At 63.7% G+C, this 57,254-nt stretch carries 51 protein-coding genes and 2 pseudogenes (2 of these 53 cut by a window edge); 26 read left to right on the plus strand and 27 right to left on the minus strand.

The genetic code is table 11. The features are described from left to right. From oiaX to dhaL, 8 genes are all read left to right on the plus strand, one after another. Nucleotides 1-1,007: the 3' portion of a 3-oxo-isoapionate-4-phosphate decarboxylase OiaX gene (oiaX, locus tag AC0L3I_RS15445; protein WP_473527421.1), read on the plus strand. Its footprint begins 244 nt before the window's first position; 1,007 of the gene's 1,251 nt are visible here — the last part of the coding sequence; its start codon lies off the left edge, out of view; its stop codon occupies nt 1,005-1,007. 4 nt (nt 1,008-1,011) lie between these two features. Beyond that, nucleotides 1,012-2,346, plus strand: coding sequence for a four-carbon acid sugar kinase family protein (locus tag AC0L3I_RS15450; RefSeq protein ID WP_473527422.1), 1,335 nt, complete (start codon nt 1,012-1,014; stop codon nt 2,344-2,346). Between the two features lie 170 nt (nt 2,347-2,516). Then, on the plus strand, nt 2,517-3,401 hold the full coding sequence (locus AC0L3I_RS15455) for a helix-turn-helix domain-containing protein (RefSeq protein ID WP_473527423.1): 885 nt from the start codon (nt 2,517-2,519) through the stop codon (nt 3,399-3,401). A gap of 140 nt (nt 3,402-3,541) precedes the next feature. Next, nucleotides 3,542-4,201: a 2Fe-2S iron-sulfur cluster-binding protein gene (locus AC0L3I_RS15460; RefSeq protein ID WP_473527424.1), complete on the plus strand. Its 660-nt coding sequence runs from the start codon at nt 3,542-3,544 to the stop codon at nt 4,199-4,201. Between the two features lie 3 nt (nt 4,202-4,204). Continuing rightward, nucleotides 4,205-5,191, plus strand: a complete 987-nt coding sequence (locus tag AC0L3I_RS15465; RefSeq protein ID WP_473527425.1) for an FAD binding domain-containing protein — start codon at nt 4,205-4,207, stop codon at nt 5,189-5,191. Between the two features lie 9 nt (nt 5,192-5,200). Next, nucleotides 5,201-7,486, plus strand: coding sequence for a xanthine dehydrogenase family protein molybdopterin-binding subunit (locus tag AC0L3I_RS15470; protein WP_473527426.1), 2,286 nt, complete (start codon nt 5,201-5,203; stop codon nt 7,484-7,486). 189 nt (nt 7,487-7,675) lie between these two features. Then, nucleotides 7,676-8,683, plus strand: a complete 1,008-nt coding sequence (locus AC0L3I_RS15475) for a dihydroxyacetone kinase subunit DhaK (protein WP_473527427.1) — start codon at nt 7,676-7,678, stop codon at nt 8,681-8,683. 11 nt (nt 8,684-8,694) lie between these two features. Further along, on the plus strand, nt 8,695-9,333 hold the full coding sequence (gene dhaL, locus AC0L3I_RS15480) for a dihydroxyacetone kinase subunit DhaL (protein WP_473527428.1): 639 nt from the start codon (nt 8,695-8,697) through the stop codon (nt 9,331-9,333). On the opposite strand, the gene derI is transcribed toward dhaL, so the two are convergent. The 3 genes from derI to AC0L3I_RS15495 all read right to left on the minus strand — a co-directional run bounded on the left by derI (nt 9,259) and on the right by AC0L3I_RS15495 (nt 11,433). Beyond that, nucleotides 9,259-9,768 carry a D-erythrulose-4-phosphate isomerase gene (gene derI / locus AC0L3I_RS15485; RefSeq protein WP_473527429.1) on the minus strand — a complete coding sequence of 170 codons (510 nt, stop codon included), beginning with the start codon at nt 9,766-9,768 and terminating at the stop codon, nt 9,259-9,261. The two genes, dhaL and derI, sit on opposite strands and share 75 nt — an antisense overlap. Before the next feature lie 28 nt (nt 9,769-9,796). Further along, nucleotides 9,797-10,582 carry a triose-phosphate isomerase gene (locus AC0L3I_RS15490; RefSeq protein ID WP_473527430.1) on the minus strand — a complete coding sequence of 262 codons (786 nt, stop codon included), beginning with the start codon at nt 10,580-10,582 and terminating at the stop codon, nt 9,797-9,799. Nucleotides 10,583-10,665: 83 nt separating this feature from the next. Further along, nucleotides 10,666-11,433 carry a DeoR/GlpR family DNA-binding transcription regulator gene (locus tag AC0L3I_RS15495; RefSeq protein ID WP_473527431.1) on the minus strand — a complete coding sequence of 256 codons (768 nt, stop codon included), beginning with the start codon at nt 11,431-11,433 and terminating at the stop codon, nt 10,666-10,668. A gap of 292 nt (nt 11,434-11,725) precedes the next feature. Between AC0L3I_RS15495 and fba the strand changes: the two genes are divergently transcribed. Beyond that, a complete protein-coding gene (fba, locus tag AC0L3I_RS15500) occupies nt 11,726-12,790 on the plus strand; it encodes a class II fructose-bisphosphate aldolase (RefSeq protein ID WP_473527432.1) in 1,065 nt (354 codons plus the stop codon). A 180-nt stretch (nt 12,791-12,970) separates the two neighbouring features. On the opposite strand, the gene AC0L3I_RS15505 is transcribed toward fba, so the two are convergent. The 10 genes from AC0L3I_RS15505 to AC0L3I_RS15550 form a co-directional block, all read right to left on the minus strand. Next, entirely contained in the window at nt 12,971-13,912 is a 942-nt protein-coding gene (locus AC0L3I_RS15505) for a sugar phosphate isomerase/epimerase family protein (protein WP_473527528.1), read from the minus strand. Beyond that, nucleotides 13,912-15,429 (minus strand): glycerol-3-phosphate dehydrogenase, encoded by a 1,518-nt coding sequence (locus AC0L3I_RS15510; protein WP_473527433.1) that lies wholly within the window; start codon nt 15,427-15,429, stop codon nt 13,912-13,914. The genes AC0L3I_RS15505 and AC0L3I_RS15510 overlap by 1 nt, the downstream gene beginning before the upstream one ends. A 49-nt stretch (nt 15,430-15,478) precedes the next feature. Next, on the minus strand, nt 15,479-16,519 hold the full coding sequence (locus tag AC0L3I_RS15515; RefSeq protein ID WP_473527434.1) for a 2-hydroxyacid dehydrogenase: 1,041 nt from the start codon (nt 16,517-16,519) through the stop codon (nt 15,479-15,481). 10 nt (nt 16,520-16,529) lie between these two features. Further along, entirely contained in the window at nt 16,530-18,083 is a 1,554-nt protein-coding gene (locus tag AC0L3I_RS15520; RefSeq protein ID WP_473527435.1) for an FGGY family carbohydrate kinase, read from the minus strand. Next, entirely contained in the window at nt 18,083-19,207 is a 1,125-nt protein-coding gene (locus AC0L3I_RS15525) for an ABC transporter ATP-binding protein (RefSeq protein ID WP_473527436.1), read from the minus strand. Before AC0L3I_RS15525 ends, AC0L3I_RS15520 begins: the two co-directional genes overlap by 1 nt. Beyond that, on the minus strand, nt 19,204-20,322 hold the full coding sequence (locus tag AC0L3I_RS15530; RefSeq protein WP_473527437.1) for an ABC transporter ATP-binding protein: 1,119 nt from the start codon (nt 20,320-20,322) through the stop codon (nt 19,204-19,206). Before AC0L3I_RS15530 ends, AC0L3I_RS15525 begins: the two co-directional genes overlap by 4 nt. Before the next feature lie 5 nt (nt 20,323-20,327). Then, complete coding sequence (locus AC0L3I_RS15535) at nt 20,328-21,185, minus strand: carbohydrate ABC transporter permease (RefSeq protein WP_095518160.1); 858 nt, start codon at nt 21,183-21,185, stop codon at nt 20,328-20,330. 9 nt (nt 21,186-21,194) lie between these two features. Beyond that, entirely contained in the window at nt 21,195-22,118 is a 924-nt protein-coding gene (locus tag AC0L3I_RS15540) for a carbohydrate ABC transporter permease (RefSeq protein WP_077381507.1), read from the minus strand. 206 nt (nt 22,119-22,324) lie between these two features. Continuing rightward, nucleotides 22,325-23,770: an ABC transporter substrate-binding protein gene (locus tag AC0L3I_RS15545; protein ID WP_473527438.1), complete on the minus strand. Its 1,446-nt coding sequence runs from the start codon at nt 23,768-23,770 to the stop codon at nt 22,325-22,327. A 44-nt stretch (nt 23,771-23,814) separates the two neighbouring features. Next, the gene (locus tag AC0L3I_RS15550; protein ID WP_473486058.1) at nt 23,815-24,789 is read right to left on the minus strand and encodes a sugar-binding transcriptional regulator; all 975 of its coding nucleotides are present in this window, start codon (nt 24,787-24,789) and stop codon (nt 23,815-23,817) included. Between the two features lie 219 nt (nt 24,790-25,008). On the opposite strand from AC0L3I_RS15550, the gene AC0L3I_RS15555 reads away from it, so the two are divergent. The 12 genes and pseudogenes from AC0L3I_RS15555 to AC0L3I_RS15610 all read left to right on the plus strand — a co-directional run bounded on the left by AC0L3I_RS15555 (nt 25,009) and on the right by AC0L3I_RS15610 (nt 40,678). Then, entirely contained in the window at nt 25,009-26,067 is a 1,059-nt protein-coding gene (locus AC0L3I_RS15555) for a substrate-binding domain-containing protein (protein WP_473527439.1), read from the plus strand. 37 nt (nt 26,068-26,104) lie between these two features. Next, on the plus strand, nt 26,105-27,370 hold the full coding sequence (locus AC0L3I_RS15560) for an ABC transporter substrate-binding protein (protein ID WP_473527440.1): 1,266 nt from the start codon (nt 26,105-26,107) through the stop codon (nt 27,368-27,370). A gap of 70 nt (nt 27,371-27,440) precedes the next feature. Then, nucleotides 27,441-28,286, plus strand: a complete 846-nt coding sequence (locus AC0L3I_RS15565) for a carbohydrate ABC transporter permease (RefSeq protein ID WP_258119457.1) — start codon at nt 27,441-27,443, stop codon at nt 28,284-28,286. Next, nucleotides 28,283-29,126 (plus strand): annotated as a pseudogene (locus tag AC0L3I_RS15570) (carbohydrate ABC transporter permease). Before AC0L3I_RS15565 ends, AC0L3I_RS15570 begins: the two are co-directional and overlap by 4 nt. A gap of 21 nt (nt 29,127-29,147) precedes the next feature. Next, nucleotides 29,148-30,188, plus strand: coding sequence for an ABC transporter ATP-binding protein (locus tag AC0L3I_RS15575; protein ID WP_473527441.1), 1,041 nt, complete (start codon nt 29,148-29,150; stop codon nt 30,186-30,188). A 60-nt stretch (nt 30,189-30,248) separates the two neighbouring features. Beyond that, nucleotides 30,249-31,529 (plus strand): amylo-alpha-1,6-glucosidase, encoded by a 1,281-nt coding sequence (locus AC0L3I_RS15580; RefSeq protein WP_473486064.1) that lies wholly within the window; start codon nt 30,249-30,251, stop codon nt 31,527-31,529. 285 nt (nt 31,530-31,814) lie between these two features. Next, the gene (locus tag AC0L3I_RS15585; protein ID WP_473527442.1) at nt 31,815-33,215 is read left to right on the plus strand and encodes an SWIM zinc finger family protein; all 1,401 of its coding nucleotides are present in this window, start codon (nt 31,815-31,817) and stop codon (nt 33,213-33,215) included. Continuing rightward, on the plus strand, nt 33,212-34,657 hold the full coding sequence (locus tag AC0L3I_RS15590) for a DUF5691 domain-containing protein (protein ID WP_473527443.1): 1,446 nt from the start codon (nt 33,212-33,214) through the stop codon (nt 34,655-34,657). The genes AC0L3I_RS15585 and AC0L3I_RS15590 overlap by 4 nt, the downstream gene beginning before the upstream one ends. A gap of 18 nt (nt 34,658-34,675) precedes the next feature. After that, entirely contained in the window at nt 34,676-35,755 is a 1,080-nt protein-coding gene (locus AC0L3I_RS15595) for an ATP-binding protein (protein ID WP_473527444.1), read from the plus strand. A gap of 6 nt (nt 35,756-35,761) precedes the next feature. Then, on the plus strand, nt 35,762-38,020 hold the full coding sequence (locus AC0L3I_RS15600) for a DUF5682 family protein (protein ID WP_473527445.1): 2,259 nt from the start codon (nt 35,762-35,764) through the stop codon (nt 38,018-38,020). Then, nucleotides 38,013-39,254, plus strand: a complete 1,242-nt coding sequence (locus AC0L3I_RS15605; protein ID WP_473527446.1) for a VWA domain-containing protein — start codon at nt 38,013-38,015, stop codon at nt 39,252-39,254. The genes AC0L3I_RS15600 and AC0L3I_RS15605 overlap by 8 nt, the downstream gene beginning before the upstream one ends. 5 nt (nt 39,255-39,259) lie before the next feature. Beyond that, the gene (locus AC0L3I_RS15610) at nt 39,260-40,678 is read left to right on the plus strand and encodes an FAD-binding oxidoreductase (protein ID WP_473527447.1); all 1,419 of its coding nucleotides are present in this window, start codon (nt 39,260-39,262) and stop codon (nt 40,676-40,678) included. 43 nt (nt 40,679-40,721) lie between these two features. On the opposite strand, the gene AC0L3I_RS15615 is transcribed toward AC0L3I_RS15610, so the two are convergent. After that, the gene (locus tag AC0L3I_RS15615) at nt 40,722-41,651 is read right to left on the minus strand and encodes a pseudouridine-5'-phosphate glycosidase (protein WP_473527448.1); all 930 of its coding nucleotides are present in this window, start codon (nt 41,649-41,651) and stop codon (nt 40,722-40,724) included. A gap of 31 nt (nt 41,652-41,682) precedes the next feature. Further along, nucleotides 41,683-42,792 carry a carbohydrate kinase gene (locus AC0L3I_RS15620; RefSeq protein ID WP_473527449.1) on the minus strand — a complete coding sequence of 370 codons (1,110 nt, stop codon included), beginning with the start codon at nt 42,790-42,792 and terminating at the stop codon, nt 41,683-41,685. Between the two features lie 173 nt (nt 42,793-42,965). Here AC0L3I_RS15620 and murQ point away from each other — a divergent pair, with 173 nt between their 5' ends. The 3 genes and pseudogenes from murQ to AC0L3I_RS15635 all read left to right on the plus strand — a co-directional run bounded on the left by murQ (nt 42,966) and on the right by AC0L3I_RS15635 (nt 45,181). Beyond that, on the plus strand, nt 42,966-43,889 hold the full coding sequence (murQ, locus tag AC0L3I_RS15625; protein WP_473527529.1) for an N-acetylmuramic acid 6-phosphate etherase: 924 nt from the start codon (nt 42,966-42,968) through the stop codon (nt 43,887-43,889). A gap of 37 nt (nt 43,890-43,926) precedes the next feature. Then, nucleotides 43,927-44,044 (plus strand): annotated as a pseudogene (locus AC0L3I_RS15630) (esterase); the annotation flags it as partial. A gap of 6 nt (nt 44,045-44,050) precedes the next feature. Continuing rightward, nucleotides 44,051-45,181, plus strand: a complete 1,131-nt coding sequence (locus AC0L3I_RS15635) for an anhydro-N-acetylmuramic acid kinase (RefSeq protein WP_473527530.1) — start codon at nt 44,051-44,053, stop codon at nt 45,179-45,181. Here the strand turns inward: AC0L3I_RS15635 and AC0L3I_RS15640 are convergent, their stop codons facing one another. Further along, nucleotides 45,182-45,607: a GNAT family N-acetyltransferase gene (locus tag AC0L3I_RS15640; protein ID WP_473527450.1), complete on the minus strand. Its 426-nt coding sequence runs from the start codon at nt 45,605-45,607 to the stop codon at nt 45,182-45,184. Nucleotides 45,608-45,756: 149 nt separating this feature from the next. Continuing rightward, nucleotides 45,757-46,929, minus strand: coding sequence for an MFS transporter (locus tag AC0L3I_RS15645; RefSeq protein ID WP_473527451.1), 1,173 nt, complete (start codon nt 46,927-46,929; stop codon nt 45,757-45,759). Between the two features lie 48 nt (nt 46,930-46,977). Between AC0L3I_RS15645 and AC0L3I_RS15650 the strand changes: the two genes are divergently transcribed. Beyond that, nucleotides 46,978-47,517: an Lrp/AsnC family transcriptional regulator gene (locus tag AC0L3I_RS15650; RefSeq protein WP_473527452.1), complete on the plus strand. Its 540-nt coding sequence runs from the start codon at nt 46,978-46,980 to the stop codon at nt 47,515-47,517. 17 nt (nt 47,518-47,534) lie between these two features. On the opposite strand, the gene AC0L3I_RS15655 is transcribed toward AC0L3I_RS15650, so the two are convergent. From AC0L3I_RS15655 to AC0L3I_RS15680, 6 genes are all read right to left on the minus strand, one after another. Continuing rightward, entirely contained in the window at nt 47,535-48,371 is an 837-nt protein-coding gene (locus AC0L3I_RS15655) for a GNAT family N-acetyltransferase (RefSeq protein ID WP_473527453.1), read from the minus strand. Between the two features lie 5 nt (nt 48,372-48,376). Then, complete coding sequence (locus AC0L3I_RS15660) at nt 48,377-49,123, minus strand: aspartate/glutamate racemase family protein (RefSeq protein ID WP_473527454.1); 747 nt, start codon at nt 49,121-49,123, stop codon at nt 48,377-48,379. Nucleotides 49,124-49,131: 8 nt separating this feature from the next. Then, a complete protein-coding gene (locus tag AC0L3I_RS15665) occupies nt 49,132-49,950 on the minus strand; it encodes an ABC transporter permease (RefSeq protein ID WP_473527455.1) in 819 nt (272 codons plus the stop codon). Between the two features lies 1 nt (nt 49,951). After that, nucleotides 49,952-50,860: an ABC transporter permease gene (locus AC0L3I_RS15670; protein ID WP_473527456.1), complete on the minus strand. Its 909-nt coding sequence runs from the start codon at nt 50,858-50,860 to the stop codon at nt 49,952-49,954. A 254-nt stretch (nt 50,861-51,114) separates the two neighbouring features. Continuing rightward, nucleotides 51,115-52,404 (minus strand): ABC transporter substrate-binding protein, encoded by a 1,290-nt coding sequence (locus tag AC0L3I_RS15675; RefSeq protein WP_473527457.1) that lies wholly within the window; start codon nt 52,402-52,404, stop codon nt 51,115-51,117. 33 nt (nt 52,405-52,437) lie between these two features. Beyond that, nucleotides 52,438-53,526 (minus strand): ABC transporter ATP-binding protein, encoded by a 1,089-nt coding sequence (locus tag AC0L3I_RS15680; RefSeq protein ID WP_473527458.1) that lies wholly within the window; start codon nt 53,524-53,526, stop codon nt 52,438-52,440. A 259-nt stretch (nt 53,527-53,785) separates the two neighbouring features. Here AC0L3I_RS15680 and AC0L3I_RS15685 point away from each other — a divergent pair, with 259 nt between their 5' ends. Then, a complete protein-coding gene (locus AC0L3I_RS15685) occupies nt 53,786-54,499 on the plus strand; it encodes a GntR family transcriptional regulator (protein ID WP_473527459.1) in 714 nt (237 codons plus the stop codon). A 168-nt stretch (nt 54,500-54,667) separates the two neighbouring features. Here the strand turns inward: AC0L3I_RS15685 and AC0L3I_RS15690 are convergent, their stop codons facing one another. The 4 genes in view from AC0L3I_RS15690 to AC0L3I_RS15705 are tightly spaced (at most 39 nt apart) and all read right to left on the minus strand, a layout consistent with a single transcriptional unit that may run on beyond the window. After that, entirely contained in the window at nt 54,668-55,252 is a 585-nt protein-coding gene (locus AC0L3I_RS15690; RefSeq protein WP_473527460.1) for a HupE/UreJ family protein, read from the minus strand. A gap of 39 nt (nt 55,253-55,291) precedes the next feature. Next, on the minus strand, nt 55,292-55,825 hold the full coding sequence (locus AC0L3I_RS15695) for a hypothetical protein (RefSeq protein ID WP_473527461.1): 534 nt from the start codon (nt 55,823-55,825) through the stop codon (nt 55,292-55,294). A gap of 2 nt (nt 55,826-55,827) precedes the next feature. Beyond that, the gene (locus AC0L3I_RS15700) at nt 55,828-57,036 is read right to left on the minus strand and encodes an agmatinase family protein (protein WP_473527462.1); all 1,209 of its coding nucleotides are present in this window, start codon (nt 57,034-57,036) and stop codon (nt 55,828-55,830) included. A gap of 12 nt (nt 57,037-57,048) precedes the next feature. Continuing rightward, nucleotides 57,049-57,254, minus strand: partial view of an ATP-binding cassette domain-containing protein gene (locus tag AC0L3I_RS15705; RefSeq protein ID WP_473527463.1) — the 3' end only. It continues 604 nt past the right edge of the window; the window shows 206 of its 810 coding nt (coding positions 605-810); its start codon lies off the right edge, out of view; it ends in the stop codon at nt 57,049-57,051.

The following is a 57,254-nucleotide window of genomic DNA, read 5'->3' on the forward strand; positions in this document are numbered from 1 at the left end:
ATGCCGTCGGCACCGACCTTTCGGCGCTGATGACCATCGCCATAGGTGGCGCGTTTTCGATCAAGGGCCTGTCCGGCATCCGAGTCGTCGACATGAAGTTGCCGGACGATTACCGGGGAGCGCATCCGGGCCCGCAATTCGGCGTCGCCGGCAGCCGCCGGCTGACCGGCGTCGAGGGCCGCCCGATCATCGGAACGATCGTCAAGCCGGCGCTGGGGCTGCGCCCGCCCGAGACGGCCGCAATTGTCGGTGAGTTGATCGCCGCCGGCGTCGATTTCATCAAGGACGACGAGAAGCTGATGAGCCCGGCCTATTCGCCGCTGTCGGAACGGGTGAAAGCGATCTTGCCGCTCGTCCTCGACCATGAGCAGAAGACCGGCAAAAAGGTGATGTATGCCTTTGGCATTTCGCATGCCGATCCGGACGAGATGATGCGCAACCATGATCTGGTGGCGAAGGCCGGCGGCAATTGCGCCGTGGTCAACATCAATTCCATCGGCTTCGGCGGCATGGCCTTCCTGAGAAAGCGCTCCAGCCTGGTGCTGCATGCCCACCGCAACGGCTGGGACATTCTCACCCGTCACCCCGGCCTCGGCATGGATTTCAAGGTCTGGCAGCAGTTCTGGCGGCTGCTCGGCGTCGATCAGTTCCAGATCAACGGCATCGCTTCGAAATACTGGGAGCCGGACTGGTCCTTCATCAGTTCCTTCGAGGCGGTGACCACGCCGATCTTTTCGCCTGATGATTGCGCGCTGCCGGTCGCCGGCTCCGGCCAGTGGGGTGGACAAGCCCCCGAAACCTACCGGCGAACCGGCCGAACGGTCGATCTTCTCTATCTCTGCGGCGGCGGCATCGTCAGCCACCCTGACGGACCGGGCGCCGGCGTGCGCGCCGTGCAGCAAGCCTGGCAGGCCGCCGTCGATGGCGTACCGTTGGCGGACTTCGCCCTGAGCCACCCCGAACTGGCGCGGTCGATCGAGAAATTCGGCGGCGGCAAAGCGGCCTGACGCCATGCAAAGCCTGCTTCTGAGCTACTATGGCGACGATCTCACCGGCTCGACCGACGTCATGGAGGCGCTCGAGCTCGGCGGCGTGCCGACCGTGCTGTTCATGCGTCAGCCGGACGAGGCCCTGCTGTCGCAGTTCAGGCATTGCCGTGCCGTCGGCTTGGCCGGCACCAGCCGAAGCGAGACGCCGCAATGGATGGACACGCATCTGTGGGGCGCCTTCGCCTGGCTAAGGACGCTGAACGCCGAGATCTGTCACTACAAGGTCTGCTCGACCTTCGATTCCAGCCCGGCGATCGGCAGCATCGGCCGGGCCATCGAGATCGGCCGCTCGGTTTTCAGCCAGGACAGCGTACCGCTGGTGGTCGGCGCGCCGCAGCTCAAGCGCTACACCGCCTTCGGCCATCTGTTCGCGGCCTATCGCGACAAATATTTCCGCATCGATCGCCATCCCGTGATGAGCCGCCACCCGACCACACCGATGGATGAATCCGATTTGCTGATCCATCTGTCGCGGCAGACAGACCTCAGCTCGGGGCTGATCGACCTGGCGACGCTGCAGTCGGCGTCCCGATCGGAAGCGTTCGATCGCTTGCTGGCCGATGGCACCAACATCGTGCTTTTGGATATCGCCAGCCTGGAAACTCAGGCCCTTGCCGGCAAGGAGATATGGCGGGTTCACAGGCCGGGTGACACTTTCGTCGTCGGCTCTTCGGGCATCGAATATGCGCTGCTGGCCGAATGGGCGTCTAACGGGACCGTACGTGCCGAGCCCGGCTTTTCGCCGCCGGGTGCGGCCGACCGGATCGCGGTGGTCTCGGGCAGCTGCTCGCCGACAACGGAACGACAGATCCGCCATGCTTTGACGGACGGTTTCGACGGGATCGAAGTGGACCCTGTCGAACTCGTTTCCGAGCTTTCTGATCAAGCGATCGCGCGTGCGGCAGCAAGCGGTCGCGCCAGTCTGGAAGCCGGTCGCAGCGTCGTCCTCTACACCGCCCTTGGTCCCACAGCCGACCGGGGCGCTGAAATCGACCGGCAGGAAGGCGCCCGCCACAAGCTTGGCCGCGGCCTCGGCGAGCTTCTTCGCGAGCTGACGATCGAGCAGCAATTGCGGCGTGTGGTCATTGCCGGCGGCGACACGTCTAGCCATGCGCTCGGCCAGATGGGCGTCGATGCGCTGACGGTGCGGATGCCGCTGCCCGCCTCGCCGGGCTCTCCGCTTTGCGTCGCCCACTCGCGCATCAAAGCAATCGAAGGATTGGAGGTTGCCCTCAAGGGCGGCCAGGTCGGAACCGATCGCTATTTCTGCGCCATCCGCGATGGGCTCGGCGGCTGACAGGAGGCGCGCTGGATTTGCCTGATCTCACGACTTCTTGAACACGGCGCGGTTACCAACGCACGATGCCTGTCCCACATAAACCGCCGTATGCGTAGCGGCGGGGCGGCGCAGAACGCTCAGGCCGGGGCTGGCCACGGCCCCGCCGAGTGAACCAGCGGGATGCCGCGATGTCATTCAGACCGTTGCTTGGCGACGGACGGGTTCGGAGCCAGGAGGAGAAGTCGGAGCCACTGCAAACCGCGTCATGGGGCAGCTCCTCGATCGTTTTCGACAATCGGCGATGGGCGTGCCGGGAGGCGGAACTCCGCTGGACAGCCCCTCATCATCTGATCGTGCTGACCGACGAAGGCGGAACCTCCCATACATCTATCCGGCACGAGGCAAGATCCCTCTACGACGGCATGGACCGTCCCGGAGCCCTCACCTTCGTCCCCGCAGGCGCGGAGCGGCAGGGCTTCTATCGCGACGTAAACCTCTCCTACTCAGCCTTGTGGATCGATCCCGATATCAGGCTTCCTGGATGCGAGCGCCTGAGAGACCTGCCGATCCTGGTGAACAGAAAAGACGTGGTGATCGCCACGCTGCTGAGTTCGCTTCGCGACGAGATGGCGCTCGGTCACAAGCCGGACACTGCCTATGTCGAGCATCTGGTCGCCCTCGTCAGCCTCCGCGTGGCCAACCTGAACCGGGAGCAACCCCCGTCTATACGTCACGGCTGTCTCAGCCGTCGCGCGCTTGGTCGAGTTCGGGCTTACATCGATGCGCATATGAATTCCGACGTTTCGCTAAGCGAGTTGGCGGCTGTCGCGGACATGGCCGTCGACAGTTTTGCACGCCGATTTAAGGCAACGACCGGGCTTGCACCCTATGCCTATGTGATCGAGGAACGCGTGCGGCGAGCGGAGACGCTGCTGCGCGAAACGGGTTTGTCGATCGGCAGCATTGCCTTTCGCCTCGGCTTTTCAAGCCAGAGCCACTTCACCACGACCTTCCGGCGTCTCAGGGGCATGACACCTCGGGCCTATCGGGTGAATTCTTCTCCGGAATCCTGATATTGCCGCCGGTTTCTTGAAAGAAAGCCGCCGCGCGCGTTCCCACCTCCTCCAGGGTCGATGAGTGACAGAACCCGACGGTACGCCATCGGGTCAAGTCGCCGTCTTCCGTTCTTGTCATTGCGACTGGGAGATCATGCATGGCCAAAACAGACATCAGAAACGGGCCGACTCGTCGAACGGTTCTGGAGGGCGGGGTGGCGACCGGCGTGCTCCTGGCTACCGGTATACCAGTATACCCGGAGCCGGCCGGCGCCGTCACCGCGGCCGCCTCGCAGACGCCGGCGCCGACGATGCTGATATCCTTGCGGATCAACGCGAAGGATATTGCCGTCGAGCTCGACCCGCGGACGACGCTGCTCGACGCGCTGCGCAACCATCTCGGCCTCACCGGCTCGAAGAAAGGCTGCGACCACGGCCAGTGCGGCGCATGTACGGTGCTCGTCGATGGGCGCCGGATCAATTCCTGCCTGACGCTTGCCGCAATGCATGAAGGCGACGAGATCACCACGGTCGAGGGCCTTGCCGAGGGTGACCGGCTGCATCCGGTGCAGGCCGCCTTCGTCGCCCGCGATGGGTTCCAGTGCGGCTATTGCACACCGGGCCAGATCTGCTCCGCGGTCGGTATGCTGGGCGAGGCCAGGGCCGGCTGGGCGAGCCATGCGAGCGCCGACGTGGCGGCGGCTTCCATCGCCCTCACCGATGCCGAGATCCGCGAGCGGATGAGCGGCAACATCTGCCGTTGTGCCGCTTATCCGAACATTGTCGCTGCAATCCGCGATGCGGCAGAGGGGGCGTGAGCAATGCAGTCCTTCACTTATGAACGTGCGGCAAGTGCTGAGCAGGCAGCTGCCGCGGTCGCGGCGCGGCCGGACGCCAAATTCATCAGCGGCGGCACCAATCTGCTCGACCTGATGAAGCTCGAGATCGAGCGCCCAGCGCATCAGGTCGACATCAGCCGGCTGCCGCTCGATCGAATCGAGGAAACGGCGGCAGGCGGGCTTCGGGTCGGCGCCCAGGTCCGCAACAGCGATCTTGCCGCCGATCCGCGGGTGAGATCGCGCTATCCGATGCTCACTCAAGCGCTGCTGGCGGGAGCATCCGGCCAGATACGAAACAAGGCCTCGACCAGCGGCAATCTCCTGCAGCGCACGCGCTGCCCCTATTTCTACGACCGCAACATGCCTTGCAACAAGCGCGAGCAAGGTTCGGGCTGCGCGGCGCTGCAGGGCTTCAATCGCATGCACGCCGTACTCGGCGCGAGCGAAGCCTGCATCGCGGTCCATCCCTCCGACATGGCCGTCGCCATGGCCGGGCTCGACGCCAGGATTGAGACCATATCGCCCGGCGGCGAGACCCGCACGATCCCGATCGGCGATCTCCATCGATTGCCCGAGGCGACGCCGCATGTGGAGACCGCGCTCGGCCACGGCGAGATGATCGCCGCGGTCACCCTGCCGCCGCCGCCGGCCGGCCGGCAGGTTTACCGCAAGGTGCGTGACCGTGCCTCCTACGCCTTCGCCCTAGTGTCGGTGGCAGCAATCGTCGAGAAAAGCGGCGATCGTATCCGAAGCGCTCGGATCGCCATGGGCGGCGTGGCAGCGAAGCCCTGGCGCGCAACGGAGGCGGAGCGCACGCTCGCAGGAGCCGCGGCGTCCGACGGCGCCTTTACCGATGCGGCCGAAGCCGCGCTCGCCGGAGCCGTCGGGCATGGCGGCAATGATTTCAAGATCCCGCTGGCGAAACGGACGATGCGGCACACGCTCGCTGCTGCCGCCGAGAGTGCGTGAGGTGACATGATGACAGAGACGAAGACCTCAAACCGTTCTCGCGAAACACGCAGCGGCGTCATCGGGCGTCCATTCGATCGCATCGATGGTCCGCTCAAGGTGAGAGGCGATGCCACCTACGCCTACGAGAATACGCTGGAGGGTACCGCCTTTGGCTATATTCTCGGCGCCGCCGTCGCCAAGGGGCGCATTGCCGAGATCGACACGGCCGAAGCCGAACGAGCGCCGGCAGTGCTGCTCGTCATGACGCACCGGAATGCGCCGGCCCAGCCGGATTTCGGTCCGGCGGTCACGCCGACGGTGCCCGAGGTCTTCACCCGCGCCCGGCCCGCGCTCAACAGCGAGCGGGTGCGCTATTACGACGAACCCGTCGCGCTGGTCGTTGCGGAGACGTTCGAGGCGGCACGTGCTGCCGCCGGCCTCATCAAAGTGCGCTACGACGAGGAGCCGGGCCTCTACGATTTGCCGGCGCATGTGGCCGACGCCTACGCACCAAAACGGACCAATGCCGGCTTCGAGACCGACAGCGTGGTCGGCGACTTCGAGAGCGCCTTTGCCGCGGCTCCGGTCAAGGTCGATGTTACTTACCGGACGCCCTTCGAACATCACAATCCGATGGAACCCCATGCGACGCTCGCCGCCTGGTCAGGCAACGAGCTGACGATCCATACATCGGCGCAGACCTTGGCGAATTTCCGGGCGGGGGTCGCAAGCACGCTTCGCATTCCGCCCGAGCGTGTGCGCATCATCAGCCCCTTCATCGGCGGAGGCTTCGGCTCCAAGCTGATTGCCCATTCCGATACAATCCTGGCCGCGCTTGGAGCGCAGGTCCTGCAGCGTCCCGTCAAGATCGCGCTGACGCGACAACAGATGTTTGCCAATGCCGGTCACCGCGCAGAGATGATCCAACAGGTACGTCTCGGTACGGACACCGACGGGCGGCTCACCGGGATCGCGCACGACGTCTGGTCGGCAACGTCCAGCTTCGAGGAGTACTGCGAGCAAACGGCAGTTTTTGCCCGCTCGCTTTATGCGGCGCCGAACCGTGTCACCCGCCATCGCCTGGTTCCGCTGGATATCAACCGTGGCGAATGGATGCGCTCGCCCGGCGAAGCGCCCGGCATGCTGGCTTTCGAATGCGCCATGGATGAGCTCGCTGAGCGGCTCGGCCTGGACCCGATCGAACTCAGGATCCGTAACGAACCGGCACAGGATCCCGAGCGCGGCGTGCCGTTCTCCACCCGCAACCTCGTCGCCTGCATGGAGGAAGGCGCCAGCCGTTTCGGTTGGCAGCGGAGAAACCCGACGCCGGGCAGCACCCGAGAGGGCCGCAAGCTCATCGGCTACGGCATGGCGGCGGCGATCCGTCCGAACTACATCGGCGCGGCGACGGCGCGGGTTGCGATCGACCGGGACGGCCGGGTGACGGCGCGGCTCGACATGACGGATATCGGGACCGGCACTTATACGATCCTGACCCAGATCGCTGCGGACAGCCTCGGTCTGCCGATCTCGTCCATCAAAGTGGAGCTTGGCGACAGCCGCTTCCCGCGCACCGCCGGCTCAGGCGGGTCCTGGGGCGCGGCGAGCGCGGGGTCGGCGCTGCACAACGCCTGCAACGCCCTCAAGGAACGGATCCTGAAGGCGGCGCAGTCGAGCGAGGCCTCACCGTTGCGTGGCGCGAACGCCACCGAGGCAAGCTTTGCTAACAGCGAGGTGAGGGTCGGCCAGAGGTCGGCAAGTCTGGCCGATCTCATCCGGCGGATCGCTCCCGACGGGTTCGAGGCCGAAGGCTCGATAGCCGCAGGCGCTACCACCCAGTCATACAAGGCTTACTCGCAGCATTCCTATGGCGCGCATTTCGCCGAGGTCGCAGTCGATTGCGATACCGGTGAGATCCGCATGCGCCGGATGCTGGCGGTGATAGGCGCGGGCCGTATCCTCAACGCCAAGACTGCGCGCTCGCAAATCATCGGCGGCATGACCTGGGGGATCGGTGCGGCGCTGATGGAACAGACGGTGCTCGATCCGCGCTATGGCCACTTCGTCAATCACGACCTTGCCGAGTATCACGTCGCGATCAACGGCGACGTCCCCGAGATGGAGGTCGTCTTCCTCGAGGAGCATGACGACAAGGCCAATCCACTTGGCGCGAAGGGTCTCGGCGAACTCGGCGTCTGCGGTGCAGGGGCTGCAGTCGCCAACGCCATTTACAACGCAACCGGCGTGCGGGTGCGTGAATTTCCCATCACCTTGGACAAGCTGCTGCCTGCCTTGCCGGTGATCGCCATTTGACGGGGCAAGTTATCAGCTCTTCCCACCGCTTCTTCTTCGAGCACTTCAGGGGCAAAAGAGGCAGCCCACGCCTGCATGCAGATCCTGGCCGCGCGGGAACGTATTGCCGCGTGAAATGTCCGTCCCTGGGTAGAAATCCCGGTAACACGCTGTACTATCTGCGAAAATACCGAAATCGGGAGGATGCAAGTGCAGACCAAGAAGATCATCAACGACGGCAACCGCACTGTCGACGAGATGCTGGAGGGTATCCTGGCCGCGCATCCCCGCCATCTCAAAAGCGCGGAGGGCAGCCCACGCTCGATCATCGCCCGCGATGGACCTCGCCAGGGCAAGGTCGGCCTCGTCATCGGCGGCGGCTCCGGCCACGAGCCGACATTCCTCGGCTTCGTCGGCAAGGGGCTGGCCGACGCGGCGGCAATAGGCAACGTCTTTGCGTCGCCGCCGCCGGACCCGATCCTCGAATGCGCCAAGGCGGCCAGCGGCGGCGCCGGCGTGCTGTTCATGTACGGCAACTATGCCGGCGACGTGATGAATTTCGATATGGCCGCAGAGATGGCGGCGATGGACGACATCGAGGTGCGCACGGTGCTGACCACTGACGACGTCGCATCGGCGCCGCGTGACCAGAGGCAAAAGCGCCGTGGTGTTGCCGGCAATTTCTTCATCTTCAAGGCTGCGGGTGCCGCCTGCGACCGGATGCTGTCATTCGACGAATGCCAGCGTATCGCCAGGAAGGCCAACGATCACACCTTCACCATGGGCGTGGCGCTGTCGCCCTGTTCGCTGCCGCAGACCCGCCGGCCGAATTTCGAAATCGGGCCCGACGAGATGGAGATCGGCATGGGCATCCATGGCGAGCCGGGCATCGCGCGCGGAAAGCTGAAAACGGCCGACGAGATCACCGATGAGATGCTGGACAAGATCCTCGACGAGATGGCGCCGGCGCGTGGCGACAAGGTCGCCGTGCTCATCAATTCGCTCGGCTCGACGCCGCTGATGGAGCTCTACATCATGAATCGGCGCGCCAAGCAGAGGCTCGATGACATCGGTGTGTCAGTTCATGCAACCTGGGTCGGGAATTATTGCACCTCGCTCGAAATGGCCGGCGCCTCGGTGACGCTGATGCATGTCGACGGCGAATTGCAGACGATGCTCGACCATCCTTGCGACTGCGCCATGTTCCGCGCCGGATGAAAGTAGCATCCATGACATCCATCGATACGGCCGACTTGAAAACAATGTTCGATGCGATCGCGGTGGCGATCGAAGTCGACAAGGACCGGCTCTGCCAGCTCGACGGCGTCATCGGCGACGCCGATCACGGCATCGCGATGGCGCTCGGCTTCGGTGCGGTGCGCGATGCGCTGGCGCCGCTGGACCTTTCGGCGACCGAGCCGACAGCTCTCCTCAACACCGCGGCGAAATCGTTCCTCAACGCCGTCGGCGCTTCGTCAGGCCCGCTCTATGCGACGGCCTTCATGCGCGGCGCGGCCGCCGTCAAGGGCAAGGCGACCTTGGCGGGTGCCGATTTCATCGCCCTGTTCCAGGCGATGGCGCAAGGCATCCAGGATCGCGGCAAGGCGGAGATCGGCGAAAAGACGATGGTCGACGCCTGGCTGCCGGCGGCGCAAGCAGCGGCGGCCGCGCATGCCTCAGGCAAGACCGTGTCCGAAAGCCTTGAGGCAGCGCTTCAAGCAGCCGAACGGGGCGCCGAGGCGACCAAGGATATGATCGCCGCGAAGGGCCGCTCGTCGCGGCTCGGCGAGCGGTCACTCGGGCACGTGGACCCTGGCGCCGCGTCGGCAGTCACCGTCATCGGCGCAATGCAGAAAAGCTTGGCTTAGCCCAGCTGCATCGAGCCTGTCGATCGCCTGGACATTGCCGGCCGACGGTCCCTTTTCGTCGAACTCCGATGCGAGCCAGGCGTCGACGATCGACTTGGCCAGTTCCGGGCCGATGACGCGGGCGCCCATGGTGATGATCTGGGCATTGTTGGATTTGGACGCGCGCTCCGCCGAATAGGTGTCATGGGTGAGTGCTGCGCGAATGCCGGGCACCTTGTTGGCCGAGATGGAAACGCCGATGCCGGTGCCGCAAAACAGAATGCCGCGATCGTTCTCGCCGTCGAGGATGGTCTGGGCGAGCTTCTGCGACAGGTCGGCATAGTAGCCCGCCTGGCTGAGGTCGCTGACGGCGAGGCCGGGTTTGGTGGCGAGATGCGCGGCAATGACGTCGAGCAGCGGTTTGCCGGCACTGTCGGCTCCAATGGCTATTTTCATTTTTTCTGTCCTTTCCTATTCGATTGATTCAGATCGCCGCCGAGGCGCGTTGAAGGATGTCGATGTAACCATCCGCCTGCCAGGCGGAGCGGCCAATGAACAGTCCGTCGATATGAGGCTGGCCGATCAACTCGGCGGCATTTTGCGGATTGACGCTGCCGCCATAAAGCACCGGCGGTATGGCCGGCAGAAGATCGCCGGCGATCTTCTTGATCAGCCCCTGCTGCCTATCGGCATAGTCCGCACTTGCCGGAATGCCCTTGTCGCCAATCGCCCAGACCGGTTCGTAAGCAAACACGATCGTCGCCGCCTTTGCCTGGCCTTCGAGGTATTGCAGCGCGCCATGCACCTGCATGGCCAACACCGCGTCGGCCTGGCCGCTGTTGCGTTGCGCCAATGTCTCGCCGACGCAGATGAGCGGCACAAGCCCGTGCTTCACCGCCGCGGCGGTCTTGAGGCCGACCGCATGGTCGGTCTCGCCGAAATGCTCGCGCCGTTCGCTATGGCCGAGTTCGACGAGGTCGAGCCCGCAGTCTTTCAACATCACCGGCGAGATCTCGCCGGTCCAGGCTCCGGCGTCGGCCCAGTGCATGTTCTGGGCGCCGACCTTGACCCGCGTCGTCGCTAACGCTTTCTTGACCTCGCGGACCGCCGTGAAGGGCGGGATGACGAAGGGCTGGATGCGGTCGTCGAGACCGGGAACGAATCCCGCCAGCGCCTTGGCGAAGTCAGTCGCCTCTGCAAGCGTCTTGTTCATTTTCCAGCTTGTGCCGACCCAGTAAACCACGCGTCCTCCTTCTAGAGCCTGTTCCATCCCGCGAAGCGGGATGGGGCTCTATCTCCTTCTTTGACCATGATCTTTTCCGAAAACCGGTTCCCACTTTTCGGGATCATGGTCTAGTCCTTCTCGACTAGCGTTAGCGAAACACCGGCGCCATCCAGCGCCTCGCGCATCTGGGTTTCCAGTTCGCGACCGGTGAAGACGGCGTCGAACGCCTTGAGATCGGTCAGGAAATGCAGGGCCGTGCGGCCGAACTTGCCGTGATCGACCAGCAGATATTTGCGGGCGGCGGCGGCCATCATCAGCCGCTTGGTGTGGACCACTTCCTGGTCCTGGTGGAAGGCGGAAGCGCCGTGGATGGCCGACGACGACAGGAAGGCCACATCGGCGCGCAACGATCTCAACGTGTCCTCGGCAAGCAGGCCGAAGAAACCGTGGAACTTCTTGCTGTACTGGCCGCCGAGCGCGATCAGGGTGATCCCTCCAACGCCTGCCAGATCCTGGATGACGGCCAGATTGTTGGAGATCACCGTCAGCGGGCGCAGATCCGCAAGGTGGCGCGCAATGCCGCCCGCCGTCGAGCCGTCGTCGATGATCACCGTCTGGCCCGGTTCGATCATCGCCACGGCGGCAACCGCCAAGCGCTGCTTCTCCTCGGCGGCCTGCTTCTGACGGTAGCGGAAATCACTCTCGAAAAGGCCGCTCGGCTGGATCGAGGCGCCGCCGCGCACCTTGCGCAGGAAGCCGCTTTCCTCGAGCTCGTCGAGATCGCGATGCACGGTCATCTTCGACACGCCGAAGCGCGTGGCAAGCTCATCGACACTCGCCGTGCCAGTGTCCATCAGAAAATCCATGATGCCTTGCCGCCGGCCGTCGCTCTTCATTGCCCAGCCTGTTTCCTGAATTCCAGTCCGCTGCGAATCCGCGGTGGCGGAAACGGCGAGCGAAAGCCATTATAACAGAGGAAATCGCATAGGTATCTAAATTTTTGTGATCATGTTACATTTCTTTGGGATATTATTCGCTTTCGATTGCTGTCTTGTAACAAGAATTGCTCCCGGCGCCTTGGCCAAAGGTTGCGGTTCTCCGGAAATCCGGCCAGAAGCATCAGTGGGCTGAACGACGAACGAACGGCTCGCAACCATAGGCTTGAAATCAAATACGGGAGACTATTGGGTGGCTCGCATCACATTGAGACAATTGCTCGACCATGCCGCCGAACACGGCTATGGCGTGCCTGCGTTCAACATGAACAATATGGAACAGGGCCTCGCCATCATGGAGGCCGCCGAGGAGACCAAATCGCCTGTTATCCTGCAGGCGAGCCGCGGCGCCCGCGCCTATGCCAACGACGTCGTGCTGGCCAAGCTGATCGACGCGCTGGTCGAAATCCACCCCGATATCCCGGTCTGCATGCATCTCGACCACGGCAACAACGAAGCCACATGCGTGACCGCGATCCAGTATGGCTTCACCTCGGTGATGATGGACGGATCGCTGAAGGAAGACGGCAAGACGCCGGCCGATTACGATCATAATTCCGGTATCACGCGGCGCGTCGTCGATATGGCGCATTGGGGCGGCGTGTCGGTGGAAGGCGAGATCGGCGTTCTCGGCTCCCTGGAGATGGGCGGCGGCGAACAGGAAGACGGCCACGGCGTCGAAGGCGCCGTCAGCCACGACCAGTTGCTGACCGATCCGGAGCAGGCGGTGCAGTTCGTCAAGGACACGCATGTCGACGCGCTGGCCGTCGCCATGGGCACCAGCCACGGCGCCTACAAGTTTTCGCGCAAGCCGGACGGCGCGGTTCTGGCCATGAATGTGATCGAGGAGATCCATCGCCGCCTGCCGAACATGCACCTCGTCATGCACGGCTCGTCCTCGGTGCCGGAAGAGCTGCAGGAGATCATCAACAAATATGGCGGCCAGATGAAGCCGACATGGGGCGTGCCGGTCGAGGAGATCCAGCGCGGCATCAAGCACGGCGTGCGCAAGATCAACATCGACACCGATAACCGCATGGCGCTGACCGGCGCGATCCGCAAGGTGCTGACCGAAAACCCGAGCGAGTTCGACCCGCGCAAGTATCTGACGCCGGCAATGGCCGCGATGAGGAAGCTGTGCAAGGAGCGCTTCGAGCAGTTCGGCACCGCCGGCAACGCCCCCAAGATCAAGCCGCTGCCGGTCTCGGAAATGGCCAAGCGCTACAAGTCGGGCAGTCTCGACCCGAAATTCGGCTGAGTGAGGCTCCCCCTCATCCGGCCGCTTCGCGGCCACCTTCTCCCCGCTGGGGAGAAGAGGCTGGCGGCAACGCCGGCGATCTCCTCTCCCCTCGGGGAGAGGTCGGATTGCCCCGAATTGCCCTTCGCAATTCGGTTGGCAATCCGGGTGAGGGGGATTCGTCCAATTGCCCCGCCGGTTCTACTCGGTTCGCGGCAAAATCGCCGCCCTGCCGGTCTCGATAAACGGCGCCCAGTAGTCGACCGACTCGCGGATCATGGCGACGACCTGGTGGTCGACCGGCTCGCGTTCGCGAAACGACAGTTCGAGGCAGATCTCGTTGTCGACGCCGCCGCCGCGGCGAACCGTCTCCAGAAGCTTTTCCGGCGTGATGCGGCCGTCCTTGTTGTAGGCGGCGATGAACGGCCAATGGCCGCCCTTGTTCATCGACGACTGTTTGATGTGGATGATCGGCGATACCCTGGGAAAGGCTTCGGCCCAGGCATAGGGATCGATGTCGGCCGGGTTGCTCGAGGTCACGTCGCCATGGTCAATATCGACCATCATCTTCAACGGAATGGCCATGCCGGCTGCTTCGATCTCGTTGTTCAGTGCCCGGCAACTCTCGATCGTATGGCCGAATTCGCGGCCGACCGACATCGGCTCCCAAAACAGATAGGTCAATCCGGCCGTCTTGGCGTGCTCGGCGACCTCGCGCCAGCATTCCAGCGCGATGTCGAAGAGCCGCGCGCGACGGTCCGGATCGTCGAAATCCCTATGCGTGAAGATCGCGAACTGGGTGCCCATGCCGCTGGCGCCGAGTTCGGCCGAAATGTCGGCAAAGGTCTTGAACCAATCAACGTAGTAGCGGCGCACGTCGGCGTCCGGATGGCCAAAATGGTTGAGCCGCCCGTAGGGACCGGTCATCCCCGATGTTACGCGCACAGCGGTGCGGTCGAGCGCGGTGCGGAACAGGCGGACGAATTTCGAGATCGTCGCCGCCGGCCAGCCGGGATTGACGAATTCGTGCGTGAGCTGCACGTCCCTGATGCCGATGTCATAGGCGATCGCGTCGATCAGATCGTCCGGTTCGGCGAAACGGTTGACCAGCGGATTGGTGTTGAGGGAAAGCGTAAAGGCCATCAGCTTGCTTTCACCAGTCGGCTCGCGCACCAGTCCTCGAAGGCGGCTCTTTCTGCGGCGGACAGATGCAGGCCGTGCTTGGTGCGCCGTTCGAGAATATCGGCAGCGGTCAGCGCCCATTCATGCTCGAACAAATAATTGGCCTCGCGTTCGAAAGAATCCTTGCCGAAGCACCGCCCAAGATCGGCGAGCGACTTGGCCGCACCGACCAGCACGCGCGTCCTGGTGCCGTAGAGCCGGCCATAATGCTTGACCAGCGATGCCGGCATCCAGGGATATTCGCGGCCGAGATCGCCGAGAAACTGCTCAAAGTCAGCATTGGCGATATCGCCGCCCGGCAGATAGCCTTTCGACGTCCATGGCTTGCCCATTTTCGGAAAGAACGGGGCGATCCGGTCCAGCGCGTGCTCGGCCAGTTTGCGGAAGGTGGTGATCTTGCCGCCGAAGACGGAGAGCAGCGGCGCCTGCCCGGCCGACGCGTCGAGCTCGAAAATATAGTCGCGCGTCACCGCGCTCGGATTGTCGGCGTTGTCGTCATAGAGCGGCCGGACGCCGGAAAACGAGTAGATGACATCGCTATGGGCAAGTTCGCGCTTGAAGTACCGATTGACGATCCTGATCAGATAGTCGACCTCGCTGGTATCAGCCTTCACATCTTCCGGCCGCCCGTCATAGGGAATGTCGGTAGTGCCGATCAGCGCCAGATCGTTCTGGTAGGGATTGATGAAGATCACGCGCTTGTCGCGGTTCTGGACGAGATAGGCCTGCCGCCCTTCCCAGAATTTCGGCACGACGATGTGACTGCCCTTGACCAGGCGCACATTCCGCTTGGAGTTCTGGCCGGCCACGCGGTTGATGATGTCATTGACCCAGGGGCCGGCGGCGTTGATCAGTGCCCGTGCCCGAACCGTCGTCCTGACGCCGGTTCGGCTGTCGCGCATCTCGACCGACCACAGGTCGTTTTCACGGCGGGCGGCGGTGCAGGCGGTCCGGGTGAAGATCTTGGCTCCCCGTTCCGCAGCGTCGAGCGCATTGATGATGACGAGACGGGCGTCGTCGACCCAGCAATCGGAATATTCGAAACCGCGCTTGAACGCATCCTTGATCGGGGCGCCTTCGGGCGCGGTGCGCAGGTTAAGCGTGCGGGTGGCCGGCAGCCGCTTACGGCCGCCGAGATGGTCGTAGAGGAACAGGCCGAGCCGGACCAGCCAGGCAGGCCGGTCGTCCGGGCTGTGCGGCAGCACGAAGCGCATTGGCCAGATGATGTGCGGAGCCGATTCAAGCAGCACTTCGCGCTCGATCAGTGCCTCGCGCACCAGCCGGAACTCGTAATATTCGAGATAGCGCAGGCCGCCATGGACGAGCTTTCCCGATCGCGAACTGGTGCCTTCGGCCAGATCGTCCTTCTCGCACAGAATGACGGAAAGGCCGCGGCCGGCCGCGTCGCGTGCGATGCCGGCGCCGTTGACGCCACCGCCGATGACGAACAGGTCGACGATTTCAGTGGCGCCATTCATCTCGCCGGGTCCTCAGTGCCTCGATTGTGCTTCATGGCTGCCGCGATCTTCAGCATGGGTTGACCGGTGGGAGCCCGGCGATGAAGCGGCGCACCTCTTCGGCCGCCTGCTCGGCGGCATAAGTCACCGTGCGCACCGATGCGCCGGCGATATGCGGCGTCAGCGTGACATTCGGAAGCTGCAGCAACGGCCAGTCGGAAGGCACCGGCTCGACCGCAAACGTCTCCAGCATCGCGCTGCCGATATGGCCTGAGACCAGCGCATCGTAAAGCGCGTCGTAGTCGACCAGCGGCCCGCGCGCGGTGTTGACGAAGATCACCCCCGGCTTCATCCGCGCGATGGTGTCCTTGTCGATCAGTCCGCGGGTCTCTTCGGTTACTCGGGAATGAAGCGTGACCACATCGGAGCGGGACAGGAGATCGTCGAGCGCGACCAGTTCAACGCCGGCAATGCGGTCTTCGGCGCTCAGTTGCACATAGGGGTCGGACACTAAAATTCGGCAGCCGAAGGCGCGCAAAAGGCGGACCAGTCGGGTGCCGATATTGCCGTAGCCGATGACGCCGACGGTCATTTCATTCAGCTCGCGGCCGGTACGGTCGGCGCGGTAGAGATCGCCGCGCCATTCCCCCTTGCGCAAGGCTTCGTGCCCGACCCGGATCAGCCGCGTCTCGGCAAGGATGGCGCCGATGGTGAACTCGGCCACAGCACTTGCATTGCGGCCGGGCACATTGACGACGGTGATGCCGTGGGCCCTGGCGGCGCCCATGTCGATGTTGATCGGGCCGCCGCGCGAGACCGCAACCAGTTTCAGCGTAGGCAGACGCTGCATCATGGTCTCGGAGAGCGGCGCAAGCTGGGTGACGAATATCTCGGCGTCGCCAATGAAATCGACCACCTCGTCCGGATCGCCAAAATACTCCTTCACCTTGTCGAGGCCGAGCGCCGCATTGCCGAATTCCATCGGCTCGTCGGGCCAGGCCGCCTCAAGGGTGCGAATGTCGAGATTGTCGCCGCAGGCGTTCTCGATTTTCTCGCGAAACACCTCGGGAAGCATGAAGCGGTCGCCAATGATTGCAATCTTCCTGCGCATGCTCGACTTCTCAGTTTGCCCTGGATGCGGCCATCGATCGCCAGACCGGCCGCAGCGCCTCATGCGCCAAAGTGTAGGACGGAACCGCCCGCTCATAGATCGCGGCAAGTTTTGGGTCGCTCGGCTCCGCCGCACCCAGCAGCGGCGTGACCCACTCGCCGACGCATTCGTCCATCGACTTGTATTGGCCGACGCAGACCGCAGCGATCATCGCGGCGCCCGCCGCACCGGCTTCCTCGCGTTCGCTGGTGCGAATGGCGGCGCCGACGACAGCACCCAGGATCTTGCGCAGAGCCGGACTTCTGGCCGCACCGCCGGTCAGCCGGATTTCGCTCGGCAGCGGCCCCATGGCGGCATAGCAATCGCGCGACGCGAAGGCCAGTCCCTCGAAAACGGCGCGGACCATGTCGGCATAACCGTGCCGCGACGAAATGCCGACGAAGCCGGCCCTGGCATTGGCATCGACGAACGGCCCCCGCTCGCCGGCCTCCGACACGTAGGGCTGATAGAGCAGCGATGCGGGCTCCGATGACGATATCCATTCATCGACCAGCGCGATCATCTCGCCATTGGTGCGCGTAATGCCTTGCGAAGCGAGAATGCCGGAGGCCAGACCCAGAACCCAATCGATGTTGAGCGTAGCCGCCATGTTCGACTGCATTTGCGCAAAGACGCCGGGCGCCGGCATCGTCATCGTGTAGCCGGTCGCCGCCTCGTTGAGCAGCACCTCGTCCGGCGTCTGCGCAAGCCGCATATGCATGCCGGTGGAGCCGATGATGGAGCAGCCGGGCTTGCGCGCGCGGTCGAGCAGGCCGGCGCCGAGCGCGGTGCAGGCCACGTCGACATAGGCCAGCACCACCGGCGTACCGGAAAGCAGCCCGGTCGCTTCGGCAGCCGCCGCCGACAAGCCCGCGCTATGCCTGGTGCCGTCGACGATCGGCGGCAGCAGATGCCTGAGGTCGGTGACGCCGAGCACCTCAAGCACCTCGTCGCAATAGTCACGGGTGCGGAAGTCGCCGAAGGTGAAGGTGCCCTCCGACGGATCGGTGGCGCGTTCGCCGGTCAGCTTGAAATAGAGCCAGTCCTTGCAATGGAATGCCGTCGCGGCGCCGGCAAGCCTGTCGGGCGCGCTGCGCTTCATGAAGGCAAGCTGCGGCCCCTGCTGACAGGCGGCGAGCCCGCTGCCGGTCTTTTCGAAACGAAGCCGGTCATCGGGCCGCGCACGGATCTCCTCGACGATCGCGGCAGCGCGCGCATCGAGCCACAGCCAGCCTTTGGCGACCGGTTCACCGTCCTTGTCGATCAGCCAGGTGCCATCGCCCTGTCCGGTCACGGCGATCGCGATGGTGCGGCTGGCGAGGTTCGGAACCTTGTCGGCAAGTTCGCGCAGGGTGGTCGCGGTATCGGCCCAGGTGCGCGCCAGATCCTGCTCGGCACCGCCGCCCGGCAAGGTCTCATACCGGTTCGGCACCGCCGCAGCCGCGAGCTGCCGGCCCGCCGTGTCGAAGGCGACGGATTTGATGACAGACGTGCCGGCGTCGATGCCGATCAGCACATCCCGCATCAGGCGAGCTCCATGCCGTGCGAAATGGCCATGCCGCTGGACTGATCGAAGACGTGCAGGTTTTTCGGATCGATGCTGATATTGATCGGCGCGCCAAGCTCCAGGCGGGTTCGGTCGTGCTCGACCAGGACCAGCGAACCGCCGGCGAAATCCGCCGCGATATGCGTCTGGTCGCCGAGCCATTGGTTGGCCGAAACCGTGGCCGGCACGCCGTCCTTCGAGCGGCGAACAGCATAGGGCCTGATGCCGATGACGACCCGCTGCCGTTTGAGCAATTCGTCGCGAACCGAGCCGCTGAACGCGTCCTTGTCATAATCGAGCGAAAGTCCGTCGGGCAGTCGCAGATTGATCTTGTCGGCAGCCGTGCCGACATAGGCTTCGAAGACATTCATCGGCGGCTCGCCGACAAAGGTGCCGGTGAACAGGTTGGCCGGCCGCTGCTTGAGCATGTCGGGCGTGTCGAACTGCTGCAACACGCCGCCTTCCATCACCGCGATCCGGTCGGCAAGCGCGTTGGCCTCGGTCTGGTCGTGGGTGACCAGGATCGCGGTCAGGCCGCGCTCCTTGATGAAGTGCTTGATACGGCCGCGCAGCACGGCGCGAAGCTGCGGTTCGAGCTGGCCCATCGGTTCGTCCAGCAGATGCAGGTCGGCCTCGCGGATCAGCGCCCGGCCGAGGCTGGCGCGCTGCTGCTGGCCGCCGGAGATGGAACTCGGATAGCGCTCAAGAACGTCCTCGATTTCGAGCAGCTTGGCGATGCTGGCAACTTTCGCATCGACGTCACTTTTCCGCAGCTTGGCCGCCTTCAGCGCAAACGCCATGTTCTCGCGCACGGTCAGCGGCGGATAGAGCGAATAGCCCTCGAACGCCATCGCCACATTGCGCTTGACCGGCGGCAGCGCATGCACCTTGCGGCCGGCGACCGAGATGGTGCCGCGCGAGACCTCCTCGAAGCCGGCGATCATGCGCAATGTCGAGGTCTTGCCGCAGCCGGACGAGCCGAGCAGTGCGACGATCTCGCCTTTGTCAATTTCGATCGTCAGGTTCTGGACGGCGTGCACGCCCCTGTCGATCGGGCCGTAGAACTTGTCGACGCCTGAGATGGCGAGTGCGCTCTGGCTCATGCCGCTTCTCCGCTGCGCAGATTGACCACGTTGCTGGCGCCGATGCGATCGCCGCTGGCATGATCGAACAGCAGCGCACTTTTGCCGTCGACGGCAATGTGGGCCCTGCCCTCGGTTTGACCCGGTGTTCCGGCCGGCCGGGAGACGAGGATTTCGCGGCCGCGCACGGTGCGCACCAGTGTGACGATCTTTTCGTTGAGCGGCGTCTCCGCCTCGACGGTCACCGGTATGGCAACGGGCGTGCCTTCGTCGACGAAGCGCAGCGCTTCGGGCCGCAAGCCGATCACGCAATCGCGGCCGACCGTCGCGTCATAGGCGCCCGTCAGATGGACCTGAACATTCGACAGGCCGACATAGATGCCCTTGGCATCGCGCGACGGCTTGACGTCGAGCAGGTTGATCGTCGGATCGCCGAACAGCCGCGCGATCTCGATGTTGGCCGGCTCGCGATAGATCTGCTCGGGCGTGCCGAGCTGCTTGATGACACCTTGCGACATCACCGCGATGCGGTCGCCGAGCGCCATGGCCTCCTTGTAGTCCTGGGTGACGTAGACGACGGTCGCGCCACGGTCGGCCAGCAGCCTCGGCAGTTCGAGCCGCATCTCGAAGCGCAGCTTGGCATCGACGTTGCGCAAGGGGTCGTCGAGCAGGAGCACCGGCGGCGCGCCGACCAGAGCGCGGGCGAGTGCGGTGCGCTGCTTCTGGCCGTTGGACAGCGCCCGTGGCTTATGGCTGAGCACGTGGCCGATCTTCAGCAGCTTGGCAACGCTCTCGACGCCCGACTTCATCGCACTTTGCGACGATCGCTTGGCCTGAAGCGGTGTCGCAATGTTGTCGAAGGCGGTCATGTGCGGAAACAGCGCGAAATTCTGGAACGCCATGCCGACGCCGCGGAACTCGGCGTCAAGGTCGGTCATGTCCTCGCCGCCGATAAGTATCTTTCCTTCATCGGGGTCGATGACGCCGGCTATGAGCCGCAGCAGCACCGTCTTGCCGGCGCCGGACGGTCCGAACAGGACCAGGGTTTCGCCATCGGCGACGCTCAGCGACAGATTGTCGAGCACAGTCTGGCTCTTGTAGCGTTTGACGACATTTCGCAATTCAAGGCTGGCCATCGGAGCTATCCTTTCACCGCGCCGAGCGACAGGCCTTCGACGAGATAGCGCTGCGCGTAAAGCGCAAGCGCCAGCGTCGGGGTGATCGACAGCACGATCGCTGCCGAGATCTGGCCGTACTGGATGCCGGAGGAGGTGATGAAGGCGAGCGCGCCGACTGTCACCGGCTGCTTGTCGGCCGAGGCGAGCACGAGGGCGAAAACGAAATTGTTCCAGGCGAAGATGAAGGCGAGCAGGCCGGCCGCCGCAATGCCGGGGCCGGCGAGCGGTAGCGCGATCTTGCGGAAGGTGGCGAACCAGGAATGGCCGGCAATGCGATAGGCATATTCGATATCGGCCGGGATGTCCTCGAAATAGCCGCGCACGATCCACAGGATCAGCGGCAGGCAGATCAGCTGATAGACCCAGATCAGCCCGATATAGGTGTTGGCCAGTCCAAGTTTCTGGAAATAGAGGGTCAGCGGCAGCAGCACCAGCAGCGCCGGCGCGAACCGGAACGACAGCAGCGTGAAGGCAATGTCCTCCGACCCGCGGAACTTGTGCCGGGCAAAGGCGTAAGCGGCGGGAACGCCGAGCAGCAGCGCGACGGCGACCGAGGTGACCGACAGGAACACCGAATTCCAGAGGTTGCGCATGAAGGCGATGTCGAGCGTGCCGGCTGCCGTCGTCAGCTTTCCGGTGATCAGTGCGGTGTAGTTGGCCAGCGTCGGCTTGAAGACAAGCTGCGGCGGAATCCGCAGGATGGTCTCGTTGGTCTGGAAGGACATCATGAGGATCCAGACGATGGGGAACATGAAGAAGATCACGACCAGCGTCAGCGCTATGCCGCGCAGGATGCGTTCGAGAAGCGAGGTGTGTTCCATCTCAGCCTCCTATGCCTGGCCGCGAGCGCGTTCGCGCAGCCGCAGCCAGTTCTTGATGAAGATGTTCGAGAGGAAATAGGTGATCGCCCACAGGATGATCATCAGCGCCGCCGAGCGGCCGACATTGGTCGACTGGAAGAAGTTGAGGTAGGCCTCGACCTGGAAGACAGTCAGCGTATCGCCCGGACCGCCCTGGGTCATGGCATAGATGATGTCGAACTGCTGGATGGAATCCAGCAGACGGAACAGAGTCGCCGTCAGGATGTAGGGTGTCAGCATCGGCAAGGTGATGCGGAAGAACACGAAACTCCGCGGCACGCCGTCAAGTGCTGCCGCCTCGAAGGGCTGCGTCGGCAGGCTGCGCAGGCCGGCAAGCAGCAGGATCATGATGAAGGGCGTGTAGACCCAGATATCAACAAGGACCACCGTGAAAAGCGCGGTCGACGGCGACGAGGCCCAGCGGAAATCCTGCAGTCCGATCAGGCTGGCGAGATAGCTCAGCACGCCAAAGCCGGGATTGGTCATCAGCTTCCACATCAGCGCGGCAAGCGCCGGCGCCGTCATCAGCGGCATCAACAGCATGATCGAGATGAAGTTGTTTAGCGTCGAGCGCTTCTGCAGCAGCATGGCGATGCCGAGACCGAGAAGCAGTTCGAGCAGCACGGTGATGCCGGCATAGAGCAGCGATATCTCCAGCGTGTTCCAGAACCTCGGGTCCGTGAAAAACGAGATATAGTTGTCGCCCCAGTTGAACTGCCGCGCCCAGGGCTGGCTCAGCCGGTAGCGCTGGAACGAATAGACGACCGATGTGAAGAACGGGATCAGGATGCCGATGCAGACGAGCAAGGCCGGCAGGCTGAGGACATAGGGCAGCACTTTCTTGCTGATCCTGAAGCCGGAAGGCCTGTTTCTTTGCATTGTCGCCGCAGTCATCGTTGCTCACCCGTCATCTCTGTTGCTTCGCCCTGCCGGCCGCCCAGGGAGCTAGGCGGCCGGTTGGGCGAGTGGCGGCACCGCCAGTGTTTGAGCATCGGATTTTCCCAAAACCGGTCTCCACTTTTGGGTCTGATGCTCCAGGCGCCGCTTCGCAGTGGAATGGCCGGCTGGCCCGCAGAAGCGGGTCAGCCGGCCGCCAGGACTCAGCCGAGCCCGGCTTCCTTGAGCTGGCCGTCGACGCTGGTGGCCAGCATGTCGAGGCCTTCGTCGATCGGCACTTCCTTGGCCACCATCTTCTGCAGCGTCGCCGCCCATTCGGTGGTGAGATCGAAGAACAGCGGCTGCGGGGTGAACTTGATGCTGGCGCCGGGCGCCGAAATGTCGAACATCTCGACATAGCCCGGATAGCTCTTGTTCAGCCTCTCGCGGAACATCTGGTCGTTCCAGACCGACTGACGGACCGGATTGACGAAGTCCATCTTGGTCGCACCGAACAGTGCATGCTCGGGCCCGGATGCCCATTGCATGAAGTACCAGGTGGCGTCCTTGTCCTTCGAGAAATTGGACATCGACAGCGACCAGATCCAGATGTTGGGCGTCGGCGCCTTGGCGGCGGGATTGGCCTTGAAGGCTGAAAAGGCGAGCTTGCCGGCCATCTTGTTGTCGCCGCCATTCATGAAGTAGCCGAGGATGTCGGCGTCGTAGATCATCGCCGAGGCGCCGGCGCCGAGATCGGTGCCGACCTGATACCAGGTGTAGGTCGACCAGTCCTTGGGGCCGCTCTCCTGGATCATCTGGACCCACTGTTTGTGGAATGCCTTGGATTCGGCGGTGTTCATCGCGGCCGACAATTTGCCGTCGGCCGAGACATTCAGGTCCTTCTGGTCAAAATTGGCGTAAGCCGACAGGAAGCCGGGATGGATCGTCGCCCAGGAGCGCGAGCCGCGCACGCCGATGCCGTAGACGCCGCCACCGACATCCTTGGTGAGCTTGGCCGCCGTAGCGACCATCTCGTCCATATTGCCGGGAACGCTGACGCCGACCTTGTCGAACATACCCTTGTTGTAGGTGATGTTGTTCTGTTCGAAGCCCCACGGAATGCACCACTGCTTGGCGTCGTCGGAACCGAGCACGCCGCCAGGCTGACCGTTCCAGGCGCAGGACTTCCTGACACCGGGCAGGAAGTCGTCCCAGGCATAGTTCACGTTGGTCTTGGTCGGATCCTTGATCCACTCGTTAAGGTCGGTGATCCAGCCGGCCGGGCCATAGGTCCAGGTCATGTAGGCGCCGGTCATGAAGGCATCGTATTCAGGCGAGCTGGCCGACAGCGCAGCGGTGACCTTGTCGAAATAGACATCCTCCGGGAAGACGTCGTAGACGACTTCCATGCCGGTCAACTTTTTGAAGTTTTCAAGGTTGGCGATCATCGCATCCGCGTAAGGATGCTTGTTGAGCAAGAGCTTGATGGTCTTGCCCTTGTGCGCCTGCCAGTCGAAGTCCGCCGCCAGCGCACGGGTCTGCCCCAGATTGAGCAGCGTGCCGGCCGTGCCAGCGGCAAGGCCCATCGCGCCAAGACCCTTGATCAGCCCACGACGATCAACTTGTCCGCGCAGGAACGCATCGATCAGGTCTTTTTCTTTCTCATGCATGTGTCTTCTCCTCCACAGGGTAGTTTCAATCGAATGGCTGCCGGCTACCCGACCGGCGTCTGCTCCACGAGTGATCGCGCCGTCCGCTCATCGGTGACCAAGCCCTTGAGATAGCGGCCCTCCAACACCGATTTAATGGCACGAACCTTCACCTTGCCGCCGGCAACGGCGACAATCCTGCGATTGCTGATGTCTTCGCGCGCCAGCGCCAGCGCCCGGTTGGAAAGCGTCGTCTCGACCGCCTTTCCAGCATCGTCGAAGAAATGGCCGAGCAGTTCGCCGACGCCGCCCTTTCGGCGGATCTCTTCCATTTCGCCCTTTTCGATCATGCCGGTGGCGACCAGCGACGCCTCGCGCTCGGCGGTGCCGATGCCGGCAATGAGCAGGTCGGCGGCCTTGCCGAGATCGAAGACCTCACTGATGCCCTTCTGCCCGAGCAGCACGGTTCGATCCTCGACCGTGTTGGCGAACATCGGCACCGGCATCACATAGGCTTCCGCGCCGGTCCGTTCGGCCAGGCGGTGAATGACGTCGTGCGGATTGGCCGAGAACTTGCGCGTCAGGCCGCCAAGCAGTGAGACGAAGCGGGTCTTTTCGGCAGATATGCGCGGCAGATATTCGACGCAGGCGGCTAGCGTGCGGCCATGACCGACGCCAATCAGCGTGTCCTCGCCGCGTTCGATCTCACGCTTGAGGAACTGCGCGCCAGCGATGCCGAGCGCCTTGAGCGGCAGGTCTTCGCCATCGAAGTCAGGAACGACCTCGCAATAGTTGAGACCGTAGCGGCTGGACAATTCGTCCTCAAGCGCGACGCACTCCGACACTTCGCCGTCGATATAGACTTTGACCAGCCCTTCCTGATTGGCCTTGGTGATGAGGCGATGCGCCTTGAGGCTGGTCAGGCCAAGCCGCTTGGCGACCTCCGACTGGGTCAGGCCGCCAGCATAATGAAGCCAGGCGGCGCGCGTCGCCATACTGGTTTCATCGTCGCGCAGGAGGCCGTTTCCAAAACCAACCATTTCCGCCCTAAGATATTTTTATCAGTTGATGCAAAATTTTTCACAAGGTGTCGTCGGAGTCAAGCGCCACGTGGTTCAAATCACGCTAAGCGGGCCAAAAACAGGGTTCGGCCCGTTGTAAAGCCATCGACACCTCATTGGCTCGGCCGGGATTTAAAACGTTTGCAATCTGACCGAAACCCATTACAAACGCTTCAAACACTTTGTTCGGGAGGATCGGTGCCGGCCCGCGTCACCACGCTCAAGGAACTTGCCGCGCAGCTCGACCTGTCGATCACCACGGTGTCGCGGGCGCTTGCCGGCCATCAGCAGATCGCCTTGAAGACGCGCGAGCGCGTCACTGAAGCCGCGCGCCAGGCCGGTTACGTGCCCAACACGGCAGCCCGCACGCTGGTCTCAGGCCGCAGCGGCTTTGTCGGCATGGTGCTGCCGATCCGCGGCCCCAATCTGGTCGATTCCTTCCTTGGCGAATTCGTCACCGGGCTTGGCGAAGGGCTGGTTTCGCATGGCACCGACCTGATCCTCGCCGCCGCGGCGCAAGGCCAGTCGGAACTTTCCGTGCTTCGCCATGTTGTCGAATCCGGACGCGCCGATGGCGTCGTCGTCACCCGCATCGCCGAGGTCGACGAACGGCTCGCCTATCTGCGCCAGCGCAATTTCCCATTCGTCGCCCATGGCCGGCTGCTCGACACCGACTTCGCCTACAACTGGCTAGACACCGATGGCGCGCACGCCTTCGGTGAAGCCTTCGACATGCTCTACGATCTCGGGCACCGCCATTTCGGCCTGGTGACGATCGCCGAGCCGATGACGTTTCGCCATCTGCGGCAAGACGGGCTCGCCGCAGCGATCGCGCGCCGAGGCGATCCGTCGGTCAGGCTCGATGTAGCGACGGCGCCGCGCTTCGATCGCGGCGCCCGCATCCAGGCCATCAACCGGCTGCTGCATGCTGACGAGCGGCCGACGGCTATCGTCGCGCTGTTCGACGAGTTGGCGCTCAGCGTCATGGAAGAGGCCGCCCGCGCCGGCCTGGTCATCCCTCGCGACCTTTCCGTCATCGGCTTCGACAACATCGCCGCCTCGGCCTATGCGCCGCCCGGCCTCACCACATTCGATGCCTCGATCCGCCAATGCGCGCGCGAGATCGGCGAGATGCTGTTGACCGTCATCGGCGACAAGTCCGCCGCGCCGCTGACACGGCTGATCCGGCCGACATTGGTTTCGCGGGCAAGCCATGGCCCGGCACCCATAGGACCGGCACCCACAGGACAAAACTGACGCTGGGGCGGCGCATAAACCAGGGAGGAAGACCACGATGAATGTGTTGAAGACATTGGCCGGCGCCGCACTCGCGCTGTCGATCGCGATCGGCGGCGCGCAGGCCCAGGTGCTGTTCTGGTCGACGCAGGCGCGGCCTGTGGAGGAGACGCAGAAAATCCGCAGCGAAGTGCTGAAGTCGTTTGACGGCCAGGTCGACTACCAAGTCGCCGAGGACGGGCCCTGGCTCACCCGCCTCCAGGCCGAGCTGCAGGCCGGCTCCGGCACCATCGGCGTGCTCGGCGGCCTGCATGGCGACTTCTCCACGGTCGGCGCGAACCTTGTCGATCTGTCCGGCGTCGATATCGGCGGCGTCAAGCTCAACGAGGCCTACAAGAAGCTCGGCATGCTCGGCACAAGCGAACAGAAATATCTGCCGTGGATGCAGGCCACCTTCCTGATGGCGGCCAACAAGCAGGCGCTGCAATATCTGCCGGCCGGCGCCGATCTCAACAAAATCACCTATGACCAGCTGATCGAATGGTCGAAGAACATCGCCGAGAAGACCGGCTCGCCGAAATTCGGCTTCCCGGCCGGACCGAAGGGGCTGAAGCACCGTTTCTTCGAGGGTTTTCTCTATCCGTCCTACACCGGCTCGATGGTGACCAAGTTCCGCTCGGCGGAGGCCGAGACCGCGTGGAACAAGTTCAAGGAATTGTGGCAGTACACCAACCCGAATTCGACCAATTATGCCTTCATGCAGGAGCCGCTGCTCACCGGCGAAGTGTGGGTGGCGTTCGACCACGTGGCGCGGCTTGCCGATGCGTTCAACCAGAGGCCCGACGAGTTCGTCGCCTTCCCGGCGCCAGCCGGCCCGGCGGGTCGCGGCTACATGCCGGTGGTCGCCGGCGTCGCCATTCCGAAGACCTCGCCGGACATGGACAAGGCCAAGGCGCTGGTTGCCTACATGCTGAAGCCGGAAACGCAGATCGCGACGCTCAAGGCCACCAACTTCTTCCCCGTGGTCGACGTAAATCTGCCCGACGACATGCCGGCCTCGGTGAAAGCCTTCGGCCCGGTGATCGCCACCATGACCGGTGCGCCGGATGCGCTGCCGGCATTGCTGCCGATGGGACTCGGCGATCTCGGCGGCAAGTTCAACCAGGTCTATGTCGACAGTTTCGAGCGTATCGTGCTCGGTGGCCAGGATGTGCGTGGCGTGATCGAGGAACAGGCGACGGCGCTGAAGGCCCTCATCGACCAAGCCAAGGCACCGTGCTGGGCACCCGATAAGCCGTCCGAAGGCGCCTGCCCGGTCGACTAGAATCCTCCCGAGGGGCGTCCGGAACCTGTTGCGTTCCGGGCGCCAGCCGCACCACGCCAAAGGACATGCCATGCACGGCAAGGCCCTGCCCTATCTGCTGCTGATGCCGGCGACGCTGTTCCTTTGCGTCTTCTTCCTCTACCCGTTCGCGCTGGTCGCCTTTGAGGCTTTCACCCGTGACGGCGGCTTCACGCTGGACAATTTTCGAACCATGACCGGCAACTGGAAATTCCCGGTCGCCTTCTGGAACACCATCCTGCTCGCAGCCATCGTCGTGCCGATCCAACTGGTTATGGCGCTGTTGATGGCTACGGTCGTGTCCAGGCTTGAAACCGGGCGGGGTGCGGCGCTCTACATCTTCGCCATTCCGCTCGGCATCTCCGATCTCGCCGCCGGGCTGATCTGGCTCGCCATTTTCGACCAGTCCGGCTTCCTCAACACTCTGCTGTCGAACCTCGGCCTCGTCGACAGGCCCGTCATGTTCCTCGGCTACCAGAGCAAGCTGACCATCTTCGTCGCAGTGATACTGGCCGAGATCTGGCGCGCGACTGCGATCATGATGGTCATCCTGGTCGCTGGCATGGGGCTCATCCCCCGGGAGTATCACGAGGCGGCCGAGGTCTTTGGCGCGAGCCCGTGGAAGCGCTTCGTCAAGATCACGCTGCCCTTGCTGCGCCCCAGCCTGCAGACGGCGATCATCCTGCGCGTCATCCTCGCCTTCGAGGTTTTCGCCGTGGTGGCGGCGCTCGGCGGCACCAATTTGCCGGTATTGATGGGTGAGACCTACAACTGGCAGTTCTCGCTGCAGGACCGCAACGTTGCCGCCGCCTTCGCCCTGCTCATCCTCGCCATCTCGGTCGGGCTCACGCTGTTCTTCCTGCGGGTGCTGCGGGTGCCGAAGGAAGCGCGCATATGAGCGCCGTCGCAGAGATGCCAATCGCCGCGCCCGCGACCAGCCAGGCCGGCAACTGGCTGCTGGTCGCCACCGTCATCCTGCTTTCGGTCTGGGTGCTGCTGCCGATCTATCTCCTGATAGTCAATGCCTTGTCGTCGCCGGAAGAGGTTACTGCCTTTCCGAAACGCTTCTTTCCCTTCCTTCGATTTCGGCAGCCTGTCTTTCTTCATCAATTTCGCCGGCGTCGGCAGGGCGCTGTGGAACTCGGTCCTGGTAGCCACGCTGACGATGATCCTCTCGATCGGGTTCGGCGCGCCCGCCGGCTACGCGCTGTCGCGCTTCGATTTTCCGGGCAAGGGCACGTTCCGCTTCCTGGTGCTAATGACCCGCGCCTTTCCACTGCCGCTGCTGGCGCTGCCGCTTGCGGTGATGTTCATCCGCACCGGTCTCGACGACACCGCCATCGGGCTGGCGCTGGTCCACACCACGCTGGCGCTACCCTTCGCGGTGCTGATAACCTTTTCGCTGTTCTCAGGCATTCCGATAGAGCTCGAGGAAGCGGCGTGGACGCTCGGCTGCACCCGTCTGCAGGCGTTTCGCAAGGTCATCCTGCCGCTGGCACTGCCCGGCATCGCGGCCTCGGCGGTCTTTGCCTTCACCATCTCCTGGAACGAGGTGTTTGCCGCCGCCGTGCTCACCATAGAGAACCGGACGCTGACCGCCTTCCTGCTGCAGAGCCTCGGCGAGTCGCCGCTCTACCTCAAATTCGCCGGTGGGGCGGCACTGGTCATCCCGGCGCTGATCTTCATTTTCGCCGTCCGCAAATACCTGTTCGCCATGTGGGGGATCGCCAACCGATGACGCGCGATAGGGAGAAAGCCGATGGCTGAGATCGCCATAAAACAAGTGGCCAAACGCTTCGGCGGCTTCACCGCGCTGCATTCGATAGACCTCACCATTACCGACCAGGAGTTCATGGTGCTGCTCGGCGCCTCGGGCTGCGGCAAGACGACATTGCTCAGGATCGTCGCCGGATTGGAAACGCCGAGCCAAGGCGAGGTCTGGATCGGCGGCCGTCGCGTCGATCATCTGCCGCCGCGCGACCGCGGCATCGCCATGGTGTTCCAGAATTATGCGGTCTTTCCGCATTTGACAGTGTTCGAAAACATCGCTTTCGGCCTGCGCATGAAGAGATTGCCGCAGCAAGAGGTAGAACGCCGCGTCACCCGCACCGCCGAGCTCATGCATATCGAACAATTGCTGAAACGCTATTCGGGCCAGCTTTCCGGCGGCCAGCGCCAGCGTGTGGCGGTGGCCCGCGCGCTCGCCATGGAGCCCGACGTCATCCTGATGGATGAGCCGCTGTCCAATCTCGACGCGCTGCTCAGGCTCGAAATGCGCGCCGAACTCAAGGGTGTGCTCGCCGCGTCCAAGACCACCACCATCTATGTCACTCACGATCAGGTCGAGGCGATGAGCCTCGCCGACCGCATCGCCGTCATGCATCAGGGCCACATCGTCCAGGCCGCCTCGCCGGTCGAGGTCTATCGCAATCCGGCCGCACGCTTCGTCGGTTCCTTCATCGGCAATCCGCCGATGAATTTCATCCCCGCGACGAAGACTGCGAACGGCAGTTGGACCGTCGCCGGCCTGACGCTGCCCGGCCCCAAATCGGACAAGCACAAAATTGAATTCGCCATTCGCCCCGAAGATGTCGACGCAGGTGACGAGGGGCTGCATGCCACCGTGCGCGTCGTCGAGCCGCTCGGTCCGCACACGCTGGTCACCTGCGATGTCGAGGGTGGGCTGTTTCGCGCCATCCTCGAATCGGATGCCGCGATCGCCGTCGGCGACCACCTGCGACTTGCGCCCAAAGCCGATCGCATCCGCTGGTTCGATCCTGAAACCACCAACGCCCTTTGATCCCGCCAACGCCCTTCAATCGCGCCAACGCCCTTCAATCCTGAAAGTACGAACGCTTCAATGATCTCTCTTGCCGTCAACGAAACCATCGCCCGTGCCGTCGAGGTGCTCAGGGAAAACGACCACGGCGACTATACCATCCCGACCAAGGGCCTCTATCCGTTCCAGTGGAACTGGGATTCCTGCCTGACCGCGCTCGGTCTTGCCCACTATGACGAGGCGCGCGCCTGGACCGAGATCGAGACGCTGTTCGCCCATCAATGGCCGGACGGCATGGTGCCGCATATCGTCTTCCATATCCTGAACGACAGCTATTTCCCCGGACCGGAGGTCTGGAGGACCAATCGCCCGACTGCCACCTCCGGCATCACCCAGCCGGCGGTGGCGGGCTTTGCCGTTCGCCGCCTGTTCGACCGGGCCAGGGACAAGAAACTGGCCGCCGAGCGCGCCCGCGCGCTGCTGCCGAAGATCGACGCCTGGCATCGCTGGTTCTACGAAAACCGCGATCCAAGAGACGAAGGACTGGTCGCCATTATCCATCCATGGGAGTCCGGCCGCGACAATTCCATCGACTGGGACCATGCCTTCGAGCGCGTGCCGACCGAAGGCGTCGAGCCCTATACGCGCCGCGACACCTTGCATGCCGACCCGGCGCACCGGCCGACCAAGGCGCAATATGACCGCTACCTCTGGCTGCTGCAGCATTTTCGCGCACTTGGCTGGGACAATGCAAAGCTGCACGATGCCTCACCCTTCCAGATCGTCGATCCCGGCTTCAACGCCATCCTGATCCGCTCAGCGGCCGACCTTGCCGATCTCGCCGAGACGCTTGGCGAAATGGAGATCGCCGACGCTAACCGCAGCCGCGCCCAAAAAGGGCTTTCGGCGATGGAGCGGCTGTGGAGCGATACCTACGGCCAATATCTCTGCCTCGACCGCGTCGCCGGAAAGCTCGTCGACAGCGCCTCCGTCGGAGGCATCCTGCCGGTCTTCTCGGCCATCCCGAAACCCCGTATCGCTGCAATCGCCGCCACCATCGAGCGTATCGCCGGCAAGGCAGGCTACATCGTCCCGTCGCACGACCTCGATGATCCGCGCTTCGACGCCAAGCGCTATTGGCGCGGGCCGGTCTGGCTGGTGGTCAACTACATGATCGCCGACGGCCTTGGCGCTGCCGGCTATGCTGATGTCGCCCGGCATATCACCCAGTCCAGCCTCGACCTCATCGCCGATAGCGGCTTTGCCGAATATTACGACCCGCTCAGCGGCGAACCGCTCGGCGGCGGCCGTTTCACCTGGACGGCGGCAATGGTGATCGAGTTCCTGAAGAGCAGAGGCTGACGCCCCTCTTTGCTTCAGGCGACCCCACCTGAACGGGCCGCCAAGGCCTGCCCCGTCCACTGAGCGCACAACTGGGCTTCCGACGCCAAACGCAGCGTTTTGCTGGAAATGCTCTGCCCGCCGAATGACGGCGGACCTCGCTTGCGGATCAGGCGGATTCGGGCACATTAGGAGAATAGGGGCCGAGACGTATCAATCTTCGCTTCACGAGAGCTACAATAATTCTTCACAAACGGCTATCTATCCTGGCGACAGGGGTTTGGTTCGAGTCACGAGGGGCGCGGCTTGGAATTCGATTTGAAGACCATTGAGGCGCTTGCTCCCGATCAGGCGTCGCTGAGCGCCGCCTCCAAGCTGACCAAGCGATCGAACTGGCCGCGGCTCGAAAAGAATGAGCAGCAGGCGCTCATCTGGGGTGAATGCCAGGGCTCCGGCTCCAATCCATATCGGGTGGTGGTCGACACGGGCGATCACGGCTACAAATGCACCTGCCCGTCGCGAAAATTCCCGTGCAAGCACACGCTGGCCCTGATGTGGATTGCCGCCACCGCACCAGCCAGTTTTGCCGCGGCCGAATCCTCGCCGGAATGGGTGAATGACTGGCTTGGCAGGCGCAGGAAGACGACGCCAGCGCCAGCGCAGTCGATACAAGGTGCGGCAGCCAAAAGCATCGATGACGCCGCACGGACGGACGAAAACGCCGCCGTCGAAGACGTTGCGGCGGTGGAGCGTCGCGAGGCAGCGCAGCGCAAGCGGGCGGAAGACACACGACAAGCAGTGTCGGCGGCGCTCGATGAACTCGATCAATGGATCGCCGATCAGTTGCGGCTTGGTCTTTCCGGGTTTGTCGACGGCAGCAGCGACCGTTGCCGCCGGATTGCCGCGCGGCTGGTCGACATGAAGGCGACCGCGCTTGCCGGTCGCATCGACGAGATCCCATCGCGGCTGATGGCGCTGCGCGGCGAGGAAAAACCGGATGCGGCGATCCGCGAGCTCGGCAAGCTTGTGCTGCTGGCCAAGGCGTGGCGGGCGGCGCCGGATGATCCCGAATTGAAGCGCCTCGTATCGACATCGGAAACCCGCGAACAGGTTCTAGCCAGTCCCGATGCAAGACAGGTCGAAAGCTTCTGGGAGGTTCTGGGCGAGAAGATCGAGAGCCGCCGTGACGGTCTCGTCAGCCATTCGACCTGGCTGCTCGATCTGAAGAGCACTACCCCGCAATTTGCCGTGCTGCTCGATTATTTTCCGGCTTCTGCCGGACGCCGGTCCAACGCTTTTGCTCCGGGTGATCGTTTCGATGCCCGGCTGGTCTTCTATCCAGCCCGCAAACCGCTGCGTGCACTGGTGGCGGAACGCATGGGTGAAGTGATGTCCGGCGCATGGCCTGATTTCAGCTTTGGCGACGCAAAGGACCCACTCGCCACGCATGCTTCCTATCAGGATGCTGCGCCTTGGATTACCGATTGTCCTCTCATGCTGCCGCCTGGTGCGATCCTGGTCGACGACCGCGGCACAGGCTGGTGGCAGGCCGCGGATGATCCGCAAGGGATCGCCTTGCCGATCGCAGGCGCTGTCAATCAAACATTGCTCGGCCTCGACCTTGTGGCCACGGCAGCGCTCTGGGATGGCGCCCGGCTTGACCTTCTGGCGGCTCAAAGCGGATTCGGGAGGCTTGACCTGTCGTGAACGAGGGCGAGCAAACAGGCCTGGCGACAATGCGCGATTGCTGGATCACCGGCGGTGCCACCTTCGATTTGGCTCCGACAGCCTGGAAGACAATCGCCGGCGGTGCAAGTGCCGACGAGCAGGAGCGCCGGCTCCTGGCAATCGCAGCACAGGCGCTTGATGTCGCCCTGCGGCCTGCGGCGCCGAAGACGCTCAAGCGCCGGCCGCCGCTGCCCAGGCTTGCGCCCCCTATGCTGCCGGAGCGATTGCGGCCGCTGTTGAGAGCCGCTCTGAAACACGCCGTCGACGCGAGACGCAAGACGCGCGTGGTGACGCTTGTCGCCAGCCGCGGCTTTGTGCTTCATCCGATGGACTGGATGCCCGTCGCGTCGGATCAGAACAGTCCGGACGTCTACGCTCCCTGGATCGACTGGCAAGCAAGCCTGGACGGGGAGAAACATGCCCCGCAAGAGAAACTGACGGCGAAAAATTGGGATGAGTTCTATCCTGCCGCGCGACGCATCGCGCTGGCAGACATGCGCCGCAGTGAACCGGCTTCGGCTCGAATACTGGTCGAGGCCAAGGCATCGGGCGAGCCCGCCGAGGTCAGGCTTGCGCTCATTGAGCTCATGCGCTTCGGCCTGAATCCTGAGGACGCGCCGTTCCTTAAAAGCCTCTCCGCCGACAGGTCCGGCAAGGTGCGTGAACTGGCTGGCCGGCTGCTGGCAAGGCTGGGGGAGCACGGCCGTTCAAACGATGGCGGACCGGATGATCCCGCAGCTGAACTCGCCGCTTTCATCAGCGAAGGCAAATCCGGCTTCATCCGCCGCCGCAGCATCTACACGCCGGCGAAGTTGAAATCGCCGGCGCAGGAAAAGCGTCGCGCCGAATTGTTCGAGACCTGCAATCTGGTCGACCTGGCCGCGCGGTTCAGTGCTACCGAACCTGAGTTCATAGGAGCCTGGCAATTCGGCGCCGACAACAACGCTGACATCCTGATCGCACGAATGGTCGCCGCTTCGGGGAGCGACGCCGCGGTGACGCATATGACGGACGCACTTGTCGCCGATGGCGGCAAGCCAGCGCTGTTCGTACTGCACCTCACGCCGCGCCTGGACAGTCGCAGAAAACGAGCCCTCGTCCGGCTGATCCTCAAGCAAACGAATTACCTCAACGCGATCAATCTGGCGGAAGGCATTGATGCTGGCTGGCTGGAATGGGACGATCTTTCGAATGGGTCGGCTCTTGCGGCGCTGCGTTCCGCCGTAGCGGGAAACGACGACGCCATGCGCCGGGGCGCCGACGATATACTGGAAACGATCGGCTTCCTTGCCACAGCGACCACAGCGGCAAAATTGATCGACGAGGTCGTCGCAGCCGGCATGCCGCCCGCAGCCCCATCACTCAGTGTCCTGCGTCTCAACGCGGCGCTGGCCGAACATCAATCTAAAACCGACACATGATCAATCCGGAGAATTCATATGAACGCTGCCATCCGTCTCCCGGTCGAGCAGGCCTATGCCTCTGAATTGCAGGCGCTAGCGCGCGGTGACGACAGGCAAAAGCCTGCCGGCTGGAGCCTCTCGCCACAAGCTGTGCTGACGTATCTGCTGGGCGGGAAGGCCGGTGACGGCACGCCGGTAACGCCAAAATATGTCGGTCGCCGCCGACTGATGGAGACCGCGGTGGCAACGCTCGCCACCGACCGCGCATTGTTGCTGCTCGGCGTTCCCGGAACGGCCAAATCCTGGGTGTCGGAACATCTGGCCGCCGCCATCATGGGCGACTCGACGCTGATCGTGCAGTGCACGGCCGGCACCGACGAGAACCAGATCCGCTATGGCTGGAACTATGCACAACTTCTGGCAAAGGGCCCGAGCCAGGAAGCATTGGTGCCGACGCCGCTCTACCGCGCCATGCAGACCGGCAAGCTCTGCCGACTCGAGGAACTGACGCGCATGGGCTCGGATGTGCAGGACACGCTGATCACCGTACTTTCCGAAAAGATGATGCCGATCCCGGAATTGAACACATCAATCTATGCCCAGCGCGGCTTCAACATCATCGCCACGGCAAACAACCGGGACAAAGGTGTGAATGAACTCTCCTCGGCACTCAAGCGTCGCTTCAATGTCGTGGTGCTGCCATTGCCGGAAGACATGGCTGAAGAGGTGGCGATCGTCTCCAAGCGAGTCGATGAGATGGCCGGCGGGCTCGACCTGCCGGTGCCGAAAAATGTCGGCGAGGAGATAGCCCGGGTATTGACCATCTTCCGTGAATTGCGGGCCGGTGCGACCGCCGACGGCAAGGTGACGCTGAAGACGCCCTCGGGCTCGCTGTCGACCGCCGAGGCGATCGCCACGATGGTTGGCGGGCTGAGCCAGGCGGCGTGGTTCGACAGCGGCAAGCTCTGCGCCGAAGGTCTCGCCGCCAGCCTTGTCGGCGCGATCGTGAAAGACCCGGTTCAGGACAAGGCAGTGCTTGAGGAATATCTGGAAACAGTGCTCAAGAAGCGGCCTGACTATGCCGGCTACTATGCGGCCTTGAACGCAGCGATCTGACGCGCCATGGGGCACAGCGACGTCGCCTATTTCGGCATACGCCATCACGGGCCGGGTTCCGCCGACAGCCTTGTGCAGGCATTGCAAGATTTGCAGCCGGTCGCCGTGCTGATCGAGGGGCCGATCGATGCCTCCGCGCTACTGCCGTTGCTGGCCCGCCCGGAGATGCAGCCGCCTGTAGCACTGCTTTGCTATCCGGAGGAGGAACCGGCTTCGACAAGCTTCTGGCCATTCGCCGAGTTCTCGCCGGAATATCAGGCGGTCCTTTGGGCCGTGGACAACAAGGCGGCGTTGCGCTTCATCGACCTGCCGTCGTCGGCGCGCTTCTCGGAAGCGGCGGTCGACGGCGCGGAAAAAGTCGATGCCGGCGAAGCGAAGGAATCAAGCGAGCGTGATGATGTGGATCCGCATCGGCGTGATCCGATAGGCACGCTGGCCCGCGCCGCCGGCTATGAGGATGGCGAAAGCTGGTGGTCGGACATCATCGAGCAGAATCCGGAACCAGGCCCGATATTCGCCGCCATCTCCGACGCGATGATGACGCTGAGGGATGGTGAAGCCTCGATCGCGCAGTTCGAGGCCCAGCGCGAAGCGCATATGCGGCTCGAAATCGCTGCGGCGCGCAAAGAATTCGACGGAACTATCGCCGTCGTCTGCGGGGCGTGGCATGTGCCGGCACTGCAGGCGACACACACGCAGAAAAACGATCGAGCCCTGCTTAAGGGGATTGCAAGGCGCAAGAGCACGATGACATGGGCGCCGTGGACGGGACCGCGTCTGGCGCTGGGCTACGGCTATGGCGCGGGCGTCGTCGCACCCGGCTGGTGCAAGCATCTCTGGCGCACGCGCGGCCGGCGCGATGCAGCAACCTTGTGGCTTGCAATGATTGCAGCGGTGCTGCGGGTGAAGGGTCACCTGGTCTCGACCGCTTCGCTGATCGAGGCCGAGCGGCTCGCCCGGACGCTCGCCGCAATTCGCGAGCGGCCGAAACCCGGGTTTGAGGAATTGCGCGACGCCGCAATTGCGGCTCTGTTCAATGGCGAAGCGTTGCTGTGGGCCCTGGTCGAGGCCGAGCTGCTTCTAGGTGCGGACGTCGGCGAAATTCCACCCGACACGCCGTTGGCGCCGTTGATCGAGGATCTGCAGCGCAACCAGAAGGCGGCGCGGCTGAAACCTGAAGCGCTGGAGCGGGAACTATCCGTCGACCTGCGAAGCGACAGCGGGCTGTTTCGTTCGACATTGCTGCATCGGCTGAACGTGCTTGGTGTGCATTGGGGCAAGTTGACGGACGCCGGTCGCAGCCGTGGCACCTTCCGCGAGCGATGGACCTTGGCCTGGGAGCCGGAATATGCCGTTCGCCTGGTGGAGAACCTGATCTACGGGCCGACCATCGAAAAGGCTGCCAACGGCCGCCTGATCCAGATGATCGAAGCGGCGGCGACCCTCGATACGCTTGCGGCACTGGTCCAGGGTGCCATCACGGCAGGCCTGTCGGAAGCAGCGACGGCCGGTCTCGCGGCCCTGGAGGCGCGCGCGGCGCGCAGCAGCGAATGCCTGGAGATTCTGGCCTCGGTGCCGCCGCTCGCCGACATCATCCGCTACGGCGAGGCCCGCAAAACGGAGACGAACCGGCTTTCCGGCCTCATGGAGCGGCTGATCGTCGAAGGTGCGATCGCGCTTCCCTACGCTGCACGCGATCTGGATGAGCAGGCCGCCGCGACATTGGCAAGCGCGATGCGCAAGGCCGATGAGGCGATCAGACTGGTCGAGCCCGGGGAAGACGTGCTGAACGGATGGCGCAACGGGCTGGCTGCCGTGCTGGAGGGGTCGCGGGCGACGGCGCTGCTGGCCGGATGCGCCGCGCACCCGCTCTACGAGGCCGGCCGCCTGTCCGCCGAAGCCGCAGCCGGGCTGCTCGGGCGACGCCTGTCGCCGGGCACGCCGGTCGCCGAGGCGGCAGGGTTCTTCGAGGGCTTCTTCAGCACAGCCGGTCAACGGCTGATCTATGACGAAGGTCTGCGCGGCGCGGTCGATTCCTGGCTCAAATCTCTCGACGAAGATGCTTTCATCGCGCACCTGCCGTTGCTGCGCCGCGTCTTTTCCAATCTGGACAGCATGGAGCGCCGGCGGCTGATCGAAGCGGTTCTCGGCCGCGCCGCGCGCTTGCCGGCTGGCCTGACGCCGACGCCGGATGGCGGCGAGGCATGGCGCCGACACCTGGAACGGCTTGGACCATTGCTCATGGGAGGAAACGGCAATGGATGACGAGGGCGAAATGAACGGGCCCGGCCCACTCACTGCAGATGCCGGAGGGGAGCGCCGCTGGCGCCTGGCGATCGGCGCCGATGACGAGGCGTCGGCGGCACTTTCCAGCGACGACAAACGACTTTCGGCGGCACTCGATGCTCTCTACGGCGATGGTGCCAGCGCGGCGGCCAGTGACCCGCGCAAGCGGCGTGGCGGGCTTGGCCGCTCGGCACCGCGCGTTGCGCAATGGATGGGCGACATTCGCTCCTTCTTTCCCGCGCAGGTCGTTCAGATTGTCCAGAAGGACGCTTTCGAACGACTGGACCTGAAGCAGATGCTGATGGAGCCGGAGTTCCTCAAGGCGATCGAGGCGGACGTCAACCTGGTCGCCGACCTGATTTCGCTCCGCTCGGTCATGCCGGCCAAGACCAAGGACATCGCCCGCACGATCATCGCCGACATCGTCGCCAAGCTGATGCAGAAGCTGGAGCAGAAGACCGCCGAGGCGATACGCGGCGCGATCGACCGATCGAAGCGCACCAACCGTCCGCGTGCGCGCGATATCGACTGGCAGCGCACCATCTCGGCGAACCTTCGCCACTACCAGCCCGAGCACAAAACTATCGTGCCGGAGAAGCTGGTTGGTTTCATGCGCAAGCAGCGCCGGCTGGTCGATCTTGACGAAGTCGTTCTCTGCGTCGACCAGTCCGGCTCGATGGCAAGCTCGGTCGTCTACGCCTCGATCTTCGCGGCGGTGATGGCCTCGCTGCCGGTCGTGCGCACCAAGCTCGTCTGTTTCGATACGGCCATCGTCGACCTTACCGAAGAACTCAGCGATCCCGTCGAAGTGCTGTTCGGCGTGCAGCTTGGCGGCGGCACCGATATCAACCAGGCCGTCGCCTATTGCGCCGACCGTATCGAGCGGCCAACCAAGTCGCATCTGGTGCTGATCACCGACCTCTACGAAGGCGGCAATGGCCAGGAGTTGCTGCGGCGGCTGGCGGCGCTGGTTCGATCCGGCGTCAATGTCGTCGTGCTTCTGGCACTGACCGACCAAGGCCGGCCCGGCTACGATCCGGCAATGGCAGGTTCGGTTGCCGCACTTGGCATTCCGGTCTTCGCCTGCACGCCGGATTTGTTTCCGGACATGATGGCGGCGGAATTGCGCCGGGAAGATATCGGCGCCTGGGCGGCGGGAGCCGACATCAAGTTGGTTCGCGCCGAGGCCGAAGCGCCTAGGGCGAACGAGTGAGCCCCATGTCACAGAAGGTTGCCGAGCTCCTGTCGCGGCTGGAAAAACGGCTGGACAGATCAGCGATCGTTTCGGCCGACGAGGCCGGACCGCGTTACAGGGAAGATCCCGACGGCAAGACCGGCGCACTGCCGGAGTTCGTGCTGCGTCCGCGCAAGACCGGCGAGGTGTCGGACATACTGCGCCTGTGCAACGAGGTGGGGCAGAGGCTTGTCGTCCAGGGTGGCCGAACCGGGCTTGCCGGTGCGGCTCGCATCCAGCCCGGCGAAGCGGTGCTGTCGCTGGAGCGCATGACGGCGATCGAGACCCCCGACCGCGAGGCGGTGACGATCGTCGCCGAGGCCGGCGCGCCGCTGCAGATGGTGCAGGACGCGGCCGATGCGGCCGGCTTGCTGTTCGGCGTCGACATCGGCGCGCGCGGCACGGCCACGGTCGGCGGCAATGTCGCCACCAATGCCGGCGGTATCCGCGTGCTGCGCTACGGCATGTACCGCGCACAGGTGCTCGGCCTGGAGGCAGTGCTTGCCGACGGAAGCATCCTGACGTCGCTCAAGGGCTTGCCCAAGGACAATTCCGGCTATGATCTCAACCAGCTCTTCGTCGGCAGCGAAGGTACGCTCGGCGTCGTCACGCGCGCCTGCCTGCGCCTGCACCCGAAGCCGGCCACCGAGATCAACGCCTTCTGTGCGCTTGCGTCGCTCGATGCGGCGATCGCGCTGCTCGGGCTGCTCAGGCAAAAGCTCGGACCGTTGCTCTCGGCCTACGAGGTGAATTTCGCGCCGCTCTATGGCGCCATGGTCGCCGGCATGGATGCGCCTGCGCCGCTGCCCGTCGGCTCGCCCGTCTATGTGCTCGCCGAGATACAGGGCAGCGAGCCCGACCGCGACGGTGAACGTTTTGCCGCTGTGCTGATGCAGGCGGTCGAGGACGGTGTGATCGACGACGTGGTGGTCTCGCAGTCGCCGCGCGAATTCCGCGCGCTGTGGGCGGTGCGAGAGGACGCCAATCGTTTCCTGTTTTCGATAAAAGGCCTGGTCGGCGTCGATATCAGCATCCCGCTGGCGAGGATGGGCACTTTCCTGCGGGAAGCGGAAGCTGCGGTCCAGGCCGTTGACCGCAATGCCGACATCTACGTCTTCGGCCATCTCGGCGATAGCAATCTGCACTATCAGGTGCGCACCGTGGATCCGGCGGCCGCATACGACATCGTCTATCGGGGCGTCGCTGCGGCTGGCGGCGGCGTCTCGGCCGAGCATGGCATCGGCCTCGACAAGAAGGAATGGTTGCACCTCGTGCGCAGCGATGCCGAGATCGCGGCCATGCGGCGCTTGAAGGCGGCTTTCGATCCGAACAATATTCTCAATGCCGGGCGGGTCTTCGACCTCGCGCCGGCGGCTAGCATACGTGACGTGCCGCCCCAATGAGGCTGGAGATCGAAGGCCGGTAGCGCTGGCCGGGTGCTTGAGTCTATCTGCCCACGGGCTTCAATCCCGCATGCGCCACGGCAATGCGGGCAGCGAGCGCGGCGTTGTTGCGGACCAGCGCGATATTGGCCTTCAGGCTGCGACCCTGCGAAAGCTCGTTGACGCGGGCGAGCAGGAACGGCGTCAGTTCCTTGCGCCCGATGCCGCGTTTCTCGGCCTCTGCCACCGCTGCCGTGATCGTGCCGTCGATGAAGGCCGGATCGAGCGCATCCACTTCCGGAATTGGATTGGCGACGAGGATGCCGGTGCCCGAGCCGATCTGCTCGTGCAGCAGCATGGCCTGCGCAATGTCCTCGGGCGTATCGAGGCGGTGATCGGCTTTCAGTCCGCTGGAGCGCGTATAGAAGGCCGGAAAATCGTCGCTCTGATAGGCAATCACCGGCACGCGCTGGGTCTCCAGATATTCCAGCGTTTTTGCAATATCGAGGATCGATTTCACGCCGGCGCAGACGACGGTCGTGCCGGTCTGGCCGAGTTCGGTCAGGTCGGCCGAGATATCGAAAGTGGCCTCGGCGCCACGATGCACACCGCCGACGCCGCCCGTCGCGAAAATGCCGATCCCGGCGAGTGCGGCGATCCGCATCGTCGCCGAAACCGTGGTTCCGGCCGACCCGCCGCCCACCATGATGGCGGCGAGGTCGCGCCCGGATGCCTTGACCACGTCTTGTGCCGCTGCCAGCTGCTCCAGCTCCCGGTCACCGAGCCCGACTTTGATCTTGCCGGCGACCACCGCGATCGTGGCGGGCACCGCACCGTTCTCGCGCACCACGGTTTCGACGCCGCGCGCAGTCTCCAGATTGGCCGGATAGGGCATGCCATGGGTGATGATCGTCGATTCCAGCGCCACCACCGCGCGGCCTTCACGAAGTGCTGCCGCGACTTCGTCGTTCAGGTGGAGAAGGGAAGGTTTCATCGTCATTTCGCTTTCAGGGTTCGGCTCGCGTTCAGGCGGGAATGCGGTACATGCCGGCGGTGAGGAAGCGCGGCGACAGATCGGGATGAACGCTGGATTCGCTCTCGGTGGTCAGCGTGGCGAGCAGCGCGCCGGTGCGCGCAGCGTGAGGAACGGGATCTCCCGAAAGCACCTTGTACATGGTGCCGGCAATCATCGCGTCGCCGGCACCGGTGATGTCGACGGCGCGGGCCGGGACGGAACGCATCGTCGCCACGCCGCTCTCGGTAGCCACCGCAAATCCATGAGCGCCCATGGTCACGATCACCTCGCTGGCGCCGGCCGCGCGCAGCGCCGCAGCAGCCTCCTTCGGCTTAAGCCGCTTGTCGGCATCGGTGATGCCAAGCATCGTGTTGGCCTCGTCGCGATTGGTGAACAAAAGGTCGATGCCGGACAGGTCCTTCGGCAGCCGTGCCGATTTCGGCGACGAGACCGTGTCGACGGCGAGCTTGAAGCGCGCGCCCTGCTTGCGTGACATCAGCGACTTGATCGTCGCAGCCGGCAGGTTGCAATCGATGAACACCCAAGTCGCCGAAGCCAGATGCGGCCAGAAGCGGTCGAGATAGGAGGGCGAAAACAGATCGAATATCTCCATGTCGGCGATGCCGAGCACGAGATCATTATTGAGGTCGAGGATCGCTGCATATTCCGCCGTTGGCCGCTCCGTTGTGGTGATCACCTGGCTGACGTCGGCGCCGAGGTCGCGCAGATGGCGCACCAGCGAGCGGCCGGTCTCGTCGTCGCCGACAATCGAAACGAGGCTTACGTCGACGCCGAGGCGGACAAGGTTCTCGGCGACGTTGCGGGCGACGCCGCCGAAGCTGCGATAGCCGTCGACCGGGTTCGACGTCCCGAAGATCAGATCCTTCTTGGCGTGGTACTTGCGGTCCAGGACGGCGCCGCCGATGCAGATCATGCGCTTGGAGGCCGGCAACACATAGCCGCGACCAAGAATGTAGCCCTTGTTGACCAGCTGCACGATGTGGGCCGCGACGGTCGAGCGGGCAATGCCGAGCGCGGTCGCTATATCCTGCTGGCCGGCGAAAGGGTTCGCCGCGATGAGATCCAGCACTGCCTGTTCCTGTGCTCCAAGGTCGTCCATCGCCTCACCCCGGCCCGCGCAATTCATGGCTGAACTTTGATCAACAACAGATGATGTTGTCAACATTTGTTTGGACCAACAGGGTCCGCCAACGCCAGCCGCTGGTACTGGTCAACGCTTGGCGCCGCATCACATTACTTATTGCCGATGGCAAGAAGTTTGAAAGTAAGCGGATGAATGAACAGGAGTTGATGTCGGAGCTGGAGCGGTTGGTTTCCGAGGATCGGAACCCGAGGACGATGGATATCGACCTGCTGCCGACCATCGAGATCCTGCGCATGATCAATGACGAGGACAGCGGCATTCCGGCCGCCGTCGAGAAGGTCATTCCGGAAATTGCTGCCGCGGTAGACCGGATCGTTAGTGCGTTTCAAAAAGGCGCGCGGCTTGTCTATATGGGCGCCGGCACGAGCGGCCGGTTGGGAGTTCTCGACGCCTCGGAGTGTCCGCCAACATTTGGCGTGCCCGAGGACATGGTGCTCGGCCTGATCGCGGGCGGCCCGAATGCGCTGGTGCGGGCCGTGGAAGGCGCCGAGGATGATCCGCAACAAGGCATGAAGGCACTGCAGGACATCAAGTTGACCGCCGACGATGTGGTGGTCGGCATCGCGGTCAGTGGCCGCACACCCTACGTCATTGGCGGCTTGACCTATGCAAGGCAGGTGGGAGCAACGACCGTGGCGCTTTGCTGCAATCCCAGGTCAGTCATTGCCGGCATTGCCGACATTGCCATCTCTCCGCTTGTTGGCCCCGAGGTTCTCGCCGGCTCGACCCGGTTGAAGTCGGGGACCGCGCAAAAGCTGGTTCTCAACATGCTGACGACAGCCAGCATGATCCGGATCGGCAAGAGCTATCAGAACCTGATGGTGGACCTTAATCCCAGCAACAAAAAGCTCGTCGCCAGGGCGGTTGGGATCGTGATGCAGACCACCGGCTGCACAGCGCAGCAGGCACGACGGGCGCTCGACCAGACCGGCAAAGACGTCAAGCTGGCGATACTGGTGACAATCACCGGGATGGGCATCGAAGAGGCGCGGAAGGCGCTCGACAATGCGGGCGGGTTTCTGCGAAAGGCGATAGGCGAAAAGACGCTGTGAAGCCGCCTGGATACCGGGATACTGGTATACAGGACGGATCGACTTCGACAAAGGCAAGGCATGGACCTTGCTCACCAACCGGATCCATCCGACACGTCAACAGCGGGATTATCGAGATTCGCCAATCGGTCGGCGATCTCGTCAACGGAGCCTAACAAGTGATGATTGCGAAAAGTGGGGAACCAATCTGGGCCGTCGGCCTGATGACCGGCACCGTGCTGGACGGCAATATCGATGTTGCGCTGATCAAGACCGACGGCGAGCGGATCGCGGATTTCGGCACCTACACGCTGGCGCCCTACCCCAGATCAATCCGGACGCTGCTGGAGGATACGCTGGATCAGGCCAGGGCGTGGAATTTTGCCGGGCCGGAGCCGGCAATCTTTCGCGAAGCCGAAGAAGCGCTGACGCGCGCCCAGTCAGCAGCGGTCAAGGACCTGGTCGAAAGCTACGGGCTGACGATGGCCGATATCGGCGTCGTCGGCTTCCATGGCCAGACCGTGCTGCATCGCGCCCCGCAAGTCGGCCGGCTCGGCCAGACCCGCCAGCTCGGCGATGGCGAGTTGATGCATTCTATTCTGGAAACCAAAGTGGCCTATGATTTCCGCTCGGCCGACATGCGCGCCGGCGGGCAAGGCGCGCCGCTGTCCGCGGCCTATCATGCCGCGCTGCTGCGCGATGCCGACGCCGGCGGCGACACGGCCGTGCTCAATCTCGGCGGCGTCGCCAACATCACCTGGTGGGACGGCAAGGACAATGTCGTCGCTTTCGACACCGGACCGGCCAATGCGCCGTTGAACGATTTCATCAAATCGAAAGGGCTTGGCGAAATGGATCGCGACGGCGCTCTGGCCCGCGCCGGCACCGTGGACGAAGCCCGGCTGGCCAAGCTCTTGCAGCATCCCTATCTGGCCAAGCCCTATCCAAAATCGCTGGACCGGTTCGATTTCGGCGCGGCCATGGCGGATGGGTTGAATGCGAAGGATGGTGCAGCGCTGCTGACGGCCTTCATCGCCGCAGCCGTCGGCAAGGCGCTCGACCTTCTGCCGCATCGGCCGAAGCGGCTGGTGGTCAGCGGTGGCGGCCGCCACAACCCGACGATCATGGCCATGCTTGCCAGCCGCGCCGGCGTCGAAGCCGTGCCAGCGGAGGCCCTTGGCTGGAAAGGTGACGCTGTGGAGGCTGAGTGCTTTGCCTTCCTTGCAGTTCGCGTGCTCAGGGGCCTGCCGATCAGCTTCCCGACCACCACCGGGGTGCCACAGCCGATGCGCGGCGGACGCCTTGCCGGCTGATCAAGTCGACAATTTCTTCTGCAAGAAGACGCGGCTGCGGCCGACGGGAAAATCGGGAAGCGCGCCGAATGGCCGATATCCCTGACGCTCATAGGCCTTGACCGCCTGGGGACTGAAGGTGTCGATCAAGGCGCCATGACAGCCGCGCGCGACGGCTTCCTGTTCGGCTGCGTCCAGCATCCTGCCGGCCATGTGCTGGCCGCGCAGTCGCTCATCAACCCAGAGCCATTGCACATAGAGCCAGCCCCAGGCGGTATATCCCGAGATGCCGGCGACAACCGCGCCGTGCTCATCGCGTACGAACACCGCGAGCGCCGTTCTCTCTGCCGGACCGACGTCGCTGTCGTTGAACGCGCTGAGTCGCTCCCCGAGAAAAGCGAGTTCTTTCGGCGAAGGGTCGGCGGTGGTTTCAAGCGTCGTGTTCATCGCATGTCCAGATCGGCTCACAGCCGGATAGCGGTATACAGCGCCGTTCCGGACGCTGTGGCCTTTCATTTGCATTTATCGAAGGGCAGGAGGGGGGCGCAAGCTCTGCCGCCGCGTGGCTCGAACCGGCGACTTGCGATGGTTCGCGGCTACCGCGGCGAATGCCGCGCCGCCGCCGAAGCGGCAACCAGCATGAGCAAGGCTGCAACCATGGCCGATGCCGCAAAGCCGAAGCTGGAATAAAGCGGTCCGAAGGCCGTGGTGCCGACAAACACCGCGAGATAGGTCACCGCGCTGTTCAAACCCATGATCGTGCCGCGCCGCGCCGGATCGAGCGCCGAAAGCCGCATCACCAGGACGTTCAAGCCGAAATGATTGGCAAGGCCCCAGACCGCCACGATCGCTATGGTCAGATGGAAACTGCTGCTTGCCACGGCAAGCGCGACATAGACGATCGCGACGAGCAGATAGGCGAACGGCATGACTCGTCGCGCGCCGAGGCGATCGATCACGCCGTCAAGAAGTGCCGCCATCCCGAAGCCAACGCCATAGGCGAGCGCGGCCAACCCGTTGGCGCTGACCGGCCGTCCCAAGTCGTTGTGAAGGTGATCGCCAAGATAGCCATAGACGCCGTAGAAGGCGGTCATGAAGGCACCGCAGGCGACCAGAAGCGGCACTATGCCGGGCACGGCCAAAGCGCCAAGCGGCGTCGGAGCCGGGCCGCTTTTCCTGACGTCGCTCAGCGCCGTCAGCGTAAGACCGGCCAATGCAAGCGCAGCAAGGACCGCGACCGCCGCGAAAACAGCGCGCCAATGCAGCAGATCGGCAAGCACCGCCGACAATGAGACGCCGGCCACCATGCTCAGGGTCCATCCGGTCAGCACGACGCCGATCGTCCCGCTTTCGCGGCCAAGCGGCGCGATCGCAGCGGCGCTGGCGTAGATTGCCGGCATGGCGACGCCCGCGGCGATGCCGGCGAGAAGCTGGGCCGCAACCAGCGCTGTTACCGTCGGCGCGGCGGCGCTGGCGAGGAGCGCTATCGCCAGCAGCAGCAACGCCCCTTGCAGCATGCGGCGAGCGCCAAGCCGATCGATATAGCGCGCCAGGAACAAGGCGCTTGCGGATGTCCCGAGGCCGAACGCGGCGGACGCGATCATGACGGCCGGCACGCTCGTCGTAAACGACGCCGCCACCGCCGGTGCTATCGGACCGAGGACCAGCGAGTTCGAGCCGATCACGGCAATGCATCCGGTGAGCAGATAGGCGAGCGCCGGGACAGGCGGCCTTGCCGTCAATGTTGCGACTTGATCACTGTTCGTCATACGACGATAATCGCCGTATTAAATTCTGTATCAATAAGGAATTTCACCATGGATGAAGAAACAGATGGCATTCTGCAGAACAGGCCTGCTGCCCGCGATGTCGACGCAACCGACCGAAAGATATTAGGCGTTCTGGTCGACGACGCCACGATCAGCTATGCCGAGCTCGGTGATCGTGTCGGCCTGTCGCCGCCGGCAGCGCATGAACGGGTGAAGCGGCTTCGGCGCAGCGGCGCCATTCGCAACACCGCGGCGATCATCGATCCCAAGGCGGTACGCAAGCCGTTGCTCGCTTTCGTGCACATCGACACCAAGGGCTGGGGAAAGACCCCCGAACTGATGGCGATTTCCGAGCACCCCGAAGTCGAGGAGATTCATTCGGTGGCCGGCGACACATGCATGCTGATCAAGGTCCGCACCGAGGACACAAGGGCGCTCGAAGGCCTGCTGTCGCGGCTTTACGAAACGCCTGGCGTGACCTCGACGCGAAGCTATGTGGTTCTGTCTACCTATCTCGAGCGGCCGGTGCAGCCCGGGATCACAACCGAATGGCCAACGCCCCGGCACATGGCCAAACCGCTGTATTAGGGTTGGCCTGGGTTCAATCAACCAAGTTCCAAGGTCGTTATCGCAAAGACGCCGGACTGCGCGAGCTGCGGCGCTTTTCCCTTGTACATTCGAGCCGTTTCGAAACCCGGTTGAAGGCCGGCGGACGTCAGCCGAGCTGCAAATTGCCCGCTGGTCTCGGGCACGTCGAGATGGACATTTCCGGGTCCGGAGATGCCGGCGAGCGCTCCGAAGAGACGGCTTGCCGCGTCCAGGCTGTTGGAAACAAGCGGCCCGATCTTGCAACCGTCCCGGCATCGGCGCGCGACGCCGTATCCCTCGATGGCGCCATCCCTAACGATCGCCAGCGCGACGTGCGGCGGGCGCAGCCAGTGTTCCAGGAAGGATCGCCTCGGAGCGGGAAAGAACCGGCTGTCGTAGTCCAGGACATCGGGCATGAGTTCCGGGCCTATGGCACAAATGTCACTGTCGGTGGCTTTCGGACCGTTCGGTGCTCCGACGAACCGGATTGTCCGGTAGACCGGCGCAAAACCCATGCTGCGGTAGTTGGCCTGCTGTTCGACGACACCATCGAGGCCGATCGTACGGTCGCCGAGCCGCGCCATGCCGGCATCCCAGACCGCCTTGCCATGACCTTCTCCACGCCTGTCCGGCCGACAGATGTAGAGACCGATGAAGCCAAAATCGTCGCCATAGGCCACGGCCGAAATACCGGCCACCATCTCGCCATCGACAAAGGCGCCGATGAAGCCCTCTGGATCCGCCGCCTGGAACGCCAGGGCATCGCCAAGGCCGGGATTCCAGCCTTCCGCTGCCGCCCAGTCGACAAGGATTTCCACTTCTTCAAGTGCGAGCGTTCTGATCGTTCGGCGCATTGCGATCACTCGGCGGCAACTATACCGGGGGCGAAGGATTTCAATGCACCAAGATAGGGCTTTGCCAGCGGATTTGCATAGGCGCCACGCTTGGACGTCGACAGGCGAAGCGCAATCAGGGCCTCGGCCTGCTTGACCGCGGCGCCGACGCCGTCGATGACCGGAACGCCGAACTCCCGCTGCAGCTCGGCTGCGAGATCGGCCATGCCGGCGCAGCCGAGCACGATGGCCTCGGCGCGATCCTCCTCGAGCGCGCGCGCGATCTCGCCGCGCAGCTTCAGGATCGCGTCCGATGCCGGGTCTTCGAGAGCAAGAACCGGAATATCGGCAGCGCGCACGCGTGCCCGCCCCGCCATGCCATAGCGTTGCACCAGCCCTTCGACCGGCACGCGCGAGCGCTCGGTCGTGGTGACGACGCTGAAGCGCTGGGCGATGAACGAGGCCGTGCTGAGCGCTGCCTCGCAGATGCCGATGACCGGAATGTTGGCCATGGCGCGCGCGGCATCGAGGCCGGTGTCGTCGAAACAGGCGACGATCGCAGCCTGCGCGCCCGACCGCTCGCCGGCGGCGATCTCGACCAGCAGGCCCGGCACGGCAAGCGCCTCGTCATAATAGCCTTCGATCGATACTGGCCCCATCGACGACGTGACCGCGACGATGTCCGTGCCGGCGCCGGCCACGAGCCGCGCCGCCGCTGCAATGGTTTCGGTCATGCTGGCGGTGGTGTTCGGATTGACAACGAGGATTTGCACTGCGGCTCTCAAATACGCGCCCGGCGGCGGCCGACATAGACGATTGCACCGAGCGTCAGCAGGATCACCAGGAAGGAAAATACGGTCGTCACGGTGCCCAGCGCATAGAGCACCGGCGTCGTCACATTCGTCGTCATGCCGTAGATTTCGAGCGGCAGCGTGTTGAAGGTGCCCGAGGTCATCAGCGTGCGGGCGAACTCGTCATAGGATAGTGTGAAGCCGAACAAGCCGACGCCGATCAGGCTGGGCGCGATCATCGGCAGGACGACATGCGCGAAGGTCTGCCAAGACGTCGCGCCCAAGTCCCGCGCGGCCTCCTCATAGGCCGGCGAGAACCGGTTGAAGACGGCGAACATGATCAGCACGCCGAAAGGCAAGGTCCAGGTCAGATGCGCGCCGAAGGCAGACGTGTACCAGGCGGGGCGGAAGCCGACCTGCTGGAAGACGACGCCGATGCCGAGCGAGATGATGATCGACGGCACGACCAGGCTGGCGACCGCCAGATAGAACAATGCGGTGGCGCCGCGAAATTTTTGGCGGAAGGCCAGACCGGCAAGCAGCGACACGCCGACCGTCACGATCATCACCATCAGGCCAAGGATGAAGGAGCGTTTGAAACTGCCGCCGAAATCGCCGACCGCCTGGCGCTCGAACAGATTGGCGAACCAGTGCAGCGAAACGCCGTTCAGCGGAAATGTCAGCCCGCCATTCTCGCCCTGGAAGGAGAGGATCAGGATGGCCGAGAGCGCGCCGTAGAGAAACAGCACGAAAAGGGCGAAGAAGGCCGCCAGCACGTAGAATTCGAGGGTGCGCTTGTCGTGGCTCACGTCACAGCTCCTTGCGGATATCGACGATGCGCAGGATGCCCGCGACCATCAAGAGCACCAGCACCAGCAGCACGACCGCGTTGGCGGCGGCCGCGGGGTATTGTAGCAGCGACATCTGGTTCTTCATCATCAGCGCGACGGAAGCGCTCTGCCCGCCGGACATCACCTGCACCGTCGAAAAATCGGCCATCACCAGCGTGACGACGAAGATGGTGCCGATCGCCATGCCGGGCTTGGCAAGCGGGATGATGACGTTCCACAACACCTGCCAGCCGGACGCGCCGGCGTCACGCGCGGCCTCGATCAGCGACTTGTCGATGCGCATCAGCGTGTTGAAGATCGGCGTCACCATGAACAGCGTGTAGAGATGCACCATGGCCAGCACCACGGCGAATTCGGAATAGAGCAGCCACTCGATCGGCTTCGGGATCAGTCCGATCTGCACCAGCGTCGTGTTGACCAGGCCATTGCGGCCAAGCACCGGAATCCACGAGATCATGCGGATGATGTTGGAGGTCAGGAACGGCACGGTGCAGACAAGGAACAGCACCATCTGCATGGCGGTGGTCCTGATATGGAAGGCGAGGAAATAGGCGACCCAGAAGCCGATAAGCAGCGTCAGCGCCCAGACGATGGCGGCATATTTCAGCGTGTTCAGATAGGTTTTCCAGGTGACCCAGGAGCCGAGCGTGTCGGAATAGTTGGTGGTCAGGAAATCCGGGTACATCGCCGCGAAGTCGTAGTCCCAGAAGGAGACCACGGCGATCATCAGGATCGGCAGCAAAAGGAATGCGCCGAGGATCAGCGCCAGCGGTGTCGCCTGGAGGTAGGGGACGATCGCGCCGATCGAGAAACGGCCGCGCCTGGCGGGTTTGGCGGCGGCTAGAGGCTGGTCGAGAGCCACGGTCATCCGGAACAGCTCTGAAGTGTCGCGGAGGGCCGATAATGTGGCAAGCTGTGATCCTTCGCGCCCCCCTCTGTCCTGCCGGACATCTCCCCCTCAAGGGGGGAGATTGGCAGCTCCGCCGATTGGTCTCCCCTAGCAGCATTGGCAATTGGCGAAAGCAGAGATGACGGCGCAATCTCCCCCCTTGAGGGGGAGATGTCCGGCAGGACAGAGGGGGGCGCGAAGGAATGCAACATCTCAGCTATTGCTGCCTTGCATCAAGCAGCGATGAATTCGTTCCAGCGCCTCACCATGTAGCGGTCCTCGTCCATGACCGAGTTCCAGCAGGCGACCTTGCCCATGCGCTCGACGAAGGAGCCGCCGTCGCGCACGGCGCCTGCCTTCTCCATGACCTTGCCGTCCGGCGCCATGATGTCGCCCTTGGCCGGCTTGCCGTCGACCCAGTAGCCCCATTCGTCCTCGGACATGAACTGCTTGGCCGTGTCCATGGCGGCCGAGTAATAGCCCTGGCGGTTGAGATAGGCGCCGACCCAGCCGGACAGGTACCAGTTGATGTATTCGTAGGCGGCATCGAGTTGGGCGCCCTTGAGGTGCGCCGCCAGGCCAAGGCCGCCGCCCCATGAGCGATAGCCTTCCTTGAGCGGTTGGTATTTGCAGGCGATGCCCTTGGAGCGCACCGCCGCGACTGCTGGCGACCACATCGACTGGATGACCACTTCGCCTGAAGCCATCAGGTTGACGCTCTCGTCGAACGATTTCCAGAACGCACGGAACTGGCCGTCCTGCTTGGCCTTGATCAGGAAGTCGATCGTCTTGTCGATCTCCTCCTTGGTCATGTTGCCCTTGTCGGCATATTTGATGTTGCCCATGGCTTCCATGATCATCGCCGCATCCATGATGCCGATCGACGGGATGTTGAGGATGGCGGCCTTGCCCTTGAAGGCCGGATCCATGATATCGGCCCAGGTGGTGATGTCGCGACCGACAAGGTCGGGGCGGATGCCCAGCGTATCGGCATTGTAGATGGTCGGAACCATCGTCATCCACTGGGTCGGCTCCTTGGCGAAGGTCTTGGCGTCCTGCGCCTCGACGAAACCGACGGTGTGCGGCGCGGTTCCTTGCGCAATGACGCTGTCGGGCGTCAGCTTGCCGGTGATGAAAAGCGGTACGATCTTGTCGTAATATTTCAACTTCTTGACATCCATCGGCTGCATCACGCCGGACGGATACACTTTCTTGGCGATCCAGTATTCGATGTCGGCGATGTCGTAGCTGTCCGGCTGGGTCACCGCGCGCTGGGCGGCGGCGTCGGAATCGGTCGCGGTCATCTCCAGTGTAATGCCGAGGTCGGCCTTGCACTTGTCGGCGATGGCGTTGAGGTTCGACACGCCGGTGCCGAACTGGCGCAGCGTGATCGGGTTCTGCGCCCAGATGGTCGGGAAGCCTGATATGACGCCGGAGCCGGCGGCAAAGCCGACGGCGGCGGCACCTGTTTTGAGCAGCGAGCGGCGGGAAATTCCTGTCTTCTTGTCGGTGGTATTGGTCATGTTAGTTCCCCTGTTTTGATTGGTTGTTCTGGTTCAGGAATCGAGGCGGCCAAGGACGATCGCGTCCTCGGCATCCCAGGCGATCGGCACGGCGTCGCCGACGGCCACCGGCTTGGCGAAGAAGCTGGTGTCGTCGACGATCACCGTAAAATCCTCGATGCCGGCGCCATTGACCGAGAGCTTCACGGTCGAGCCGCGGTACTCGATGTTGGAGACGATGCCGGTGAAGCCCAGCCCGGTGGCCGGCGGGTCGCCGATCCGCACATGGTCGGTGCGAATGGCGATATCGATCGGCTCGCCGATCGCCCTGCCCTGCCCGCTGGCCGCAAGCGAGACGCCGCCAGGCACATCGAAAACAACCATGCCGTCGCGGCTGCCGGTCACCCGGCCGGAGACAACGTTGTGATCGCCCATGAAACGGGCGACGAACGCGCTGGCCGGCCGCTCGAAGACGACGCGCGGATGCGCCGCCTGCTCGATGCGGCCGTCGTTCATCACCACGATCAGGTCGGCGAGCGCCATGGCCTCCTCCTGGCTGTGGGTGACGTGGACGAAGGTGATGCCGAGCGACGTCTGCAGCTTCTTCAGTTCGGCCCGCATGCGGATCTTCAGGAACGGATCGAGCGCCGAGAGCGGCTCGTCGAGCAGCAGCGCCTCGGGGTCGGTGATCAGCGCGCGGGCCAGCGCGACGCGCTGCTGCTGTCCGCCCGAAAGCTGCGCCGGGCGGCGGCCGGCATAGGCTTCCATCTGCATCAGCTTCAGCATGACGAGCGCCTTGGCGCGGCGCTCCCCCTTGCCGACACCCTTCATCTTGAGGCTGAACGCAACATTGTCGATCAGGTCGAGATGCGGAAACAGCGCATAGGACTGGAACATCATGGCGGTGCCGCGCCTGGCCGGCGGCAGATCGGTGACTACAATATTGCCGAGACGCACGTCGCCGCTCGATATGCTTTCGTGCCCGGCAATCATGCGCAGCGTCGACGTCTTGCCGCAGCCGGACGGCCCGAGCAGGCAGCAATAGGTTCCCGCGGGGATTTTCAGGCTGATGTCTTCGACGGCAGTCGTAGCGCCATAGATCTTCGAAACGGACACGATGTCGATTTCGGCGGCTTTAGACATCCGGCTTCCTCTCTAATCAATTTAAGCAAAGCATCATGCATGCCAATTGCCCTGCATCGGCCTCAAACGACTGATTTCTTGGGTAAATCGGGACTGCATCCGGCCGCCCGCCGAAACGGCACGCTTGTGCTATGCACAAATTATAGGCGATAGAAGGCGATCCTCGCAAAAATCGTATGCAATCTTTTCTGGCATCGTATTCACTTTGGCCCTCTGCAACCGACCCGATTCAGGGTAGAAAGGTGCAGGGACTACCATCATGAATATAGCCGACCAGACTTTCCCTGCTGTCGACAGTGCCAACGAGGATCGCGCCCAGGCGATCCGCGACCAGTTGCGCGACGCGATCGTCGATCGTCGGCTGGCGCCCGGAACCAAGCTGTCCGAAGGCGAGGTCGGCACTCTGTTCGATGTCAGCCGCACCGTGGCGCGCGCGGCGCTGCAGATGCTCTCCTTCGAAGGATTGGTGCGGACCGAGCGCAACCGCGGCGCCTTCGTCGCCAATCCGTCGCCCGAAGAAGCGCGCCAGGTCTTTGCTTCGCGCCGGCTGATCGAGCCAGGCATCGCAATCGCCGCGGCTGGGCGGATGACGCCGGCGCATGTCGTTGCCTTCAAGGCTCAGCTCGAGGAAGAAGGCCGCTTCATTGCCGAACGTGGACCGAGCGCAAGACGCTCGGAAATCAAAGCTTCGGGCGATTTTCACCTGCTGCTGGCTTCGGTTGCCGGAAACGCTATCCTCCAGCGCTTCATGGAAGAACTGGTGGCGCGGTCATCGCTGGTGATCGCGCTCTATGGCCGCTCGGGCGTGTCGAGCTGCGGTCATAGCGAGCACATGAACATCCTCGAGGCGCTGGAAAATGGCAATTCCGAACGCGCCAGCGCACTGATGCTGCACCACATCGACCATATCGAGGCCGACCTCGATCTGCGCGTCAGGAGTGGTCCGGCGCTCAGGCAGGCACTCGAGTTCTGAAGGTCATGCCGACCGGAGGGAGGCGAAAACCGCGCCCCTCAAAGCCGCCCGGCCCGGATTTTCAGGATCTGGTACAGCATGTCGCGAATGCGCCGCAGCCTCATCGACCATTTTTGACTCATCTGCATTCCAGTTCTGTTTGCCGAATGCCTCCGTTGATCGCCTCACTCAGAAGGCTTGGGCCGCCATGGCCATTCCAACCAGCGAGGTAGCGACGCCCGCGGTGCGGACCGTCGTCGGCCAACGGGCGAGCTTGAGGACGGACAAGACCCCGATCGCATGCAGCATCGATGTGCCGAGCACGAAGCCCGCGGCGTAGGCGATGCCGCTGGCGCTCTCGGGAATCTCAAGGCCGTGGGCATTGCCGTGGAAAAGGGCGAACAGGGCCGTCAGCGCCGCGGCAGCGGTCAGCGGCAGCGGCCTGGCGAGGCCGACCATGGCGCCAAAGACCACCAGCGACAGCGCGATGCCGGTTTCAAGCGAAGGCAGGCCGACGCCGGCCATGCCGAGCAAGGCTCCGGCGACCATCGCCGAGACAAAGAACAGCGGCACAATCACAATACTGCGGCCGCCGGCGCGGGTGCCAATCATGCCGACCGCGATCATGGCCAGCAGATGGTCCATGCCGAAGAGCGGATGTCCGAGGCCGGCGCAAAAGCCGTTGACGTGAGCGCCGCCGCTATGGGCAAACGCCAGCGACGGCGTGAGGGCGGCGAGAGCTGAAAGGATGCCAAGTCTTGCTAATGTCTTCATGGTTATACCTGTTCGATGAGAATGACGGGCTTTTTGGTTTCAGTGCCCGGGAACGGTGAATTGCGAAGCGGCGGAACGGTCTGCAAGGGCGCGCGCCGCGGCGAAGCCGAGCGGCTTTTGCTCACTGCCGTCGTGATAGATGAAGGCGAGGCGGCGACGGTGCGATGTCAGGCGCGCCGGCAACGGGTGATAGGCGACGCCGGCGCCGCCGACGAGCGGCATGACCGCGCCGACGTCGACCAGATCCTCGGTTTCGACCCGAAGCAGATGAAGCCGCACGCCGTCCGCCCTCTCGCCGACAAAGGGTATTCCGGCCAGACGCAGAAAGCTGGACGGGTCCGGCGCCCGCGCAAAGCCTTCGAGGAAGGCGGTTTCAACAAGATCGAGGTCGACCGCCGCTGGATCAACCGACGGCTCGTGAGTCTGGTCCGGCAGATGCGGCGTCTGCCATTGCAGCGGCTTGCCTGCGGGCCCGTTGTGGCCGAGGGCGTGCGGATGGTCATGACCGTTCGGCCCGTGATGATGATGGCCATCGCCGTGATCGTGACTGTGGTGGTGATGGTCGTCGTGCATGGTCAGAAACTCACCGGTTTGTCGATGATGGATTTATGCTTGCCGAGATTGCCGTGGGCGACCATCGAGCCGAGCGCCTCGACGACGACACGCACGCCGAATAGCGCCGTGATGTCCGACGTGTCGTAGGGCGGCGAAACCTCGACCACTTCCAGTCCGCAGATGCCTGGAGCCGTCACCAGCCCAAGCAGCTTGAGCGCCTCGCGCGGCAGGAAGCCGCCCGGCTCAGGCCAGCCCGTGCCGGGCACGAAACCGCAATCGAGGCTGTCGACGTCGAAGGAGATGTAGACGGCGTCGGTGTCTTTCCACGCGAGTTCGAGCGCGATTTCCGCCGCCTTCTCAAGTCCCATCTGCTCGATGTCGGCAATGGTGAGCACGTTGGTGCCGCGTTTTCTCGCCTCGGCGACGCCGTAGCGGGGAACCTGCCAGCCGCCGATGCCGAGCTGCACGAGATTGGTCGCCGAGACGTTCGGCAGGTTGGTCGCCCAATACCAGGGCGTGGTGTGCATGCGCTCGTCGAGATCCTTTTCCTGGATGTCGATATGGCGGTCGAAATGGATGATGCCGATGCGTTTCGAGGTCACGTCGGCAATGCCGCGCACGCAGGGAAATCCGATCGAATGGTCGCCGCCCAGCATGATCGGCAGCGCGCCGGACGAGGCGACATGGCTGACGCCCTTGGTGATCTGGTCAAAGCTCTTTTCAAGATTGGCGGGAATGGTGAAGACGTCGCCGGCGTCGCACAGCGTCATCTGCTCGCGCAGGTCGACGCCGAGCTCGTAATTGTACGGCGTGTAGAGCGCCGAGATGCGGCGAATGCCTTGCGGCCCGAAGCGGGTTCCCGGCCGGTAGGTGGTGCCACTGTCGAATGGGATGCCGATGACGGCAGCATCATATTTGCCGACATCGCGGACGTTCTCGACATAGGGCGCCTTGAGAAAGGTATTGATGCCGGCGAAATGCGGCAGCTCGCCGCGCGCGAATGTCGGGATGGACTTGTCGACGATCGACTCCGATCCCGGCAGGCCCATGTCGAGCGCCCATTGCTGCTCCTTGCGCCAGCCGCTTTCCGGCAACTTGCCCTCGGCCTCGATCGACTTCCAACCCTGCGTTCCGCGGGCGTCGAAATCCGGATGGTGGAAACGTTCCCTAGGCTCCCGGGCGACGAGCCCTGCCCGGCGGTGGCTGCGTTCGGGGATATTTCTGGACATTCACGGTCTCCGTTACGACGCCGTCGTCGCCATTGCTGTTTCCGGTCGGGTCGTCCCGACCATTGCGGCCACCTTGGCCAAGTGATGAGAGGAAGCCCGGGTCTTGCGATCGAGCTTCAAATCGTAGGTGATTGTCGCGCCGTAAGCGGACGGGAACTGCGGATCGTGGCGCACCTTGTCGAAAACCAGCACGCGGGTGCCGAGCTTGAAGGCCTCAC

Source organism: Mesorhizobium sp. WSM4840 (genome assembly GCF_055811755.1).

What these genes read in the sequence shown, in the direction of transcription:
- AC0L3I_RS15450 (WP_473527422.1), top strand. Translation starts at nt 1,012, where the DNA reads ATGCAAAGCCTGCTTCTGAGCTACTATGGCGACGATCTCACCGGCTCG.
- AC0L3I_RS15455 (WP_473527423.1), top strand. Translation starts at nt 2,517, where the DNA reads ATGTCATTCAGACCGTTGCTTGGCGACGGACGGGTTCGGAGCCAGGAG.
- AC0L3I_RS15460 (WP_473527424.1), top strand. Translation starts at nt 3,542, where the DNA reads ATGGCCAAAACAGACATCAGAAACGGGCCGACTCGTCGAACGGTTCTG.
- AC0L3I_RS15465 (WP_473527425.1), top strand. Translation starts at nt 4,205, where the DNA reads ATGCAGTCCTTCACTTATGAACGTGCGGCAAGTGCTGAGCAGGCAGCT.
- AC0L3I_RS15470 (WP_473527426.1), top strand. Translation starts at nt 5,201, where the DNA reads ATGACAGAGACGAAGACCTCAAACCGTTCTCGCGAAACACGCAGCGGC.
- dhaL (WP_473527428.1), top strand. Translation starts at nt 8,695, where the DNA reads ATGACATCCATCGATACGGCCGACTTGAAAACAATGTTCGATGCGATC.
- derI (WP_473527429.1), bottom strand. Translation starts at nt 9,768, where the DNA reads ATGAAAATAGCCATTGGAGCCGACAGTGCCGGCAAACCGCTGCTCGAC.
- AC0L3I_RS15490 (WP_473527430.1), bottom strand. Translation starts at nt 10,582, where the DNA reads ATGGAACAGGCTCTAGAAGGAGGACGCGTGGTTTACTGGGTCGGCACA.
- AC0L3I_RS15495 (WP_473527431.1), bottom strand. Translation starts at nt 11,433, where the DNA reads ATGAAGAGCGACGGCCGGCGGCAAGGCATCATGGATTTTCTGATGGAC.
- AC0L3I_RS15505 (WP_473527528.1), bottom strand. Translation starts at nt 13,912, where the DNA reads ATGGCCTTTACGCTTTCCCTCAACACCAATCCGCTGGTCAACCGTTTC.
- AC0L3I_RS15510 (WP_473527433.1), bottom strand. Translation starts at nt 15,429, where the DNA reads ATGAATGGCGCCACTGAAATCGTCGACCTGTTCGTCATCGGCGGTGGC.
- AC0L3I_RS15515 (WP_473527434.1), bottom strand. Translation starts at nt 16,519, where the DNA reads ATGCGCAGGAAGATTGCAATCATTGGCGACCGCTTCATGCTTCCCGAG.
- AC0L3I_RS15520 (WP_473527435.1), bottom strand. Translation starts at nt 18,083, where the DNA reads ATGCGGGATGTGCTGATCGGCATCGACGCCGGCACGTCTGTCATCAAA.
- AC0L3I_RS15525 (WP_473527436.1), bottom strand. Translation starts at nt 19,207, where the DNA reads ATGAGCCAGAGCGCACTCGCCATCTCAGGCGTCGACAAGTTCTACGGC.
- AC0L3I_RS15530 (WP_473527437.1), bottom strand. Translation starts at nt 20,322, where the DNA reads ATGGCCAGCCTTGAATTGCGAAATGTCGTCAAACGCTACAAGAGCCAG.
- AC0L3I_RS15535 (WP_095518160.1), bottom strand. Translation starts at nt 21,185, where the DNA reads ATGGAACACACCTCGCTTCTCGAACGCATCCTGCGCGGCATAGCGCTG.
- AC0L3I_RS15540 (WP_077381507.1), bottom strand. Translation starts at nt 22,118, where the DNA reads ATGACTGCGGCGACAATGCAAAGAAACAGGCCTTCCGGCTTCAGGATC.
- AC0L3I_RS15545 (WP_473527438.1), bottom strand. Translation starts at nt 23,770, where the DNA reads ATGCATGAGAAAGAAAAAGACCTGATCGATGCGTTCCTGCGCGGACAA.
- AC0L3I_RS15550 (WP_473486058.1), bottom strand. Translation starts at nt 24,789, where the DNA reads ATGGTTGGTTTTGGAAACGGCCTCCTGCGCGACGATGAAACCAGTATG.
- AC0L3I_RS15560 (WP_473527440.1), top strand. Translation starts at nt 26,105, where the DNA reads ATGAATGTGTTGAAGACATTGGCCGGCGCCGCACTCGCGCTGTCGATC.
- AC0L3I_RS15565 (WP_258119457.1), top strand. Translation starts at nt 27,441, where the DNA reads ATGCACGGCAAGGCCCTGCCCTATCTGCTGCTGATGCCGGCGACGCTG.
- AC0L3I_RS15575 (WP_473527441.1), top strand. Translation starts at nt 29,148, where the DNA reads ATGGCTGAGATCGCCATAAAACAAGTGGCCAAACGCTTCGGCGGCTTC.
- AC0L3I_RS15580 (WP_473486064.1), top strand. Translation starts at nt 30,249, where the DNA reads ATGATCTCTCTTGCCGTCAACGAAACCATCGCCCGTGCCGTCGAGGTG.
- AC0L3I_RS15595 (WP_473527444.1), top strand. Translation starts at nt 34,676, where the DNA reads ATGAACGCTGCCATCCGTCTCCCGGTCGAGCAGGCCTATGCCTCTGAA.
- AC0L3I_RS15600 (WP_473527445.1), top strand. Translation starts at nt 35,762, where the DNA reads ATGGGGCACAGCGACGTCGCCTATTTCGGCATACGCCATCACGGGCCG.
- AC0L3I_RS15605 (WP_473527446.1), top strand. Translation starts at nt 38,013, where the DNA reads ATGGATGACGAGGGCGAAATGAACGGGCCCGGCCCACTCACTGCAGAT.
- AC0L3I_RS15610 (WP_473527447.1), top strand. Translation starts at nt 39,260, where the DNA reads ATGTCACAGAAGGTTGCCGAGCTCCTGTCGCGGCTGGAAAAACGGCTG.
- AC0L3I_RS15615 (WP_473527448.1), bottom strand. Translation starts at nt 41,651, where the DNA reads ATGAAACCTTCCCTTCTCCACCTGAACGACGAAGTCGCGGCAGCACTT.
- AC0L3I_RS15620 (WP_473527449.1), bottom strand. Translation starts at nt 42,792, where the DNA reads ATGGACGACCTTGGAGCACAGGAACAGGCAGTGCTGGATCTCATCGCG.
- murQ (WP_473527529.1), top strand. Translation starts at nt 42,966, where the DNA reads ATGAATGAACAGGAGTTGATGTCGGAGCTGGAGCGGTTGGTTTCCGAG.
- AC0L3I_RS15635 (WP_473527530.1), top strand. Translation starts at nt 44,051, where the DNA reads ATGATTGCGAAAAGTGGGGAACCAATCTGGGCCGTCGGCCTGATGACC.
- AC0L3I_RS15640 (WP_473527450.1), bottom strand. Translation starts at nt 45,607, where the DNA reads ATGAACACGACGCTTGAAACCACCGCCGACCCTTCGCCGAAAGAACTC.
- AC0L3I_RS15645 (WP_473527451.1), bottom strand. Translation starts at nt 46,929, where the DNA reads ATGACGAACAGTGATCAAGTCGCAACATTGACGGCAAGGCCGCCTGTC.
- AC0L3I_RS15650 (WP_473527452.1), top strand. Translation starts at nt 46,978, where the DNA reads ATGGATGAAGAAACAGATGGCATTCTGCAGAACAGGCCTGCTGCCCGC.
- AC0L3I_RS15655 (WP_473527453.1), bottom strand. Translation starts at nt 48,371, where the DNA reads ATGCGCCGAACGATCAGAACGCTCGCACTTGAAGAAGTGGAAATCCTT.
- AC0L3I_RS15670 (WP_473527456.1), bottom strand. Translation starts at nt 50,860, where the DNA reads ATGACCGTGGCTCTCGACCAGCCTCTAGCCGCCGCCAAACCCGCCAGG.
- AC0L3I_RS15675 (WP_473527457.1), bottom strand. Translation starts at nt 52,404, where the DNA reads ATGACCAATACCACCGACAAGAAGACAGGAATTTCCCGCCGCTCGCTG.
- AC0L3I_RS15680 (WP_473527458.1), bottom strand. Translation starts at nt 53,526, where the DNA reads ATGTCTAAAGCCGCCGAAATCGACATCGTGTCCGTTTCGAAGATCTAT.
- AC0L3I_RS15685 (WP_473527459.1), top strand. Translation starts at nt 53,786, where the DNA reads ATGAATATAGCCGACCAGACTTTCCCTGCTGTCGACAGTGCCAACGAG.
- AC0L3I_RS15690 (WP_473527460.1), bottom strand. Translation starts at nt 55,252, where the DNA reads ATGAAGACATTAGCAAGACTTGGCATCCTTTCAGCTCTCGCCGCCCTC.
- AC0L3I_RS15695 (WP_473527461.1), bottom strand. Translation starts at nt 55,825, where the DNA reads ATGCACGACGACCATCACCACCACAGTCACGATCACGGCGATGGCCAT.
- AC0L3I_RS15700 (WP_473527462.1), bottom strand. Translation starts at nt 57,036, where the DNA reads ATGTCCAGAAATATCCCCGAACGCAGCCACCGCCGGGCAGGGCTCGTC.